The following is a 57,671-nucleotide window of genomic DNA, read 5'->3' on the forward strand; positions in this document are numbered from 1 at the left end:
ACGCAATAAAGCCAGTATCCGGGTGACAGATTTGAGCCGAAAAGAGGAAATTAAAGCTCTGCTTGATGCAAGTGATTCTGCTTTATCAGCTTCTGGTCTGGTTAAAGAGCAGGGGCATTTTGCTGGTCATGACTTGTTTGCTGAAGGTGCTATTACCATTCAGGATGAGTCTAGTCAACTGGTTGCTCCAACTCTTGATTTACAAGGAGAGGAGCAGGTTTTGGATGCTTGTGCAGCTCCAGGTGGGAAAACAGCCCATATGGCCTCTTATCTCACGACAGGTCAGGTAACAGCTCTGGATCTCTATGATCATAAACTCACTTTGATTCAAGAGAATGCCCAGCGTTTAGGCGTAGCAGACCGTGTTCAAACACAAAAATTGGATGCCCGAAAGGTTCACGAGTTTTTTGGTAAGGATCAATTTGATAAGATTCTTGTTGATGCCCCTTGCTCAGGAATTGGTCTATTGCGTCGGAAACCAGATATCAAATACAACAAAGACACTGCTGATTTCGCGTCATTACAGGAAATTCAGTTGGAAATATTAGGTAGTGTTTGTCAAACGCTACGTAAAGGTGGTATAATAACTTATAGTACCTGCACTATTGTCTCTGAGGAGAACTTTCAAGTGGTTCAAGCATTTTTAGAAAGTCATCCAGAGTTCGAGCAGGTTAAACTAGAACACGAATGCAAGGATATCCTAAAAGATGGCTGCATCCTCATCACTCCAGAATTATATGGAAGTGATGGATTCTTTATCAGCCAATTTCGTAAGATATCCAATTAGGAAGGAACTGACACAATGGAGATTTCATTATTAACAGATGTGGGTCAGAAACGTACAAATAATCAAGACTATGTTAATCTTTTTGTCAACCGTGCCGGTCGTACGATGATTATCTTGGCTGACGGGATGGGAGGACACCGAGCAGGTAATATTGCCAGTGAGATGGCAGTAACGGATTTAGGTGTTGCCTGGGTAGATACTCAGATCGATACCGTGAATGAAGTTCGTGAATGGTTTGCAGAACACCTAGAAATTGAAAATCAAAAGATTTATCAATTGGGGCGTGATGAAGCATATAAAGGTATGGGTACAACTCTAGAAGCCCTTGCAATCATTGATAACCAAGCCATCTATGCTCATATTGGTGATTCTCGTATCGGCTTGGTTCGTGGAGAAGAGTACCACCAATTAACGAGTGATCATTCATTAGTCAATGAGTTACTCAAGGCAGGTCAATTAACACCTGAAGAAGCTGAAGCGCATCCGCAAAAAAATATCATCACCCAGTCTATTGGACAAAAAGATGAGATTCAACCTGATTTAGGAATTGTGAGCTTGGAACCTGGTGACTATATCGTTATGAACAGTGATGGTCTCACGAATATGATTTCAGGAAGTGAAATCTATGACATCGTGACAAGTGATATTTCACTTGAAGACAAGGCGGCAACCTTAGTACGTTTTGCAAACAATGCCGGAGGGCTTGATAACATTACTGTTGCCTTGATTGCGATTGAGGAGGAATCAAAATGATCCAGATCGGCAAGATATTTGCCGGACGATATCGGATTATCAAACAAATTGGCCGTGGCGGGATGGCAGATGTCTACCTGGCCAAAGATTTGATTCTGGATGGGGAAGAGGTAGCGGTGAAGGTCCTGAGGACCAACTACCAAACGGATCCAATCGCTGTTGCACGTTTTCAGCGTGAAGCACGTGCGATGGCGGACCTAGATCATCCTCATATCGTTCGAATTACGGATATCGGTGAAGAAGACGGTCAACAATATCTAGCTATGGAATATGTAGCTGGGCTTGACCTCAAACGTTATATCAAAGAACACTACCCTCTATCAAACGAGGAAGCTGTTCGTATCATGGGTCAAATTCTCTTGGCTATGCGTTTGGCGCATGCAAAGGGGATTATTCACCGTGATTTAAAACCTCAAAATATACTCTTGACTCCTGATGGAACCGCAAAAGTTACTGACTTTGGGATTGCAGTGGCCTTTGCAGAAACCAGTTTGACACAGACCAACTCCATGTTGGGTTCTGTTCACTATCTATCACCTGAGCAGGCGCGTGGTTCTAAGGCGACCATACAGAGTGATATTTATGCAATGGGAATTATTTTCTTTGAAATGTTAACGGGTCATATTCCATATGATGGAGATAGTGCTGTTACGATTGCACTTCAGCATTTCCAAAAACCACTTCCTTCGGTCATTGCAGAAAACCCATCAGTACCACAATCCTTGGAAAACGTTGTTATAAAAGCGACAGCTAAAAAGTTGACAGACCGTTATCAAACTGTCTCAGAGATGTATGTTGACTTATTGAGCAGTCTTTCTTATAACCGTCGAAATGAACCAAAGCTGGTATTTGAAGATACAAGTAAAGTTGACACAAAAACCTTACCGAAAATTTCACAATCTACTTTAACAGCGATTCCTAAAGTGCAACCAAAGGAAGAAAGTCCTCAGAGCCAAAAGCCGACTCAAAAGGCAACTAGTAAAGAAACTGTTGCAAAACCAGTCAAGAAGCGTCGTTTTAAAGCGAGGTATTTAGTGCTTTTGGCTAGCTTTATACTTGTTTTGGCTTCTCTCTTTTGGATAGTATCCAAAACACCAGCAACTGTTGAAATTCCAAATGTTGCAGGACAAACTGTAGCAGAAGCTAAGGAAAAACTTAAAAAAGCTAATTTTGAAATTGGCGAGGAAAAGTCTGAAGCTAGTGATACGGTAGAAGAAGGCCGAGTGATTCGAACGGATCCAGATGCTGGTTCGTCTCGTAAAGAAGGTATTAAAGTCAATCTCATTATCTCTTCAGGTCAGCAATCATTTAAGATTGGAAATTATATTGGACGCAATTCTACAGACGTCATTGCAGAGTTGAAAGGGAAAAAAGTTCCTGAAAATCTCATCAAGGTTGTAGAAGAAGAATCAAGTGAAACAGAGGCAGGTCTTGTTATGAAACAGAGCTTGCCAGAAGGAACCACTTATGATCTTAGTAAGGCGACAGAGATTACCTTGACAGTAGCCAAGAAGATAACTAGCGTTCCTATGCCAAGTTATATTGGATCAAGCCTTGAATTTACCAAGAATAATTTGATTCAGATAGTCGGTGTTAAAGAGGCGAATATTGAAGTGGTAGAGGTTTCTACAGCACCAGAAGGGACTATTGAGGATACTGTGGTTAGTCAGAGTCCAAAACCAGGTGAAGGTGTAGATTTGAATACAACTCGTATCAAGATTTCTATCTACAAACCGAAAACAACAACAACGACAACAAATCCTTCACAAGGAAATCCATATCGTGGAGAGACAACACCACAGATTAGAGAACCACAGACTACTACAGCTCCATCATCTAATGTTCCTTCAGAGAACCATAATGGTGAGAACTAATCAATCTTTGTCACAGTTTTTGTGACAAAGATTTTTTTTCCTTAAAATTTATGATAAAATAAAAAGAGTTTAAAAAGGAGGGGAACATGGACGAATCAAAAAAACTGAATGCAGTCATTGATGTCATTATGTTAGCAGGAACAATTCTGCTTCGCAATGGATCTGAAATCTATCGTGTCGAAGACACCATGATTCGAATTGCTCATTCACAAGGCATCATGGATTGTAATGTTTTGGCCATGCCTGCAGCTATTTTTTTCTCCATTGAAAATACAAATATCTCTCGAATGAAACGAGTAACCTCCTCTGCTTATAATATTGAGAAGGTGTGTGATGTCAATCAGATTTCACGGCAGCTTGTATCAGGGCGGCTTGATTTGGAGACAGCCTTTATTCAACTTAAGCAATTAAATGCTAAGGCATCTCCCTACACCAATGTTCAGCTAACTGCTGCAGCGACCCTTAGTGCTCCCTTCTTCTCGATCATGTTCGGGGGGAATGTCTACGATGCCATTGGTGCAGGAGTGGCAACCATATTTGCTTTCACCTGTTCTCTTTACGTAGAAAAATTTATCCGTATTCCCTTTATGACAGCTTTTGCTGGTGCCCTTGTCTTTGGTTTGATTGCACAATTTTGGGCGCGCTATTCTGGATTGCCTTCTACAGCTGATTTGGTCATTGCAGGTGCGGTCATGCCATTTGTACCTGGAATTGCCCTGACTAATGCTGTTCGAGATATCATGACCAATCACATTAACTCTGGTATGAGCAAGATGTTTGAATCTTTGCTGGTTACCCTTGCCTTAGGGGCAGGCACCTCTGTCGCCCTCGTACTCATGAACTAATATGACTGTAACAACATTTTTATTGCAGGCTCTAGCTAGTCTGCTAGCTATTATCACTTTTTTAATCGTTTTAAACGTCCAACGTTCCATGCTTATTCCTGGTGGAGTTTTGGGTATGTCAATCTGGCTGCTCTATCTAATACTCAAGGAGCCAACTAATGTTATTTTGGCTACCTTTATTGCCGCTGTAATTGGTTCTTGTATCAGCCAGATTATGAGTATTCTCTACAAAACACCAGCCGTTGTGTTTGCTTTGGCAATCTTGGCTCCGCTGGTACCGGGTTATCTCTCTTATCGAACGACTTCGTTTTTTGTGACAGGCGACTATAGAAACGCCATTGCCAGTGCAATGTTGGTGATGATGTTGGCCCTTGTTATTTCAATAGGAATGGCAAGTGGGACAGTCATACTCAAGTTGTATTACTATCTCAAAAAGAATCGAGCTAGCTAAGACTCGATTTTTTCGTGGGTAGAGTGGCTGAAAGAATATGGATACTCCGATGGAAATGAACTTGATTTGGGGAATCAAGTCTTTTTTCGCTCATTTGACTTCAATTGTGATAAAATAGAGGTGAACGAATTTTTACAATGAATGATAAAAATAGAGGTAAATATGACAATCGGTATTGATAAGATTGGTTTTGCGACCAGTCAATACGTTTTGAAATTACAAGATTTAGCAGAAACCCGAGGAATTGATCCTGAAAAATTGAGTAAAGGACTCCTTTTAAAAGAATTGAGTATCGCTCCTTTAACAGAGGATATTGTTACCTTGGCTGCTAGTGCAGGGAATTCTATCCTGACTGAAGAAGAGAAGCAAGAGATTGATATGGTTATCGTAGCGACAGAGTCTGGGATTGACCAGAGTAAAGCTGCAGCTGTCTTTGTACACGGTTTACTTGGAATTCAACCTTTTGCTCGTAGTTTTGAAATCAAGGAAGCTTGCTATGGTGCAACTGCGGCTCTTCACTATGCTAAGTTACATGTAGAAAATTCTCCTAAATCAAAGGTTCTGGTGCTTGCTAGTGATATTGCAAGATATGGTGTCGAAACTCCTGGAGAACCAACTCAAGGTGCAGGATGTGTTGCTATGTTGATTAGCCAAAATCCACGTGTGATGATTTTCAACAATGATAATGTTGCACAAACTCGTGACATCATGGACTTTTGGCGTCCAAACTATTCGACAACACCATTTGTAAATGGGGTTTACTCAACGCAACAATATCTTGATAGTTTAAAAACGACTTGGGAAGAGTATAAAAAGCGTTATAACTGTAACTTGGACGATTTTGAGGCTGTATGTTTCCACTTACCTTATCCGAAGCTAGCTCTCAAGGGTTTGAAGAAAATTCTCGACAAATCCTTGCCTCAAGAGAAGAAGGACTTGCTTCAAAAGCACTTTGATGAATCTATTATTTATAGCCAAAAAGTTGGGAACATTTATACTGGTTCACTCTTCTTAGGTCTCTTGTCTCTTCTTGAAAATTCTGATAGCCTGAAAGCTGGAGATAAGATTGCCCTCTACAGCTATGGTAGTGGTGCTGTATCTGAGTTCTTTAGTGTGGAATTAGTTGAAGGCTATGAAAAACAATTGCAGAATAATCGCTTAGAGTTGCTAGACCAACGTCAAGCATTGAGCGTAGCTGATTATGAACGAATGTTCTTTGAAGAAGCGAAATTGGATGAGTCTGGATCTGCAACGATGTCAGGTTATGAAGGGCAAGACTATGCCCTTGTTGAGATTGTAGACCACCAACGTCGCTACAGCAAGGTTTAAAAATAATGAAAAAAAATTGGAATGGATTTGCTAAAAAATCAATTCAAGAGCGTCTAGAGTTCGTTAAGTCTCAGGCGCTTACTTCTATCGAAGCCCAAGAAAGTCTTGAACAGAATGAAAATCTCAGTCTAGCAGTAGCTAACCAATTGAGTGAAAATGTGGTAGGAACCTTCTCGCTTCCATACTCAATCGTTCCAGAAGTTCTGGTAAATGGTCAAGAATACACAGTTCCCTATGTGACCGAAGAACCATCTGTAGTTGCTGCAGCTAGTTTTGCTAGTAAGATTATCAAACGTGCGGGTGGTTTTACTGCTCAGGTTCATCAACGCCAAATGATTGGTCAGGTAGCTCTTTATCAGGTTCCAGATAGGGATAAAGCTTGTCGGGCTATTCTGAGTCAAAAAGCAGAGCTACTCGAACAAGCAAACCAAGCCTATCCCTCCATTGTCAAACGGGGTGGTGGTGCTCGTGATTTAAAGGTTGAGAAAATTTCTGGTGAGACGGACTTTTTAGTAGTTTATCTCCATGTAGATACTCAGGAAGCCATGGGCGCCAATATGCTCAATACCATGCTTGAAGCTTTAAAACCTAGTCTAGAGGCTATCAGTCAAGGACAAAGCTTAATGGGGATCCTATCCAACTATGCCACAGATTCGTTAGTAACAGCAACTTGTCGGATTGCCTTTCGTTATTTGAGTCGCCAGAAGGATGAAGCGCGTGAACTGTCAGAAAAAATGGTATTAGCCAGTCAGTTTGCCCAAGCAGATCCTTATCGAGCAGCCACTCATAACAAGGGTATCTTTAATGGCATCGATGCTCTCTTGATTGCTACTGGAAATGATTGGCGTGCTATTGAAGCGGGAGCGCATGCCTATGCGAGCCATGATGGCGCCTATCGAGGTCTCAGTCGTTGGAGGATAGATCTGGAAAGTGAAGAGCTAATTGGAGAGATGACCATGCCGATGCCGGTTGCTACCAAGGGTGGATCAATTGGTCTCAATCCTCGAGTCGTGCTCAGCCATGAGTTGCTAGGTCATCCATCTGCCAAAGAATTGGCTCAAATTATCGTTTCGATTGGTCTTGCACAAAACTTTGCAGCTCTTAAAGCTCTTGTCAGCACAGGGATTCAGCATGGACACATGAAACTTCAGGCAAAATCGTTAGCGCTTTTAGCAGGTGCGACTGAGGCAGAAGTGCCTAAGTTGGTAGAAAGCTTGATTGCTGAAAAAATTTTTAATCTAGAAAAAGCACAAACTCTTTTGAAAAACTTAAGATCATAAGAAAAACTCAGACTAATCAAGTCTGAGTTTTTTTGTTTATACTCAATGAAAATAAAAGCACAAACTAGGAAGCTAGCCGCAGGTTGCTCAAAACACTGTTTTGAGGTTGTAGATGGAAGCTGACGTGGTTTGAAGAGATTTTCTAAGAGTATTAAATACTTTTACCTGGTAAGAGACTAACTGGTAAGAAATAACCAGTCGTAGCAACTTCTTTCCCCTCGATTTTTTGGAGTAGTAAATCAACTGTCAGGCGAGCAATTTCTTCCAAGGGTTGTTTAATGGTAGTAAGGTGAGGATAGAAATTCTCGATAAAATAAGTTCCGTCGTATCCAATAACCTTAAGTTGTTCTGGAACAGAAATACCAAGTTCCTGAGCGATCTTCATCACCAAGATGGCTGTCAAATCATCCGAGGCGAAAATAGCATCTGGTTTTTGTTTGGTTAGGATAGTTTTGATTTCCATTTCCTTGCGGAGGGGTGAAAAGTCACTGGAAATATTAATAATGGGAGCTTTAGGGAAGATAGAAGCAAAGCCTGCATGACGAAGTCCAGTTGGTGAATTGGAGTTGTCATTACCTGTAATCATAATAACAGACTTAGCTCCAGTTTTAGCCAAGGTTTCAGCAGCTAGAACCCCACCAGCATAGTTATCAGAGGAAACGACAGGAATGTCCGGTGATAGGTTACGGTCAAAAGAGATGATTGGTGCTGTGACGCGATTGTAGTCTTCAATTCCCAAGTTATGACTACCAGAGATGATTCCATCCACTTGGTTGGCTTCTAGCATTTCAAGATACTCACGTTCTTTTTCCGAATCGTGCTCACTATTGCAGATGATCGTCTTGTAGCCTTTTTTGAAGAGTTCGTGTTCTAATTTGTCAATTAACTCTGCATAGAAAACATGGCTGATTTTTGGGAAAATCAAACCGATTAACTTGGCTGATTTTCCTTGAAGACTTCGAGCTAAGTTATTGGGTTTATAGCCCAGCTCACGCATAGCATCATTAACCTTTTGAATGGTTTTTTCTGAAAGATAACCCTTTTTGTTGATGACACGTGAAACGGTAGTAGGGCTGACGCCAGCTAATTTTGCGACATCAGTTAGTTTTGCGACCATATTCTAATTCGTAGTAAGTTCCAGTTGGGTTTCCAGATTTTATGAGGATTCCATTTTGGTTCTCATGTGGGAAGACACGACCAGAAAATACTTTTTCTCCTTTATTAATGAAAATTTCAAAGACTGAATTGTCGATGAAGATATTTACGGTAGTAGCTTGATTATCAATTGGACATGAGCGAGTAGTTCCAAATTCTTGAGCGTATTGCTCACCCGCCTGACTGCGGTCAACGGTAACTTGGCCATTGACAAGATCAAAGTTGATCGAGAGTCCTTTGCCGTCTTTATCTGCAAGAAGGACGATTTCACTTTGACTATTAGCCTCTAAGTTAAGCTCAAGTTCGTAAGTGTTTTTGGTTTCCGAGCGATTTGAAAATTCCTCTTCTGAAGCACGGAGTTCTTTGATAGCAGCTACAGGATACTGATAGAGTTTGCCATCTTTAATGGTAAGTTCTTTGACTAATGAGAAAGTTCCTTGGTGATCAAAGCGATCAGATGGATAAGACACATCTGGCAAACCAAGCCAACTAACAGCAAGAGCACGTCCATCAGGAGCGTTAAAAGCTTGAGTAGCATAGGCTTCAAAACCATGATCAAGATTGTGAAGTTCAGAAACATCTACCATACGAGCATTTTCTGGGTCAAAGGAAGCACCGATTTTATACATATTTGGGTAGATGTTGTCATAGTCAAGAACCTTTTTATCCAAGCCTTGCGGGCAGTAGAGAAGGACTGGCTGCTCCCCAACAAAGACTAGATTTGGGCACTCCATCATATAGGCAGTGCGGTCATTGTTGAAGTCTAAATCGCCCACTTCTTGCCAGTTTGTATAATCATTTTCGACAGCTTTGTAGAGACGGACAAACCCTTTTTTCTCCAAGTCTTGTCCACCAACGATCGCGTAGTATTGTCCTTTAAAGTTAAAAATCTGTGGATCGCGGAAGTGGTCAGTAGCATCAGCAGGTTGATCAATCAAGATTTTATCAATCTTTTCGATTTTTCCATCCTTATCCATCAAAGCACCGATTTGATAAGGGTGACGTACCCAATTTTCGTCACGAACATTTCCTGTATAAAATAAGAACAGTTGATCGCCAAACTGCATAGCAGATCCTGAGTAAGCACCATGACTATCAAGAGGGGTATCAGGCAAAATCTTGACACCAGTTTCTTTATAGTGCACCAAATCGTCACTTTCAAGCTGAACCCAAGATTTTAAACCATGAGCTGCACCAAAGGGGAAGTTTTGGTAAAAGACAACCCACTTGCCATCAAAATAAGAAAAGCCATTTGGATCGTTTAGGAGACCTTGTTTGGGTTCGATGTGATAGCTTGTATGCCATGGTGACTGCGACATATTTTCTTTGATTTGTTTTATTTCTTCTTGTGTCCAATCTTCATAGCGTCTATAACGACGCTCGGTAGTCCATTCCATTTATATTCCCTCCATAAATTCTACTATCTTTATAGTAAACGTTTCCTTATAAAAAAGCAAGTCTTTTATCATAAAATTAAGAAAAAAATGTCAAACGATTGACAGTAAATAGAAGCTGAATTTTATGAAAATCAATGAAAATATGAAAGTTTTTGAAAACTTTTTAGCAAAAACCTTTTAATAATAGGTATTTATCGAAGAAATACTATTCAAAAATATCAAAAACAGTCAAAAAACAAAAAAACAAATAAATTTTTCTGCAAAACGCTTGACATATTTTAAAAACATGATAGAATTATATGCGTAGGGCGGATAAAATCGCTTTCAAACATTTTACAAATTTTTTATAAGGAGATTTTTGCAAATGACGAATACAGAAATTGCAAAAAAAGTCATCGAAGCCTTAGGTGGACGTGAGAACGTTAATAGTGTAGCTCACTGTGCGACTCGCCTTCGTGTCATGGTTAAAGATGAAGCAAAGATCAACAAGGATGCTATCGAGAACTTGGAAAAAGTTCAAGGTGCTTTCTTTAACTCTGGTCAATACCAAATCATCTTTGGTACTGGTACAGTAAACAAGATGTACGATGAGGTCGTAGCTCTTGGTTTGCCAACAGCATCTAAGGATGAGATGAAAGAAGAAGCCGCTAAACAAGGAAATTGGTTTCAACGAGCCATCCGTACTTTTGGTGACGTATTTGTACCGCTTTTGCCAGCAATCGTAGCGACTGGTCTCTTTATGGGGATTCGTGGAGCTATAGTTCAGGATCAAGTCTTAGCTTTGTTTGGAACTACTGCAGAAGCCTTTAAAGCAACAAACTTCTATACTTATTCAGTTGTATTGACAGATACAGCCTTTGCCTTCTTCCCAGCATTGATTTGTTGGTCTGCCTTCCGTGTGTTCGGTGGAAATCCATTGCTTGGTTTGGTTCTAGGATTGATGATGGTTAACTCATCTTTACCAAATGCCTGGGCTGTTGCTTCAGGTGAAGCTCAACCAATTCTTTTCTTTGGTTTTATCAAAGTTGTTGGTTATCAAAACTCTGTTTTACCAGCCTTCTTTGTGGGTTTGACAGGTGCTAAACTTGAAAAATGGCTCCGTAAACGTATACCAGATGTATTAGATTTACTCCTTGTACCATTCTTGACTTTCTTAGTGATGTCTATTTTGGCTTTGTTTGTTATTGGACCAATCTTCCACGAAGTTGAAAGTTATGTTAAAGTCGCTACTGTTTGGTTACTCAGTCTACCAATGGGTATAGGCGGATTAATCCTCGGTGGTGTTCATCAAGTTATCGTCGTTACTGGTGTTCACCATATCTTCAACCTTTTGGAGTCTAATCTTGTAACCTCTACCGGTTCTGACCCACTTAACGCTATTATTACAGCAGCTATGACTGCCCAACTTGGAGCAACGCTTGCTGTTGGTGTAAAAACAAAGAATCCAAAAGTTAAAGCACTTGCTTTCCCAGCAGCTCTTTCTGCAGGATTAGGTATTACTGAGCCAGCAATTTTTGGTATTAACCTTCGTTACGGTAAACCGTTTATCATGGGTCTTATTGCAGGTGCTGCAGGTGGTTGGTTAGCAAATATTCTTGGTTTAGCAGGAACTAGCTTTGGTATCACAATCATTCCTGGTACTCTTCTATACATTAATGGTCAACTCCTCAAGTATGTCTTTATGGTCTTAGTAACAACAGCTCTTGGTTTCGGATTGACTTATGCTTTTGGTTACAAAGAAGAAACAGAAGTTGTTGAAGAAACAATTTCTGAAGAAGTAACAGAGGTAACTGAAGAAGTTCCAGCAACTCTTCAAGACGAAACAATTCAAACACCAATCGTTGGTGACGTCGTTGCTCTTTCAAATGTGAATGATCCAGTATTCTCAAGTGGAGCTATGGGACAAGGTATTGCTGTAAAACCGAGTGAAGATGTTGTTTACGCACCGGCTGATGCTGAAGTGACAATTGTCTTCCCAACAGGACATGCTTATGGCCTAAGAACAGCTAACGGAGCTGAAATCTTGATCCACGTTGGTATCGACACTGTTTCAATGAATGGTGAAGGATTCAACCATAAAGTTGCTCAAGGTGACAAGGTTAAAGCTGGAGATGTTCTTGGAACATTTGACTCAGCTAAGATTGCTGCTGCAGGTCTTGATAACACAACAATGGTTATCGTAACAAACACTGCAGACTTTGCTTCAGTAAATCCAATTGCTTCTGGATCAGTTGCTAAGGGAGATGCAATCATCGAAGTTAAAGCTTAATACTCTTCAAAAATCAAATTCAAACTGCGTCATACTTGCTTTGCCGTATGTATGTGTTACTGACTTCGTCAGTTCTATCTACAACCTCAAAGCTGTACTTTGAGCAACCTGCAGCTCGATTCCTAGTTTGTTCTTTGATTTTCATTGAGTATACTACTGTCGATTTAATAAATCAAAAAAACGAACAAATGTCATGTTTGTTCGTTTTTGCTTGAATGGTAAAATTTACAGAGGAAAATCTAAAATATAGAGCAACTTTCCTTCTGGAAATATGCTATAATAGAGAAAATAAAAACTAGAGGTTTATCATGACAAAACTATACGGAAGCTTGGAAGCGGGCGGTACAAAATTTGTCTGTGCTGTCGGTGATGAAAACTTTAACGTTGTAGAAAAAGTACAATTTCCAACAACAACTCCTATCGAGACAATCGATAAAACTATCGAGTTCTTTTCAAAATTTGAGAACCTTGCAGGCCTTGCCATTGGTTCATTTGGTCCTATTGATATCGATAAAAACTCAAAAACTTACGGATTTATCACAACAACTCCAAAACCTAACTGGGCAAATGTCGACTTGCTTGGTGCCCTCCGTCGCGCTCTAAACGTGCCTATGTATTTCACAACAGACGTAAACAGTTCTGCCTACGGTGAAGTGGTAGCTCGTAACAATGCCGGCGGTCGTATCGAAAACTTAGTGTACTACACAATCGGTACAGGTATCGGAGCAGGTGTTATCCAACGTGGTGAGTTTATTGGTGGTGTTGGTCACCCTGAGATGGGTCATTATTATGTGGCTAGACACCCAATGGATATTGAAAAAGAATTTAAAGGTGTTTGTCCTTTCCATAATGGATGTTTGGAAGGTTATGCAGCTGGTCCAAGTTTGGAAGCTCGTACAGGTGTTCGTGGGGAAAACATTGAACTCAACAACTCTGTCTGGGATGTTCAAGCCTACTACATTGCTCAAGCTGCAGTGAACGCAACTGTAACTTTCCGTCCAGATGTCATCGTCTTTGGTGGTGGGGTTATGGCTCAACAACACATGCTTGACCGTGTACGTGAGAAATTCACAGCCCTTCTCAATGGTTACCTACCAGTTCCAGATGTGCGTGACTATATCGTAACACCAGCTGTTGCTGGTAATGGTTCAGCGACACTCGGAAACTTTGTTCTTGCTAAGAGCGTTGCTAAATAAGAATAAAAAAGGAGGTCGGGATACATCCCGGCCTCTTTCTTTAATCTTTTTCTATTTTGGTTTCCTGATGGAAAATATTTTGCCAAGTTTCGTGACGGCGCCAGATACTGGTATGAATGGTATCACCGACTTGATAGCGGATGAGTTTAGTCTTTTGACTGATAGAAGTTAAATGAAGCTCCTTAATAGCAGAGGTCAATTCTTTTTCAGCCTTATAGGCTCCTTTGTCTAATTCTTGTCCGTCTTGGCGGATATAAATGAAGTCTTCTGCAAGTAACTCTTCCAGTTGATTTCCTTGGTCAATCAGTTGCTCTCTCATGAGCAATTTTTTATAGACATTATCTAGGATTTCATCCTCAGGGATTGGTGCTGGTTCAATATGAATGTCAGTATCAAAGACACCAAATCGTTCTGATAACATAGATTCGACCTGATCCGCAATTTCGTGGCTCTCGAAAACAGAGAGGTCTGGGTTCATCTCAAGTGTAATGTCCAGATAAATATTGCTTCCGTAAGTACGACCGCGTTGGGACTTGACCTTGCTAATCTTAGGAATTTCCATGATTGCTTTTTGGTAATCTTCTAGCAAGTGTTCATCAAAACCGTCAGAAAGACTGAAGGATGACTCGATAAAGATATCATAAGCAGTTTTAAGAATAAAGAAGGTAATGATAATCGCAACCAACTTATCCACGATTGGATAGTTAAAGCTACTAGCCAGGATAGCAATAGAAGTTCCAAGAGAAGTCACAGCATCTGACAAATTGTCCTTGGCTGCTGTCTTGAGAGCCTTTGATTTAGCTTGCTTACTCAGATGGGTATTGTAGAGATAAACGGCAAACATGATGATAGCAGAGATGATTCCCAGAGTCGCCCCAAGTGGGTCAATGACCGTTTGCTCTCGGCTGAGTATCTTTTGAATGGTGTCCCGTAGAACATCAAACCCAACGTAAAACATGATGATGGAAGTGATGAGACTTGCCAAATCCTCTATTTTCCAGTGGCCGAAGCGATGATCTCTATCTGCCGGTTGGCGAGCCAAACGAATCCCGATGAGAAGGGCTACATTTCCAACGATATCTGAAACGTTGTTAAAACCATCTGCCACCAAACTGGACGAGTGAAGGAGGTGGCCTGCTGCTAACTTAGCTGCTGACAAGAATAGATAGGTAAAAATGCTGATAATGGCACCACGCTCAGCCAATTTTAAGTTTGAAACCGATTGATTCATCTAACTCCCCTTCTAGGATTTTAGTATTCTTTCATTATACTGGTTTTCCAAGGAAATTTCAAATGGAGGGCGAATAAACTCCAGCCCAGCACTTGAAAACTTTTGAAATTCTGATATAATAGAAGTACTCAAGGGAGTAGCTGGCGGTTAACCGCGATAGTGTCGTCATTACGAATTATTTCCGGCACTATATTAAACAGCGAGACTTGTTTTTTTAAAAAACAGGTCTCTTTTTTTGTAAAAAGAGGCCAAAAAGGAGGAGACTGTTTTGTCAAAAGAACAAAATAAAGACTTGTTTTACACGCAACCTTCTGAGGAAGTCCTAAAGAACTTGGACTCATCTGTCGAAGGTTTGTCAACTGCCCAGGCTCAAGAACGCTTAGCGACTTATGGTCGTAATGAGTTGGAAGAGGGAGAGAAACGTAGCCTACTAGCTAAATTCCTTGATCAATTTAAGGATTTGATGATTATCATCTTGCTTGCGGCGGCGGCACTTTCTGTGATTACAGAAGGGATGGATGGTTTAACAGATGCCATTATTATCTTGGCCGTTGTTGTCTTGAATGCTGCCTTTGGGGTTTACCAAGAAGGTCAAGCAGAAGCAGCGATTGAGGCTTTGAAAAATATGTCTAGCCCAATGGCCCGTGTTCGTCGTGATGGTCATGTCATTGAGATCGACTCAAAAGAATTGGTGCCTGGGGACATCGTCTTGCTTGAAGCTGGAGATGTAGTTCCTGCTGATATGCGCTTGCTTGAAGCGGCGTCTCTTAAAATCGAAGAAGCTGCTCTTACTGGTGAATCTGTACCAGTTGAAAAAGATGTGACAGGACTTGTTGAAGCAGATGCTGGTATTGGGGATCGCGTTAATATGGGTTACCAAAACTCAAATGTAACTTATGGTCGTGGTATTGGTGTCGTAACAAACACTGGTATGTATACAGAAGTTGGTAAGATTGCAGATATGTTGGCTAATGCCGATGAGACTGAAACACCATTGAAGCAAAGCTTGGAACAATTATCTAAAGCCTTGACTTACTTAATCGTTGTGATTGCGGTCATTACTTTCTTAGTTGGTGTCTTCGTTCGTGGAGAGCATCCATTAGAAGGCTTGATGGTTGCGGTAGCCCTTGCGGTTGCGGCGATTCCAGAAGGACTTCCTGCCATTGTAACTATTGTTCTATCTTTAGGAACAACTACTCTTGCTAAACGTAATTCTATCGTTCGTAAATTGCCAGCGGTTGAAACTCTTGGTTCAACAGAAATCATCGCATCTGATAAAACAGGTACTTTGACTATGAACCAAATGACTGTTGAGAAGGTCTACACCAACGGTCAATTGCAAAGCTCTGCAGCTGAGATTGCTCCTAGCAACAATACCCTTCGTATCATGAACTTTGCCAATGATACTAAGGTGGACCCATCTGGCAAGTTGATTGGAGATCCAACGGAGACAGCTCTTGTTCAGTTTGGTTTGGACCACAATTTTGATGTCCGTGAAGTTTTGAAGAATGAGCCACGTGTGGCAGAGTTGCCATTTGACTCAGAACGTAAACTTATGTCGACTATCCATAAGGAAGCAGACGGTACTTACTTTATCGCTGTTAAGGGTGCTCCTGACCAATTGCTCAAGCGTGTGACTCGTATTGAAGTTAATGGGGAAGTTCGTCCAATCACGGATGAAGATAAGAAAGCTATCCTTGCTACCAATAAAGACTTGGCTAAACAAGCCCTTCGTGTCTTGATGATGGCTTATAAGACAAGCAAGGAAATCCCAACTTTGGAATCTGAAATCGTTGAGTCTGACCTCATTTTCTCTGGTTTGGTCGGCATGATTGACCCTGAGCGTCCAGAAGCTGCAGAAGCTGTTCGTGTCGCTAAAGAAGCAGGTATCCGTCCAATCATGATCACGGGTGACCACCAAGATACAGCGGAAGCTATCGCTAAACGTCTCGGTATCATCGACCCAAATGATACAGAAAACCATGTCTTCACTGGTGCTGAGTTGAATGAACTCACTGATGAAGAATTCCAAAAAGTCTTCAAGCAATACTCTGTTTACGCTCGTGTATCACCTGAGCACAAGGTTCGTATCGTGAAAGCATGGCAAAAAGAAGGTAAAGTTGTTGCCATGACTGGTGACGGGGTTAATGATGCACCATCACTTAAGACAGCTGATATCGGTATCGGTATGGGGATTACTGGTACAGAGGTTTCTAAGGGAGCTTCTGATATGGTCCTTGCTGATGACAACTTCGCAACCATTATCGTAGCGGTTGAAGAAGGACGTAAGGTCTTCTCAAATATCCAAAAATCAATTCAGTACCTCTTGTCTGCCAATATGGCTGAAGTATTCACCATTTTCTTTGCAACCCTCTTCGGTTGGGATGTGTTACAACCAGTGCATCTTCTCTGGATTAACTTGGTAACAGATACGCTACCAGCCATCGCTCTTGGTGTTGAACCAGCTGAGCCAGGCGTTATGACCCACAAACCTCGTGGTCGTAAGTCAAACTTCTTTGACGGTGGTGTATTCGGAGCTATCCTTTATCAAGGTATCTTCCAAACCATGCTCGTTCTAGGTGTTTACGGTTGGGCAATTCTCTTCCCAGAGCATCAAGTTCAAACTGAAATCCACGCAGATGCCCTTACCATGGCCTTTGCAACTCTTGGTTTGATCCAATTGCTCCATGCCTTTAACGTTAAGTCTGTGTACCAATCAATCTTTACAGTCGGACTCTTCAAGAACAAGACCTTTAACTGGTCAATCCCAGTTGCCTTTGTCCTCTTGATGGTGACAATTTTGGTTCCAGGATTTAACAGCCTCTTCCACGTTTCACATTTGAGCTTGACTCAATGGATAGTGGTTGCTGTAGGAGCACTTATGATTGTTGTCCTTGTTGAGATTGTTAAAGCCATCCAACGAGCACTCGGAAAAGATAAAAACGCCATTTAACCACTATGAAAAGTCATCTTCGGATGGCTTTTTGTTTGTATATAAAGGTAAACTGACAAAGATTTTATGCTATAATCAAGGAGAATGATATGGTATGGAGGAAAGAATCTTGGAAAAGAAAATTGTCAAAGATATGATGTTTTTATCGCAGGTATCCCAGCCTGCGAGTCAAGAGGATTTACCCCTTGCAAAGGATTTGCAGGACACCCTACAGGCTAACCGTGAAACTTGTGTAGGACTAGCTGCCAATATGATTGGGGTGCAAAAACGTGTCATTATTTTTAATATCGGCATGATTCCTATGGTTATGTTTAATCCCGTTCTCAAAGCCTGTGAGGGGCCTTACGAAACCGAGGAAGGATGTTTGTCTTTGACAGGAGTAAGACCAACAACCAGATATGAAAAGATTACAGTAAGATACAGAGATATCCAATGGCAAGAGCAGACCATTACCCTGACAGGCTTTCCTGCTCAGATTTGTCAGCATGAATTGGATCATTTGGAAGGACGTATCATTTAGGCTCAAATCCTTGGTGCTCCTAGAAAAATATGCTACACTAACACTATGAAGATTTTAATCCCAACTGCAAAAGAAATGAACACTGAAATCCCTAGTTTAGATGCAAAACCTTTGTCTCCTGAGAGTCAGGCTGTTCTGGATGAATTAGCTAGATATTCTGCCCAAGAACTAGAGATTTTTTATAAAATCTCTGCCGAAAAGGCGCAAGAGGAGTATGACCATATCCAAGCCTTGAAAAATGGAACGGCTAGAAACTATCCAGCCTTGCACCTCTTTGATGGACTTATGTATCGCAACATTAAACGAGAAAATCTAACCAAGAAAGAGCAAGCCTATCTGGAGAAACACCTCATGATAACGTCGGCTCTCTATGGTGTGATTCTGGCCTTTGCCCCCATTGCTCCCCACAGACTGGACTTTTTGATGAAACTCAAAGTCGCTGGAAAAAGCCTGAAAAGTCACTGGCAGTCAGCCTATGAAGAGTCGCTGAAGGGTGAAGAACTAATCTTTTCACTCTTGTCTTCTGAATTTGAAACTGTCTTTCCAAAAGAAATCCGAGAGAAGATGGTGACCTTTAAGTTTATGGAAGAGCGAGATGGTAAACTAAAAATCCATTCAACCATTTCAAAAAAAGCCAGAGGTGCTTTCTTAACAGCCTTGATGGAAGGTCAGGTCACTTCGGTTGAAGAGATTAAAAAGCTCAGCTTTGCGGATTTCAATTATCGAGAAGACTTGTCTGGTGACAAGGAATTGGCTTTTGTGAAATAGATAGAAAATAGAGTCTGTCCTAAATTGTATCAGGGCAGGCTTTTTGTGATTTGGTGCTCCTATTTTTAGTTTAGAATGGTAGGAATTTTCACACAATTTTGGTATAATAGGACTATTAGAAAATTTCGAGGAGACAAACATGTCAGTTAAGATTGCTTTACTTGGATTTGGTACAGTAGCCAGTGGTGTGCCATTCTTGCTAAAGGAAAATAGAGAAAAAATCGTTCAAGCAGCCCAGTCAGAAATTGAAGTAGCTAAAGTTTTGGTCAAAGACGATCAAGAAAAAGCACGCTTGCTTGAAGCGGGAAATGATTTTAATTTTGTAACAAATATCGATGAAATCTTGTTAGACAAAGACATCACGATCGTTGTTGAGTTGATGGGACGTATCGAGCCTGCAAAAACCTTTATCACTCGTGCGTTAGAAGCAGGGAAACACGTCGTAACAGCCAACAAGGACCTTTTGGCAGTCCATGGTGCAGAATTGCTTGAAATTGCTAAAGCTCACAATGTTGCTCTCTACTACGAAGCAGCTGTTGCAGGAGGAATTCCAATCCTTCGTACCTTGGTTAACTCACTAGCATCAGATAAAATCACTCGTGTTCTTGGTGTTGTCAATGGAACATCAAACTTCATGATGACTAAAATGGTAACCGAAGGTTGGTCTTACGAGGATGCTTTGGCAGAAGCCCAACGACTTGGCTTCGCTGAAAGCGACCCAACCAATGATGTGGACGGGATTGATGCAGCCTACAAGATGGTTATCCTTAGCCAGTTTGCTTTTGGGATGAATGTCAAGTTTGAAGATGTTGGTCACCAAGGAATTCGCAACATCACTCCAGAAGATGTGGCAGTAGCTCAAGAACTTGGTTATGTTGTGAAATTAGTTGGTTCTATCGAAGAAACAGCTTCTGGAATCGCTGCTGAGGTTACACCAACCTTCCTTCCTAAAGAACACCCACTAGCAAGTGTTAACGGTGTTATGAATGCGGTCTTTGTGGAATCTATCGGTATCGGCGAGTCTATGTACTACGGACCGGGTGCAGGTCAAAAACCAACTGCAACAAGTGTTGTGGCTGATATTGCCCGTATCGTTCGTCGTTTGAATGATGGAACAATTGGAAAAGCCTTTAATGAATACAGCCGTCCAGTGGTCTTGGCTAAGCCAGAAGATGTCAAAGCCAACTACTATTTCTCAATCTTGGCTCCAGACTCAAAAGGTCAAGTCTTGAAATTGGCTGAACTCTTTAACGCAGAAGATATTTCCTTCAAGCAAATCCTACAAGATGGTAAGCAAGAAGGTAAGGCTCGTATTGTCATCATCACTCATAAAATCAACAAGGCGCAACTTGAAAATATTACAGCAGCTTTGAAGCGTGTATCTGAGTTTGAACTTCTCAATACCTTCAAGGTTTTAGGAGACTAAGATGAAGATTATTGTACCTGCTACAAGTGCTAATGTGGGTCCAGGTTTTGACTCTGTTGGTGTAGCTGTAACTAAGTATCTAGAAATTCAGGTTTGTGAGGAACGTGAAGAATGGATGATTGAGCACCAACTAGGCAAATGGATTCCACGTGATGAACGTAATCTTTTGCTGAAGATTGCTCTACAAATTGTTCCAGACATCCAACCTAGACGTCTGAAGATGGTCAGTGACATTCCTCTTGCGCGTGGACTAGGTTCATCGAGCTCGGTCATCGTTGCTGGGATTGAACTGGCCAATCAACTCGGAAACTTGAAGCTAAGCAAACATGAAAAATTACAGTTGGCGACTAAGATTGAGGGACACCCTGATAATGTTGCACCTGCTATCTATGGAAATCTCGTCATTGCAAGCTCAGTCGAAGGCCAGGTTTCAGCAGTTGTGGCGCCTTTCCCAGAGTGTGCTTTCCTAGCTTATATTCCAAACTATGAATTGCGAACTCGCGATAGTCGTGGTGTCTTGCCTAAGAAACTCTCTTACAAGGAAGCCGTTGCGGCAAGTTCTATTGCCAATGTGGCTATTGCAGCCCTACTGACTGGAGATATGGTCAAAGCAGGTCAGGCGATTGAGAGTGACCTCTTCCATGAGCGTTACCGTCAAGAACTGGTGAGAGAATTTGCGACCATCAAGAAAGTTGCCAAGAGAAATGGTGCTTATGCGACCTACCTCTCTGGTGCTGGTCCGACTGTTATGGTCTTGGCTGATCCTGACAAGATGCCTAGGATTAAGGCAGAGCTTGAAAAGCAACCGTTCAAAGGCAAGCTTCATGATTTGCAAGTAGATACACAAGGCGTTCGCGTCGAAGCAAAATAAACAGAACAATGGGATGGGGAAACTCTCTATTAGAGGGCTTCCTGTCCTTTTTTTGAAAATGAAACATGGGATATGAAATGTTTCCCAGTTTTGTCGACCGCTGGACGGTCAAGGAGGATGAAATGGCAGAAATATATTTAGCAGGTGGTTGTTTTTGGGGCTTGGAAGAATACTTTTCACGTATTTCTGGAGTGCTGCAAACCAGTGTTGGTTATGCCAATGGTCAAGTTGAAACTACCAATTATCAATTAATCAAAGAAACAGATCATGCTGAGACTGTGCAAGTTATCTATGATGAAAAGACAGTCTCGCTCCGTGAGATTTTACTCTATTATTTCCGAGTTATCGATCCCCTTTCTGTCAACAAACAAGGGAATGACCGTGGTCGTCAATACCGCACAGGGATTTATTATCAAGATGAAGAGGATTTGCCAACCATCCATACGGTCGTTCGAGAACAAGAGCTTCTCATCGGTCGTAAAATAGCGGTAGAAGTGGAGAAGCTTCGTCACTATATCCTGGCTGAGGACTATCACCAAGACTACCTCAAGAAAAATCCTGGTGGTTATTGCCACATTGATGTGAGGGATGCTGAGAAACCACTGATAGATGCCGCCAACTATGAAAAACCTAGTCAGGCAGTTTTACGAGAGAATTTGTCAGAAGAGTCTTATAGAGTTACCCAAGAAGCAGCAACGGAAGCTCCATTTAGCAATGCCTACGACCAAACTTTTGAGGAAGGAATTTATGTCGATATTACGACTGGGGAGCCCCTCTTCTTTGCCAAGGATAAGTTTGCCTCAGGCTGTGGTTGGCCAAGCTTTAGTAGACCCATTTCTAAAGAGCTTATCCACTACTACAAAGACTTGAGTCATGGTATGGAGCGTATCGAAGTGAGGTCACGTTCGGGTAATGCCCACTTGGGTCATGTCTTTACAGACGGGCCTCAGGAACTAGGTGGTCTCCGTTACTGTATTAATTCTGCTTCTTTACGATTCATTGCTAAGGATGAAATGGAAGAGGCTGGTTATGGCTACCTACTTCCATATTTGAACAAGTAAAAAAGATGGTGGTTTTTCCACCTTCTTCATTTTGAAAATAGAAGGGACTTATGAAACACTTACTTTCTTACTTTAAACCCTACATCAAAGAGTCTTTCCTAGCACCCTTGTTTAAGCTGCTAGAAGCTGTTTTTGAACTCTTGGTTCCCATGGTAATAGCAGGGATTGTTGACCAATCTATCCCTCAAAAAGATCAGGGTCATCTGTGGATGCAAATGGGGCTCCTCTTTGTGTTTGCAGTTATCGGTGTTTTGGTAGCTTTGGTTGCCCAGTTTTACTCAGCCAAGGCAGCTGTCGGATTTACCAAGGAGTTGACCAATGACCTCTATCGTCATATTCTCTCTTTGCCTAAGGATAGTAGAGACCGTTTGACAACTTCGAGTTTGGTGACGCGTTTGACTTCAGATACCTATCAGATTCAAACAGGAATTAATCAATTTTTACGCCTATTTTTAAGGGCGCCTATTATTGTTTTTGGTGCCATTTTCATGGCTTATCGTCTCTCGCCTGAGTTGACCTTCTGGTTTTTGGTCATGGTTGCCATTTTGACCCTTGTCATTGTCATTTTATCACGGTTGGTCAATCCTCTCTACAGTAGTTTGAGAAAGAAAACTGACCAGCTAGTTCAGGAGACGCGCCAACAGATACAAGGGATGCGTGTGATTCGTGCTTTTGGCCAAGAAAAACGAGAGATTGAGAATTTCCAACGACTCAACCAAATCTATACGGCTATCCAAATGAAAACAGGCTACTGGTCTAGTCTATTGACCCCCTTGACCTATTTGATTGTCAACGGAACTTTGCTGGTGATTATCTGGAATGGTTATATTTCTATTCAGGGAGGCTGGCTCAGTCAGGGAGCCTTGATTGCCCTGATCAACTATCTCTTACAAATTTTGGTAGAGTTGATTAAACTAGCCATGCTGATTAATTCACTCAACCAGTCTTATATATCAGCTAAGCGTATTGAGGAAGTCTTCGCTGAAAAACCTGAAGATATTCATACTGAACTTAAGGCAGGAAGGGTTTCTGGAAATCAAGTTTTACACGTCCAAGACTTGACCTTTACTTATCCAGATGCAGCTCAGCCTTCGCTAAGGGATATTTCTTTTGATATGCAGCAAGGAGAAATTCTTGGGATCATCGGAGGAACTGGTTCTGGTAAGTCAACCTTGGTACAAGTCCTACTTGGGCTCTATCCGGCAGATAAGGGAAGCATTTCCCTTTATCGAGATGGACGTAGTCCTCGCGATCTTTCTGAATGGCGGTCCTGGATGGCCTATGTCCCTCAAAAGGTTGAACTTTTTAAAGGAACCATTCGTTCTAACTTGACTCTGGGTATGGATGAGGCAGTCTCTGACCATGAACTCTGGCAGGCTTTAGAAATTGCCCAGGCCAAGGACTTTATTAGTGAAAAGGAAGGTCAGCTGGACGCAGAGGTCCAAGCGGGTGGCCGTAATTTCTCAGGTGGGCAAAAGCAACGCTTGTCGCTTGCCCGAGCAGTTTTACGTCAAGCCCCTTTTCTCATCCTAGATGATGCGACTTCAGCCCTTGATACCATTACAGAGTCCAATCTTTTAAAGGCCATTCAGGAGAATTTGCCAAATACGAGCTTAATCTTGATTTCCCAACGAACTTCAACCTTGAAGATTGCAGACCAAATTCTTCTTTTAGAGAAAGGTCAGCAATTAGCGCTTGGAAATCATGAGGAATTGATGAGGACTAGTCAAGTCTATCGTGAAATCAATGCATCCCAACATGGAAAGGAGGATTAGAATGAAAGGCAAACACGCAAGTCAAACCCTCAAACGTTTGGCAAAAGATTTAGCAAGTCATCCCATCCTTCTTTTTCTAGCTTTCTTGGGAACCATTGCTCAGGTAGCCCTGTCTATTTATTTACCAATCTTGATTGGAGAGGTGATTGACCAAGTCCTAGTCGATGGTTCATACCAGCTATTTTGGCAGATTTTCCTCCAGATGATTTTGGTGGTCATAGGAAATACGCTGGTTCAATGGGCCAATCCTCTCCTCTATAATCGACTGATTTTCTCCTATACCAGAGATTTACGAGAAAAAATCATTGAAAAACTCCACCGTCTCCCGATTGCCCTGGTAGACAGACAGGGGAGTGGAGAAATGGTCAGCCGTGTGACGACAGATATCGAACAGTTAGCAGCGGGTCTGAATATGATTTTCAACCAATTTTTCATCGGAGTTTTGATGATTTTGGTCAGCATTCTTGCCATGCTCCAAATTCATCTCTTGATGACGCTCTTAGTTCTGCTCTTAACACCTCTGTCTATGGTCATTTCACGCTTTATCGCTAAGAGGTCCTACCATCTCTTTCAGAAGCAGACGGAGACTAGAGGGATTCAAACCCAGCTGATTGAAGAGTCACTTAGTCAGCAAAACATTATCCAGTCTTTTAATGCTCAGGAAGAATTTATCGATAGACTTCATGAAGCTAATGACAACTACTCAGGTTATTCTCAATCGGCTATCTTTTATTCGTCAACAGTCAATCCTTCGACACGATTTGTCAATTCCCTCATTTATGCCCTTCTTGCTGGGGTAGGAGCCTTACGCATCATAGCAGGTTCCACCTTGACCATTGGTCGTTTGGTAACCTTTTTGAACTATGTGCAGCAGTATACCAAACCCTTCAACGATATTTCATCAGTTTTGGCTGAGTTGCAGAGTGCCTTAGCCTGCGCAGAACGTGTTTATGCGGTTCTAGAGAGTCCGGAAGTTACAGAAACTGGTCTGGAAGAATTGAACAGTGACCAAGTCAAGGGAGCCATCTCCTTTAAGCATGTTTCTTTTGGTTACAATCCTGAAAAGATCTTGATTAAGGACTTGTCTATTGATATCCCAGCTGGTAGTAAGGTCGCCATCGTTGGTCCAACGGGTGCTGGTAAGTCTACACTCATCAATCTTCTCATGCGATTTTATCCTATTAACTCAGGAGATATATTACTAGACGGTCACTCGATTTATGACTATACCCGAGCCTCATTGAGACAGCAGTTTGGGATGGTGCTCCAAGAAACTTGGCTCAAGCAAGGAACCATTCATGACAATATTGCCTTTGGAAATCCTGATGCTAGTCGAGAGCAAGTCATTGCAGCAGCCAAGGCAGCGAACGCAGATTTCTTTATCCAACAATTACCTCAGGGTTATGATACCAAGCTTGAAAATGCGGGTGAATCACTGTCAGTCGGTCAGGCTCAGCTCTTGACCATCGCACGTGTCTTTCTAGCCATTCCTAAGATTCTGATATTAGACGAAGCGACTTCATCCATCGATGCCCGGACAGAGGTGCTGGTTCAGGACGCCTTTGCTAAACTCATGAAGGGGCGGACAAGTTTTATCATTGCCCATCGTTTGTCAACCATTCAAGATTCTGATTTGATTCTTGTCTTGGTAGATGGAGATATTGTCGAACATGGCAATCATGAGCAACTCATGGCGAGAAAAGGCAAATACTATCAAATGCAGCAAGCAGCAGCTTTTAGCCCAGAATAAGTGGGCAATCCTTTATAATGCCAATGAACAAACAAGAAAAGTTGCCTTAGGGTGACTTTTTTGTTACAATAGCTAGAAAAATTATCCAGTATGAATACTTATATAGAAAAGGAGCCTAGGGATGAAAGTCTTTCAGCATGTAAATATCGTGACTTGTGATCAAGATTTCCACGTCTATTTGGATGGGATTTTAGCTATTAAAGAATCCCAAATCGTCTATGTTGGCCAGGAAAATCAAGAGATTCTTAAACAAGCAGATCAAATCATAGACTATCAGGGTGCCTGGATTATGCCTGGATTGGTTAACTGCCATACTCACTCTGCCATGACAGGCTTGAGAGGCATTCGTGATGATAGCAATCTCCACGAATGGCTAGAGGACTATATCTGGCCAGCAGAAGCAGAATTCACACCAGAGATGACTACAAAGGCCGTCAAAGAGGCGCTAACAGAGATGCTCCAGTCAGGAACGACAACTTTTAATGATATGTACAATCCTAATGGAGTGGATATAGCTGAGATTTATGAGGCAGTCAAGGCATCCAAGATGCGTTGCTATTTTTCTCCAACCCTCTTTTCTTCAGATGTGGAGACGACGGCTGAAACTATAGCCAGAACTCGAGCTATCATTGAGACAATCAAAGGCTATCAAGACCCAAATTTCAAGGTGATGGTGGCTCCTCATTCGCCCTACAGTTGTAGTAGAGATTTGCTGGAGGCAAGTCTTGAGCTAGCAAAAGAAGAAAACATTCCTCTTCATATCCATGTTGCAGAAACACAGGAAGAGTCAGGCATTATCCTGAAACGTTATGGCAAAAGACCAATAGCCTTTTTGGATGAACTTGGCTATTTAGACCATCAAGCTGTCTTTGCCCATGGAGTGGAGTTAAATGAAGTAGAGATTACCCGCTTGGCAGATTCGCAAGTCGCTATCGCCCACAATCCTATCAGCAACCTCAAACTAGCCTCAGGGATTGCACCAGTTGTCCAACTTCAAAGAGCAGGAGTACCGGTTGGTATTGCGACAGACTCTGTTGCTTCTAATAACAATCTCGATATGTTTGAAGAAGGACGCACGGCGGCCCTTTTACAGAAAATGAAAAGTGGTGATGCCAGCCAATTTCCAATCGAAACAGCCCTCAAGGCCCTGACAATCGAGGGTGCAAAGGTGTTAGGAATGGAAGATGAGATTGGTAGTTTAGAAGTCGGTAAGCAGGCTGATTTTCTCGTCATCCAACCCCAAGGAAAAATCCATCTCCAACCTCAAGCAAACATGCTATCTCACCTCGTTTACGCTGTCAAATCAAGTGATGTTAATGACGTCTATATTGCTGGTGAGCAAGTCGTAAAAGACAGTCAAGTGTTGACAGTTAACTTGTAAAAAGTAGTATAAATTCTCTAAATCTCATGGGAAATTTCTTGTGAGATTTTCTAGTTTTGCTTATGGAATTGCAGGTTTGACTTCTTACAGGAATCTATTGATAATAAATTTTAAAAAACACCGATTAGATAAATAAGAAAAATTGTGGTATAATAAAACGATACAATTAAAGGAGTATGTATGGACATTTCAGAAATTCGTCAAAAAATTGACGCAAATCGTGAAAAATTAGCTTCTTTTAGGGGGTCTCTTTGACCTCGAAGGTTTAGAGGAAGAAATTGCCATTTTGGAAAACAAAATGACAGAACCTGATTTTTGGAACGATAATATTGCGGCCCAAAAAACGTCGCAAGAATTAAACGAACTCAAAAATACCTATAATACCTTCCACAAGATGGATGAGTTGCAGGATGAAGTTGAAATTTTACTAGACTTTTTGGCAGAAGATGAATCTGTGAAGGATGAGTTGGTCGAAAAACTCGATGAGTTGGATCAGATGATGACCAGCTATGAAATGACTCTTCTTTTGTCAGAGCCCTATGATCACAACAATGCTATCCTTGAAATCCATCCGGGTTCAGGGGGAACAGAGGCTCAAGACTGGGGCGATATGCTCCTTCGTATGTATACTCGCTATGGAAATGCCAAAGGCTTCAAGGTTGAGGTCTTAGACTACCAAGCAGGTGATGAGGCAGGAATCAAGTCAGTAACCTTGTCATTTGAAGGACCAAATGCTTATGGTCTTCTCAAGTCAGAGATGGGAGTTCACCGTTTGGTCCGAATCTCACCATTTGACTCTGCTAAACGTCGCCACACCTCATTTACTTCTGTAGAAGTCATGCCAGAATTGGATGATACCATCGAAGTTGAAATCCGTGAGGATGACATCAAGATGGATACCTTCCGTTCAGGAGGAGCAGGTGGACAAAACGTCAACAAGGTTTCAACAGGTGTCCGCTTGACTCACATTCCGACAGGGATCGTCGTAGCATCAACCGTCGACCGTACTCAGTACGGAAACCGTGACCGTGCTATGAAGATGCTTCAGGCAAAACTCTATCAGATGGAGCAGGAAAAGAAAGCTGCTGAGGTAGACTCGCTCAAAGGTGAGAAAAAGGAAATTACATGGGGAAGCCAAATCCGCTCCTATGTATTTACACCTTATACAATGGTAAAAGACCATCGTACAAACTTTGAAGTAGCGCAAGTCGATAAGGTTATGGATGGAGACCTAGATGGTTTCATCGATGCTTATCTGAAATGGCGTATCAGTTAAAAGAAAGGAAGTCACATGTCAATCATTGAAATGAGAGATGTTGTCAAAAAATACGACAACGGGACAACAGCCCTACGTGGCATCACTGTAAATATCGATGCAGGAGAATTCGCCTACATCGTAGGACCTTCAGGTGCTGGTAAATCAACTTTTATCCGTGCCTTGTATCGTGAGGTCAAAATCGACAAAGGAAGCTTGCAAGTCGCAAGTTATAACCTAGTTAAAATTAAAAAGAAAGATATTCCGTTCTTGCGTAGAAATGTCGGAGTAGTCTTTCAGGATTACAAACTTTTGCCAAAGAAAACCGTTTATGAGAACATTGCATACGCAATGGAGGTTGTCGGTGAAAGCCGTCGTAACATCAAAAAACGTGTTATGGAAGTCTTGGACCTTGTCGGTTTGAAGCACAAGGTTCGTTCATTCCCAAATGAGCTTTCAGGTGGTGAGCAACAACGTATCGCCATCGCGCGTGCCATCGTAAACAATCCTAAAGTATTGATTGCTGACGAACCAACAGGTAACTTGGACCCAGATAACTCATGGGAAATCATGAACCTCTTGGAACGTATCAATCTTCAAGGGACAACTGTTTTGATGGCGACCCACAACAGCCAAATCGTAAATACCTTGCGCCACCGCGTTATTGCCATCGAAAATGGTCGCGTGGTACGTGATGAAGCGAAAGGAGACTACGGATACGATGATTAGTAGATTTTTCCGCCATCTATTCGAAGCTTTAAAGAGTTTAAAGCGTAATGGATGGATGACCATTGCTGCTATCAGTTCAGTAATGATTACCTTGACCTTGGTTGCTATCTTTGCTTCAGTTATCTTCAATACTGCAAAATTGGCAACTGATATCGAAAATAACGTCCGCGTCATGGTTTATGTTCGTAAAGACGTTGAAGACAACAGTGAAACCATTGTAAAAGAAGGCCAAACAGTCACGAACAACGACTACCACAAGGTCTACGATGCCCTCAAAGCCTTGCCAGCTGTTAAAAATGTAACCTTCTCAAGTAAAGAAGAACAGTACCAAAAGCTGACTGAAACCATGGGTGACGAGTGGAAGGTATTTGAAGGAGATGCAAACCCTCTTCATGATGCCTACATCGTAGATACCAATTCACCAAGTGATGTAAAACCAGTAGCTGAAGAAGCTAAGAAAATCGAAGGTGTCTCTGAAGTTCAAGACGGTGGTGCCAATACCGAACGTCTCTTCAAGTTGGCTTCCTTCATCCGTGTATGGGGATTGGTCATCGCAGGACTCTTGATTTTCATCGCAGTCTTCTTGATTTCAAATACCATCCGTATTACTATCATTTCACGTAGTCGTGAAATCCAAATCATGCGTTTGGTTGGTGCCAAGAACGGCTACATCCGTGGCCCATTCTTGCTAGAAGGTGCCTTTATCGGATTGTTGGGAGCAGCCCTTCCATCAGCTTTGGTTTACTTTATCTATAATAAAGTCTTCCAATCTGTCAATCCATCTTTGGTTGGCCAAAACCTATCTTTGATAACACCGGATACCTTTATTCCATTGATGATTGGACTCTTGTTCCTCATCGGAATCTGTATCGGTTCACTTGGTTCAGGAATCTCAATGCGTCGATTCTTGAAAATCTAAGTCAAATAACTTGATAAAACACATAAAAAAGTGGGATGTCATCAAGACTTCACAGTACTTGATACCCCGCTTTTTCTTTTGGTCTTGGGGCTCAGTCGCTTGCCAATTTTTGGTAAAGAGTGTATGATAGGAAAGGACCTTTTTTACTAATATGAATAATGAATGAGGAAAAGATGAAACAATTTTTGGAAAAAGTGAGCATACTATCCCTATCGTTAGTATTGATCACATCGTTTTCTATTTCGAGCGCCCTGCCTGCTATGTTTGACTATTATCAGGGCTATTCGACTGGTCAGGTCGAACTCTTGGTCAGCCTCCCATCCTTTGGGATTATGGCCATGCTTCTACTAAACGGACTTCTAGAGCGTATTTTTCCTGAACGCCTCCAGTTGACCTTGGGACTCTTGATTTTATCCATCAGTGGGACTGCACCTTTCTGGTATCAGGGTTATTACTTTGTCTTTGCAACCCGCTTGCTATTTGGGCTTGGAGTTGGGATGCTCAATGCCAAGGCTATTTCGATCATCAGTGAACGTTACCACGGCAAGACTCGTATCCAAATGCTTGGTTTTCGTGGCTCTGCTGAGGTAGTAGGAGCCTCTATCTTGACTCTGGCAGTTGGTCAGCTCCTAGCCTTTGGCTGGACCGCAACATTCTTAGCCTATGCCGCAGGCTTGGTAGTCTTGGTGCTCTTTCTTCTATTTGTCCCTTACAACAAGGAAGAAATTCACGAGTCCAAGCATCAGACAGAAGAAGCGGCGAAACTGACTCGTTCCATGCTCCAATTGATTTTCTTCCTTGCTATTGCAGCCGCAGTGATTGTATGTACCAATACTGCTATCACCTTCCGCATCCCTAGTCTTATGATTGAGGCAGGGTTTGGAGATGCTCAGTTGTCCAGTTTGGTACTTAGTGCCATGCAGTTGATTGGGATTCTAGCTGGAATCAGCTTTTCTTTCTTGATTTCGACCTTCAAGGAAAGGCTTCTATTGGTCGCTGGTGTCACTTTTGGTATCGGGCAAATCATCATTGCTCTTTCCCCATCACTCTGGGTGGTGGTTGCAGGTTCTATCCTGGGAGGATTTGCCTACAGTATCGCTCTGACGACAGTCTTTCAGTTGATATCTGAGCGAATTCCTGCAAAACTCCTCAACAAAGCAACTTCCTATGCTGTTTTGGGATGTTCTTTTGGAGCATCATTAACACCCTTCGTTCTTTCAGGGATTGGCTTGGTGACTATGGATAGTCGAATGACCTTCATCATTCTAGGAGCATGGATGATTGCTACATCAGTGCTTGTTTCCCTCTTATTGAAAAAAGAAGCCTAACAAAGAAAAACTCAAGGATGAATCCTTGAGTTTTTTGTCTATTAGCCAAACATTTGCCAAAAGTAATCAATGATGTAGGTCAAGCCGTATGTGTAAACGACCAGGGTAAATGGCTTGGTCAGGACAATGATGGTCATGTAACGCTTGAAGCTCATCTTGGTTAGAGCTGCCAGCATACAGAGAAAGTCCGCTGGACTAACCGGCCAAATCATCATAAAGATAAAGAATCGATCAAAGCGATTGCCCTTGTCTAGCCAACCGATGTACTTATCATAGGTACGCTTGCTGACGACAGACTGAACAAAGGGTGCTCCGTAGAGGCGAACCAGGTAAAAGATAACGGCGCAACCAATAACGATTCCAATATAGTTATAAATAGTTCCAATAATGTGACCGTAGATAAAGACACCTGCCACAGAGGTTAGAGCACCAGGAATGATGGGAACGACCGTCTGCAATATCTGTAAAAAGATAAAAAGTGGTGGTCCCCAAACCCCAGCTTGCTGGATAAAGGCAGATAGGGTTTCCTTGGAGTGCAAGATACCGGCTTGATAGGCCCAGATACAGAATATTAAAGTACCAACTCCACCGATGATGGAAGAAATATTAATTGCTTGCTGTAGAAGGGGAGAAACAGCTTTCATTTGTTTATCGTGTGACATGTAAACTCCTCTTGTTTAGTATGATTCTACTATACCATATTTTAAGGAGAAAGACTATATGGTTTTTCTGAGGGAAGTAGGATTAGCAAGGCGTTTTCTGCCTGTAATATGATATAATGATAGGAAGAATGCGGTTTCCAAAAGGAGAAATATAGATGCAGGTAAAACCAGAACTGGAAATAGAAAAACAACTGATTAACCAGCTGGTAACTGGTGAAAGCCAATGGACTTATAGAGAAGACCTAAAAACAGAAGAACAACTATGGGACAATTTCTTTGAGAAACTAGCCCAAAACAACGTTGCTTTGCTGGCAGACCATCCCTTGACAGAACAGGAAAAACGTCAGATTCAGAACCAACTAAACTTTGTCAGCTACTATGATGCTGCCAAGTGGTTGGTCGGAGAAAACGGCATTGCCAAAGTCGAAGTTCAAAGAGAAGATGCGAGTCTAGGCACCATCCGTTTGTCAGTCATTTGGCGTGACAATATCGCAGCAGGAAAGTCTAGCTACGAAGTTATCAATCAAGTCCAACGAGAAAAAGTAAATCCTATGGACCAAGACCGTAGACTGGATGTTACTCTTCTCATCAATGGCTTGCCCATGATTCAAATTGAGCTCAAGAGTTCCCAAGCTGCGTTTATCGATGCTTTTCACCAGATTAAAAAATATGACCGTGAAGGGAAATTCCGTGGCATCTACTCTAGCTTGCAGATGTTTGTTGTGACCAACAAAGTAGACACGCGCTATATCGCCGCAGCTCGCGAAAATAAACTCAACAAGCAATTTCTAACCAAGTGGGTGGATAAGGACAATCATCCTGTGACAAACTTGACCAGCTTTGCCCATGAAGTTCTATCTATCCCTCGTGCCCATCAGATGGTCATGCAGTATTCTGTTATTGACGATAGCAAGAAATCTCTCATACTCTTGCGCCCCTATCAGATCCATGCTATCGAAGCGGTGCAGGAAGCCTCTCGCCAACAAGCATCAGGCTACGTTTGGCATACGACAGGTTCAGGGAAGACCTTGACTTCTTATAAGGTAGCGAGGAATCTCCTTCAGATTCCTTCCATCCAAAAGACGATTTTTGTCGTTGACCGCAGGGACTTGGACCAACAAACCACATCCTCCTTCCTCTCATATGCGACCAATGATGTCATTGATATCGATGAAACGGATAATACCCATGATTTGGTCAAGCGACTAGGAAGTAATGATAAGCGTGTCGTGGTGACCACTATCCAGAAAATCACCACCATGATGCGCAAGTTTGACCAAGGTCTTTACCAACGAGATGCGGACAAAATCAAGGGACTCCGAGTGGCCTTTGTCGTGGATGAATGCCACCGTGCTGTGACACCACAAACACAAAAGGACATTAAAGCCTTTTTCCCTCAGTCTCTCTGGTATGGATTTACAGGCACGCCTATCTTTAAGGAAAATAAACGCCAGCAGGTCGGCGACCTAGCCCAAACCACCCAGCAACAGTATGGAGACCGTCTCCATGAGTATACAGTCAAGGAAGCCATCCATGACGGAGCTGTCTTAGGCTTTAAGGTTGATTATCGCAATACCCTCATCACAGACCAGTCTGAAAATGACATACCTGATAGCGTCTATGAGAATGAGGAACACATGCTGGAAGTCTTGGATGCTATTATCAATAAATCCCGTCAACAACTGGGCTTCCAAAAAGGAGTGGGCAATACCTACAATGCCATCCTGACTGTCAAGTCTATCCCTCAAGCCCAAGCCTACTATGACCTTCTCAAAAGAGTCAAGGCTGGTCAGACACGGGTCAAGGTATCTGAGAGGGTCAAGATGGTCCTTCCAGACTTTCCAAAGGCAACCATCACCTACTCCGTTACGGAGAATGAAGAAGACTCAAGAGCCAACCAAGACCACATGAAGCAGGTCTTAGAGGACTATAACCAAGAGTTTGATACTCACTTTACTATGGCGGATCTGCGTGGCTTCAATACCGATGTCAATAACCGCTTAGCCCGAAAACAAGATAAGTATCTCTATCGCAATGAACAGTTGGACTTGGTTATCGTAGTCAATCGTCTCCTGACAGGATTTGATGCCCCTTGTCTATCGACTCTCTTTATCGACAGAAAGCCCATGCAACCACAGGATTTGATTCAGGCCTTTAGCCGAACCAACCGTATCTTTGATTCTAGTAAGACCTATGGTCATATCATTACCTTCCAAAAGCCTCTAGCCTTCAAGGAAGCAGTCGATAATGCCCTCAAGCTTTACTCAAATGGTGGAGAAAATGATGTCCTAGCCCCTAGCTGGGAGGAGGAAAAGAGAAACTTTTTGAGAAGTTGTAGCGACTTCCAAAATCTCATCACAGATGACCCTGTAGAAGGACTCCAACTCGAGCAAATCTCTACACCTCAGTTGAGAAAAATCGCCAAGGCTTATCAATCCTTTGATAAATACTTGGCTTCTATCCGAGTGTATAAAGAGTATGACGAGGAAGAAATCTATGCAGAGACTGGACTAACTGCAGAAGAATTGGAAAACTATCTAGGCTTCTATCAAAACATCCTTGCCGAACTTAAAAGTCGTTCAGAAGATGGTGATGAAGATGGGGAGCCACTGGATATCCACTACGAACTGGAGTCTATCCAAGTCGATGAGATTAATTATGCCTATATACTGACCCTGATCCAAAGCCTGATCGAGCAAGAGCAAAGTCAGGAAAAGAGTCTCAGCGCACAGGACAGAGAAGCAGTGGATACCTATATCCAAAGTCTAGAGAAGACCAATCCAAACCTTGCACAAATCATCTCAGAGCTTTGGCAAGAAGTACAGGCAAATCCAGACCGCTACAGAGGTCAATCCATTGCCAATATCCTTGACCAGATGATTGAAGCAGTCATCCAGCAGCATATCCAAGACTTTAGTAAGACCTGGTATGTCGGTGAAGATGAACTCCGCTACTATGTCAATCACTACCGCAAGGGAGCTAAAAAACAACTAGGAGAAAGCCAACTGACCAAGAGTCAGCGCTACAAGGACTATAAAGTTGAGGTGACAGATGCCCTTAATCCCCTCCTCTATAAAAAACAAATCAAGGAAGCCTATACCCAACTCATCGAAGAAGTGATTGAGCCGTTGAGGGTTGGTAGGTAAGGGAAACAATATACTGAATTTTGTTGTTTAAAAATTTTATATGTAAGCTAAGATAAATTCAGTTAAAAACTGAAACGAGGATAAATTCATGGTTACTACTATTATAGATTTGGAACAAATTAAATTTGAAGATTCTGAGACTTCGCTTTTTGAAGGTAAAGAATTAGAACTATCTCCAAAAAATTTTATTTTTGCAAGAAACGGTTCGGGTAAATCAACATTAAGTAAAGCAATTTATAATCAAAAACAAACAGAATTCGACGTGTATGTTTTTAATGGTTTTGACTCTTTGATAGGAGAAAATGAGAATCTAGATGCTTTTTCATTAGCAGTTAATGCAAGTGAAAAAGAGGCAGAAATAAAAGAGTTAGAAGATAGAATTACAAAATCAGAGCAAGATTTGTCTTTAGTTAAAAAAATGCTTGATGCAAAAAGTAGTGAGGATGAAGAACCGACTTTGTATGATGAGTGTTCAGAGAAAGTAAGATTGTTTAATGAACAAGATAGGAAAATACAAAATTTTTATAAAAATTCCGCTCGAACTATTTCACTAAAAACGGGCCCTATTATTGTGGAAAATCCGAAATCTTATAATAAAAATATTTTTGAATCAGAAATTACAAATGCTTGTCGTTTAAGGGAAACAGATATAAATCTTTATAAGAAGATATTGCAGAGCGTTCCTAAAGAAATTACTCCCATTAGCGAGAATGAAATTAATTTTGAAAAATATTTGAATGCTGTCAATGAAATTATTTCGAGTAAAGTTGTTGAACGAGTATTCATTGGTAGATTAGACAACCAAAGAAAAATTAATTTCGCTAAAGAAGGATTAGAAATCCATAAAGAAGAAAATATATGCTCGTTTTGTGGGAATGAACTTTCTGATGAAGTGTTGATGGAGTTGGAGAGATATTTTTCAGCAGATGAGGTGAAGAAACTTCAAAATCGAATTAAAGTTGGTAAAGAAAAAATTGCTAACTTACTTAATGAGATTAAGGAAAATGTCAAGATTAGTACAGATGATTTTTTTCCGGATCTTAAAGATGAGGTTGAAAAAGAGAGTGAGAAAGTGAATGAGTTTCTTACAGCACAGAAATCCTATTTAGAAATATTACTTAAAACATTGGAACAGAAAGAAAGTAATCTCTTTGTGGAGAGTGAAGAGTTAGAGTTACCTATACCAAATAATGTGAATTATGTTGAGCTAAACAGACTAATTGAAGTAAACAATCAAAATGTTTTAGATATTAAAAACAAACAAAAAGAGGCAAGAGATGCAATTCGATATCATGAAATAAAATTGTTACTTGAGGATTTCCAATATGATGTTGAACTAGAAAGACTAATTGTTCTTAAGAGAGAAAAAGAGGAAAAAGAATTAGTTTATAGTCACAAAAAAAATGAAAAGGAAGAATTGGAACAAAATTTAGCTGAATATCGAATTCAGGTTGACAAATTAAAACCAAAAGCAGAAAAACAAGCTATTGAGAGAATAAATAAAAAACTTCGGTTAAAAGTTTCTTGGGAATTAGATCATGTAGACAATCAAAACCTTGGTTATTACAGAATAAAAGAAGGAAATCAATATAGAAGTGTAAAACAATTATCAACGGGTGAAAAAAATGTCATTGCATTTTTATATTTCATTGAGCGTTTGGAGGAAGTTAAAGAAGGACAAAAGAAGAATAAAATAATAGTATTTGACGATCCAATGAGTTCGAATGATGATAAAATGCAATACTTGATTATTTGGGAACTACAAAGACTTTACCAAGGTAAAGATAGAGATAAATTTAATGAAGATAGAGACATCATGGTAATTTTGACTCATAATATCCATTTTTATTTAAATGTTCAGCCTCATGGTAATTTCAAAGACAAGAATGATAGAACCAAATATGATAAAAATAATTTTTATCGCATTGATCATCACGAGTTTATTAAAATTTTAAGTGAAAAAGACGATTTTAAAACTAATTATGAAGCCATGTGGGTAGAACTGAAGGATTTGTATGAGTGTGATCATAAACTCTCAATGTTAAATACGATAAGAAGAATAATAGAAACATTTTTGAAGTTTAATGCATTGAATCAAGAAATTTTTTATAAAGACAATGAGCAGTATTTGAAATTATTTAATGTCAATTCTCATGGAATAGATGATACAACTGCAGTTCAATATACAGAAACTATTGATGAGATGAGAGCTCTTTTTTATCAAATTTTTAAAGATAATCACTATGAAGAGCATTTTAAACACTATTGGAAATTTGATGACGAGAAATGATCTTAATGTAGGATATAGAAGTAAATGGAATTTGAAAAAACAAAAAAAATAAAACTACTACTCAATCAGAGTAAGACACTGTCTAAAATTATTAATACAACTTTGAGTGATACTTCGGATGTAGTAGGAAAATATAATTCTTGTGTAGAATATGCAAAAAGTTATAATAGATTATTAAAAAGATCATATGACATATTAGATAATACTGAAGATTTAGTATTTTATAAATTGAAAAATTTAAGTCCAGATAATATGACTTGGCCACAACAGAAAACATTAATGGAAAGTGTATTAACTAATTTAGAATTTTTACTTTCTAATTTAAGTAGCTCCCTAGAATTTATTGAGGATGAGTTTAATAATCTTGAGAATTTTATAAGAACAAAATTACGATCAGCACTTTTCAGTTTTCCCGAAAAAGAACTAGATATTCAAAATGCCTTGGAGTCTCTTTTTATTGGAAGAGGATGGTCAAAAGGTATAGATTATGATAGAGAAGCAGGGAAATTTAATTTTTCTGGTCGCGAATATATTCCTGACTTTATAATACCGAATTTAAGATTAGCTATAGAAGTAAAATTAATTAGAAAAGGTAGAAAATCTAAAATTATCGAAGAAATAAATGCAGATGTGTCCGCCTATAGTAAGAAATATTCTAAGCAAATGTATATTATTTATGATCTAGGAGAAATTAGAGATGAAATAGAGTTTCGTCGTGATATAGAACTGTTGGATGACGATATTCGTGTTCTAGTTATAAAGCATTAGAAGTAAAACAATTTAAATATGGATAGGTAATATATTTCTGACTAAAGATATAAAACTTAGTAATACATGGATATGATATGAATTTAGATAAAAAGATGATAAAAAATAATATTCCCCGAATTAGGTTTAACAATTTTAAAGCTTTTTGGGTAGAAAAAAAAATTGCAGATATAGTCAAAATATCTGCTGGTGGAGATGTAGATAAAGTAAAATTGAAAGAAAGTGGGCAATATCCCGTTATTGCAAATGCTTTGACAAACAAAGGAATCGTTGGATTTTATGACGATTATAAAGTGAAAGCTCCGGCAGTGACTGTTACAGGTCGCGGAGATGTTGGATATGCAGTAGCTCGACATGAAAATTTTACTCCGGTTGTTAGACTTCTGACTCTTCAATCGGAAAATATTGATGTTGATTATCTTGAAAATCAGATTAATTCAATGAGAATTTTAAATGAGTCTACGGGTGTTCCTCAACTAACAGCTCCTCAACTTGGGAACTACAAAGTGTATCATCCTGAAATTGATGAACAATCCGTCATCGGCTCCCTCTTCAGCACCCTCGACGGCATTCTTGCTAGCTACAAGGATAATCTTGCCAACTATCAATCTATCAAGGTGACCATGCTCTCCAAAATGTTTCCCAAGGCTGGACAGACCGTTCCTGAGATTCGTTTGGATGGATTTGAAGATAGATGGGAAGAAAAGTATATAGGGGAGTTGGCTGATATTGTTCGTGGTGCTTCTCCGAGACCAATACAAGATCCAAAATGGTTTGATTCTAATTCAGAAATTGGTTGGTTAAGAATTTCAGATGTGACAAATCAGAATGGTAGAATTCATAGTTTAGAGCAAAAAATTTCAAAATTAGGTCAAGAAAAAACAAGAGTTCTAACAGAACCTCATTTATTACTTAGTATTGCTGCCACTGTTGGAAAACCTGTTGTCAACTACGTTAAAACTGGTGTACATGATGGATTTTTAATTTTTATGAATCCAAAATTTGATAGAGAATTTATGTTTCAATGGTTAGAGATGTTTAGAGAAAAATGGAATCGATATGGTCAACCAGGAAGTCAAGTAAATCTCAATAGTGATATTGTAAAAAATCAAAAGATACTTATCCCTTCTATGGAGGAGCAACGTGCCATCGGCACTTACTTCTCAAATCTTGATAACCTTATCAACTCTCACCAAAAAAAAATTTCTCAGCTAGAAACACTGAAAAAGAAACTCTTGCAGGATATGTTTATTTAAGGAGGAAATGAGTTTGAATGATTTATTTCAACACTTTGAGTTTACTCTGTTAGTTTATTCTGCTTTGTTTTCGCTTGTAGGTTCTTTTATAGGATTTTTATTACAAGTAATTGTTTCAAGTGTTTTATCCAATAGAGGAAAAGTTAAAATTTATATTAAATCGGTTTATCATAAACTATCTAGCAGGCCTTGGGGATTTGAAAATTCAGCAAGTGGAATGATTTTTACAGTTCCTCTATGGATTGAAATACATAATACAACAGCAAAGAAACAAATTATTAGAAATCTAAATCTAGTCCTCTATAAGAATAATAGACAAGTTGTGAAAATGAAACAAGCGAATTCTTATGAAAAATTCGATCAGATATTATTTTATGGCGATAATGGAGCATATTCATTTCTAATTGATGCCTATGAAATCAAAAGATTTGACCTATGTTTTTCTATTTATAAAAAAGAAGTTAACGATGATTTTGATGAGGTTAGAATATCATATTTTGATTCAAAAGATAAATACCATGAGTTTAAAATTTTTGAAATTACTAATTCATGGGTTGTATCTAAGAACAGGATTGATAATGATTGGAGACCTATAAACTAATATCAATCTCTTTAAAAAATTAGAAAGAAACATTATGGAAACAACACAAACTTCCCAGTCGCTCTACCAAGCCCTGTGGAACTCAGCGGATGTTCTCCGCTCCAAGATGGATGCCAACGACTACAAGTCCTATCTCTTGGGCATGGTCTTTTACAAATACCTATCTGACAAGATGCTATTTTTCGTGGCGGAGACCATGGAAGAAGGGACGGATAGTCTTGAAGATGCGCTTGAGGTCTATCGCAACTACTACGAGGATTCGGATACTCATGAGGATCTAGTCTCTGTCATGAACGACGAGCTCAACTATATCATCAAGCCAGACTTGACCTTTACGGCTCTGGTAGCACGTGTCAATGAGGGAACTTTTCAGCTGGAAGATCTAGCTCAAGGTTTTCGTGATATCGAGCAGAGTGACGACCTCTATGAAAATCTCTTTGAAGATATCGACCTCTACTCTAAAAAGCTAGGAGCAACTCCGCAAAAGCAAAACCAAACGGTAGCAGCAGTCATGAAAGAGTTGGCTGTGCTAGATGTGGCTGGTCATGCTGGCGATATGCTGGGGGATGCCTATGAGTATCTGATCGGTCAGTTTGCGACTGACTCGGGCAAGAAAGCTGGTGAGTTCTATACGCCTCAGCCTGTTGCCAAGCTCATGACTCAGATTGCCTTTTTGGGTCGTGAAGACCAGGAAGGCTTTACCATCTATGATGCGACTATGGGATCGGGCTCTCTCTTGCTCAATGCCAAGAAATATTCTCATAAACCGCAGACGGTTGTCTACTTTGGTCAGGAGCTCAATACTTCGACCTATAACCTAGCTCGGATGAACATGATCCTACACGGTGTTCCTGTTGAGAATCAATTCCTACACAATGCCGATACTTTAGATGAAGACTGGCCGACACAAGAACCGACCAACTTTGACGGGGTTCTCATGAACCCTCCATACTCTGCCAAGTGGTCAGCAAGTTCTGGCTTTATGGCAGACCCTCGTTTCTCTCCTTTTGGGAAACTGGCGCCCCAGTCAAAGGCTGACTTTGCCTTTCTCTTGCATGGATATTACCACCTCAAGCAAGATAATGGAGTTATGGCTATCGTCCTTCCCCACGGTGTTCTCTTCCGTGGAAATGCGGAGGGCACCATTCGTAAGGCCTTGCTAGAAGAAGGGGCTATTGATACGGTTATTGGTCTACCAGCCAATATCTTCTTTAATACCAGCATTCCGACAACGGTTATCATTCTTAAAAAGAACCGTACCAACCGTGATGTCTATTTTATCGATGCTTCTAAGGAGTTTGATAAGGGCAAAAACCAAAATATCATGACGGATGCCCATATTGAGAAGATTCTGGAAGCCTACAAGTCTCGTGAGGAGATGGATAAGTTTGCCCATCTGGCAAGCTATGAAGAAATCGTCGAAAATGACTACAACCTCAATATCCCTCGCTATGTAGATACCTTTGAGGAAGAAGAAGTAGAGCCGCTGACAGACATCGTCAGCAAGATTAACGCGACAAATCAAGAAATCCAAAGCCAAACAGCTTCTCTACTTGAAATGCTCGGTCAACTCCACGGAACCACACCAGAAGCCGATGCTGAACTCAAAGAGTTTTTGAAAAACTTTAAGGGGTGATAGGGCTAATTGATTCGCTCATTTTATAAATACAACTTTGTTTCCGTATTTCCTGGGAACTAGTAGAAAGTTAGGAGAAATATGGAAAATAACAACCAACGTTCCCTTTGTCAGCAACTCTGGGCTAGAAACAAATACCTTGTTTTGAGTCATTCCAGCAATATTTACAAGGATATTCGCCAGTATCTCAAGCAAGAAGTGGTAGAGCTTAGTCAGGTTCAAGAGATGATTGACCGTGCCTGCCAGATTCCAGAACACAGGGGTCAGGTTTGCAATGCCTTTCAGCATATTTGGGGCTACTTTAAAAAGCAAGCCAGTCTTGACGAGCGCAAAGACTATATGCTCTTGCTGGATCGCTATCGCTTTGGTCAAGCTTCTAAGGAAGACTTGATTGCAAAGACCAGAGACTTGCTCGAGCGTTACCCAAATGCTTATCTGCAAGATTCTACCCTGCTGAAAGGAGACTCCCATGAGACTTTGGCATGAGGCTTTGATTTCACAACTTCCCCGCCCGCAGCTCTTGGGACAACATCGAGAGTGCTGCGCCCTGCGTGGCAATGGCTGGGGCAGAAAGCATGCGACGGTTGACTACGTCTTTACCCACTCGCCTTATCGTCTCTATGCCTATCATCGTTTGATCATGGAGGAGATGGCTGGCCGTGGCTACAATGTCAGTCCAGAGTGGCTGGATAAGAACTACCGAGGTAAGACCTGCCCTTCCCATGAAGACTTAGCAGAGGAGAAGCTGAACAGTCCTATCTATAGCGAGCATGACGATGCCTACTATAAGGAATGTCTAGCTAATCTGCGAGAGAAGGGAATTAACCTATAGTCTTTTCTAATAGCAAGCCATAGGTAGCTTTCAATTCAATATTTTTTTGCGAAGAATATAGTAACCTTGAAAGGCTATCAATCTTTATCTATCAAAGGATTTGGAGGAACTTCTTCAAATCTTTTTTTGTACTTTAAATTTTGATATAGTTTCAAACTATATCAAAGCCTAATTTTTTACAATTATACAGACAGTTTCTTTTCTGTTAAGATAGTTTCAACAACAATTTTTGGAGGACAAAACATGTCAACTACAATTATCGGTTTCCCTCGTTTGGGTGAATTCCGCGAATTAAAATTTACAACTGAAAAATACTTTAGAAAAGAAATCTCAGAAGAAGAACTCTTGGCTGCGGCTAAAGAATTGCGTGCAAAACACTGGAACATCGTCAAAGAAAAAGGCATCACTGAAATCCCATCAAATGACTTTTCTCACTATGACAACTTCCTAGATGCTGCTTTCCTTTTCAACGTAGTTCCTGCATCAGTACAAAACTTAGAATTATCTGATCTTGAACGTTACTTTGCTTTGGGACGTGGTTACCAAGGAGAAAAAGGGGATGTTCGTGCCCTTCCGATGAAAAAATGGTTCAACACTAACTACCACTACATCGTTCCTAAATTTGAAAAAGACACTCAAGTAAAATTGGCTGGTCACAAGATTTTCGATGAGTTCCAAGAAGCAAAAGAACTTGGTCTTAACACTCGTCCTGTCCTTGTAGGTCCATTCACTTTCCTTCAATTATCAGACTTTGAAGAAGACGTAAAAGCAGAAGATTTCGTCGATAGCTTAGTAGCTGCTTACCAAGACGTTTTTGCAAAATTGGCTGAACTTGGTGCAACTCGTATCCAACTCGACGAAGCTGCCCTTGTCAAAGACTTGACAGAAGAAGAAAAAGCTCTCTTCTTGAACATCTACAACAAGCTTTTGGCTGACAAAAAAGGTCTTGAAGTCTTGCTTCAAACTTACTTCGGTGACGTTCGTGACGTCTACGCTGACCTTGTCAAATTGCCAGTAGATGCGATCGGTCTTGACTTCGTTGAAGGTAAGAAAACTCTTGAACTCGTTAAAGGTGGCTTCCCAGCTGACAAGACTCTCTATGCAGGTATTGTCAATGGTAAGAACATCTGGCGCAACAACTACGAAAAGAGCTTGGCTGTTCTTGAGCAAATCCCAGCTGAAAACATCGTCTTGACAAGCTCATGTTCACTTCTTCATGTGCCATTTACAACTGCTAACGAAGAATTTGAACCAGCTATCTTGAACCACTTTGCTTTTGCAGTTGAAAAATTGGATGAGATCCGTGACTTGGATGCTATCCGCAATGGTCAAGGTGCAGAAGCTCTTGCGGCTAACAAAGAACTCTTTGCGACTGAACGTGTTGGTGAAAATGCGGAACTTCGTGCGCGTATCGCTGGATTGACAGACGCTGATTACACTCGTTTGCCAGCCTTTGCAGAACGTGAAGCTATCCAAGAAGATGCCTTCAAACTTCCAGCTCTTCCAACAACAACCATTGGTTCATTCCCTCAAACAAAGGAAGTTCGTGCGAAGCGTTTGGCCTTCCGTAAGGGTGAATTGTCACAAGAAGAATACGATGCCTTCCTTGCTGAAACCATCGATGAATGGATCAAATGGCAAGAAGAAGTTGGATTTGACGTGCTTGTACACGGTGAATTCGAGCGTAACGACATGGTTGAGTACTTCGGTCAAAACTTGTCAGGTTACCTCTTCTCTAAGAATGGTTGGGTACAATCATATGGTATGCGTGGGGTTAAACCACCAATCATTTGGGGGGATGTGACTCGTCTCAACCCAATCACTGTTAAATGGTCTAGCTACGCACAAAGCCGTACTGACAAACCTGTTAAAGGTATGTTGACTGGACCTGTTACCATCCTTAACTGGTCATTCCCACGTGAAGACATCTCTATCAAGGATTCTACTCTTCAAATCGCTCTTGCTATCAAGGATGAAGTTCTTGACCTTGAAGCTGCAGGTGTGAAAATCATCCAAATCGACGAGGCTGCTCTTCGTGAGAAATTGCCACTCCGTCGTAGCGACTGGTACGAAGACTACCTTGACTGGGCTATTCCAGCTTTCCGCTTGGTACACTCAACAGTAGCACCAGATACACAAATCCACACTCACATGTGTTACTCAGAATTTACAGATATCATCCCAGCTATCGACAACATGGATGCGGACGTTATCTCATTTGAAGCTAGCCGTTCAAATCTTGAAATCTTGGACGAACTCAAAGCTCAAAACTTCCAGACAGAAGTGGGTCCTGGAGTTTACGATATCCACTCTCCTCGTGTGCCTAACGAAGGCGAAATCGACCACACCATCGAAGCCATCCTTGCTAAAGTACCAAGCAAGAAAGTATGGATCAACCCTGACTGTGGTTTGAAAACACGTGGTATTCCAGAAACGAAAGAAAGCTTGATCCGCCTTGTAGACGCTGCGAAAGCTGCGCGTGAAAAATTGTAAGAAAAGACAATTCTCCCTACACGGTTGTTCAAAAAATCAACTAGAAAAGGTTCATACATATGTCACGTCAAACACCGTCCCTCTCATTTGAAGTTTTCCCTCCAAACCCAGAAGTAGGCAATGACAAAATTATTGCAGCCCTGAAAGACATGCAGGGCTTGGCACCACACTTCATCAGTGTGACTGCTAGTAATAATAAATTTAATATCAAAGAGACGACGGTTCGTTTGGCAGACTATATCCAAAATGACTTGGAGATCCCAACCATTGCTCACTTGCCAGCTATCTATTTGACTAAGGATAAGGTGGCTGAGACCATTGCGGATTTGGATAAAGTTGGTGTTCAGAAAATCTTGGCTCTTCGTGGGGATATCATTCCAGGTGTTGAGCCACAGAAGGATTTCCGTTACGCCACAGACTTGATTGAGTTTATCACTGAACAGGCGCCACACTTTGATATTATTGGAGCTTGTTACCCAGAAGGGCACCCGGATTCGCCAAACCAAATCTCAGATATCCAAAATCTCAAGAGAAAAGTGGATGCAGGCTGTTCAAGTCTTGTCACTCAGCTGTTCTTTGACAATGAGCGTTTCTACGATTTCCAAGACAAGTGTACCTTGGCAGGGATTGATGTTCCTATTCATGCAGGGATCATGCCAATCCTCAACCGTAACCAAGCGCTTCGTCTCTTGAAGACTTGTGAGAATATCCATCTCCCACGTAAGTTTAAGGCTATCTTGGACAAGTATGAGAATGACCCTGAGTCACTCAGAGCAGCAGGACTTGCCTATGCTGTAGACCAAATCGTGGACTTGGTAACGCAAGACGTAGCAGGGGTACATCTCTACACCATGAACAATGCAGACACTGCTCAGTACATTCACCAAGCAACCCATGCCTTGTTCAATCACCAACCTTAAAATAATTAAAAGCAAACCATTCTTCTTTTCATAGCAGAATGGTTCCTTTTTTATAGAAAAGACCGTACTTTTTAAGAAAAATATGATAAAATAGACTCTGTACGTACTTGATACAAAGATGAGGGTATAAACGATATTTAAGCAGTCTTAATCTTATGTCAAAGAGATGTAAGTTAAAGAATCAGATCTAAAATAATTTCGGAGTTGAACACGGGCTAAATCCCTAGTGAAAAAGATAGATTTCTTGGTGTGCATCGCACACTGCATCAATCTCCTATTTTCTTACGGGATTCTTAACGCCCTTTGTATCCTGATTTTTGTAGGCAAGGCGTATAATTTTATCAATCCAAAGGGGATTACAATGACAAAACAAGTGTTTCAAACGACTTTTGCGGGTCGTGAGTTGATCGTAGAGACTGGTCAGGTTGCTAAGCAAGCAAATGGCTCTGTTGTCGTGCGTTACGGTGAGTCAACTGTCTTGACTGCTGCCGTTATGTCTAAGAAGATGGCAACTGGGGATTTCTTCCCGCTTCAAGTCAACTACGAAGAAAAAATGTATGCGGCTGGGAAATTTCCTGGTGGCTTTATGAAACGTGAAGGACGTCCTTCAACAGATGCGACTTTGACAGCGCGTTTGATTGACCGTCCCATCCGTCCAATGTTTGCAGAAGGTTTCCGTAATGAAGTGCAAGTCATCAATACTGTTCTTTCTTACGATGAAAATGCATCTGCACCAATGGCAGCTATGTTTGGATCATCATTGGCACTTTCTATCTCAGATATTCCATTTGATGGACCAATCGCTGGGGTACAAGTAGGTTATGTTGATGGGGAAATCATCATTAACCCAACTCAAGAACAAGCTGAGCAATCGCTTCTTGAATTGACAGTAGCTGGTACTAAGCACGCTATCAACATGGTAGAGTCTGGTGCCAAAGAATTGTCAGAAGAAATCATGTTGGAAGCTCTTCTTAAAGGACATGAAGCCGTTAAAGAATTGATTGCCTTCCAAGAAGAAATCGTTGCGGCAGTTGGTAAAGAAAAAGCAGAAGTAGAATTGCTTCATGTAGATGCTGACTTGCAAGCCGAAATCATCGCAGCCTACAACAGTGACCTCCAAAAAGCGGTCCAAGTAGAAGAAAAATTGGCTCGTGAAGCTGCAACTCAAGCAGTCAAAGACCAAGTTACAGCAGTTTACGAAGAAAAATATGTAGACCACGAAGAATTTGACCGTATCATGCGTGATGTGGCTGAAATCTTGGAACAAATGGAACACGCAGAAGTGCGCCGTTTGATCACAGAAGACAAGGTTCGTCCTGACGGCCGTAAGGTCGATGAAATCCGTCCTTTGGATGCGGTTGTTGACTTCGTTCCCCGTGTGCACGGTTCAGGTCTCTTTACTCGTGGCCAAACTCAGGCTCTTTCTATCTTGACTTTGGCGCCAATGGGTGAAACTCAAATCATCGATGGTTTGGATCCAGAGTACAAGAAACGCTTTATGCACCACTATAACTTCCCACAATACTCTGTAGGGGAAACAGGTCGTTATGGTGCGCCAGGTCGTCGTGAAATCGGTCACGGTGCTCTTGGTGAGCGTGCCCTTGCTCAAGTCTTACCAAGCTTAGAAGAATTTCCATATGCGATTCGTTTGGTAGCAGAAGTCTTGGAATCAAACGGTTCTTCATCTCAAGCATCTATCTGTGCGGGAACACTTGCCCTTATGGCTGGTGGTGTGCCAATCAAGGCTCCAGTAGCAGGTATTGCCATGGGTCTCATCTCAGATGGAAACAACTACACCGTATTGACAGATATCCAAGGTTTGGAAGACCACTTTGGAGATATGGACTTCAAGGTTGCGGGTACTCGTGACGGGATTACAGCCCTTCAAATGGATATCAAGATCCAAGGAATCACTGCAGAAATCTTGACTGAAGCTCTTGCCCAAGCCAAGAAAGCTCGTTTTGAAATCCTTGACGTGATTGAAGCAACGATTCCAGAAGTTCGTCCAGAATTGGCTCCAACTGCTCCGAAAATTGATACTATCAAGATTGATGTGGACAAGATCAAGATTGTTATCGGTAAGGGTGGAGAAACAATCGATAAGATCATTGCTGAAACAGGCGTTAAGATTGATATCGACGAAGAAGGTAACGTATCTATCTACTCTAACGACCAAGATGCCATCAACCGTGCTAAAGAAATCATTGCTGGTTTGGTTCGTGAAGCAAAAGTGGACGAAGTTTACCATGCCAAAGTTGTGCGTATCGAGAAATTCGGTGCCTTTGTCAACCTCTTTGACAAGACAGATGCCCTCGTTCACATCTCTGAAATGGCTTGGACACGTACCAATAATGTAGAAGATTTAGTTCAAATTGGTGATTTTGTAGATGTGAAGGTTATTAAGATCGATGAAAAAGGTCGTGTAGATGCTTCTATGAAGGCACTCTTGCCACGTCCGCCAAAACCTGAACGTTCAGAAGAAAAAGGGGATAAGGGTCATCGTCATGGCGATCGTCCTCGTCACCACCACAAGGACCACAAACCAAATAAAGAATTTACTGAAACACCAAAAGACTCAGAATAAGAAAGGAGAAATGTATGGGATGGTGGCGTGAAACCATTGATATCGTAAAAGAAAATGATCCAGCGGCTCGCACCACTTTGGAGGTTCTTTTGACCTATCCTGGTGTGAAAGCCTTGGCTGCCCACCGTCTCTCTCATTTTCTCTGGAAACATGGCTTTAAGCTTTTAGCTCGTATGCACAGCCAGTTTTGGCGTTTTTGGACTCAGATTGAGATTCACCCTGGAGCTCAAATAGAATCAGGTGTCTTCATTGACCATGGAGCAGGACTTGTGATTGGGGAGACAGCTATCGTTGAAAAAGGTGTTCTCCTTTATCATGGGGTAACCCTTGGTGGGACAGGTAAGGATAGTGGCAAACGCCATCCGACTGTTCGTAAAGGAGTGCTCATTTCTGCTCATGCCCAAGTCATCGGACCTGTAGAGATCGGTGAAAATGCCAAAGTCGGTGCTGCAGCGGTCGTTGTGGCAGATGTTCCTAGTGATGTGACGGTTGTCGGTATTCCTGCTAAAATTGTCCGAGTGCATGGGCAAAAGGATGAACCAACCATCAATGAAGTCGAAGAAAAGCGTGAATACTACGTCAATAAACTTGAGCATGCTAGAGAAGCCAGTCACAGGTCGTCTGGTTTGTAATGAGAAGTGACTCTTTAATTAGGAGGTTAGGTCGATGCTATTAGAAGAATTTGAAAATGTACCTGCTGTTATCGAGCCAACTGATCGAAGCCTCCTTAGTGGTGGAGAAGTTTGTGATACCATTATCTTGTCTTTTAATGGAGAAATCCTTGAACGAGTAAAGCAGATAGATGGTGTCTACGAAGGTGGCTATCTTACCAATCTAAATGGCAAACTGCCATGGTATATCTATGAAAAAGATGGGAGTAAGGTAGCAGTTGCTATGGCTACTATTGGAGCTCCAATGGTTGTTGGACTCTTAGAAGAACTAAAAGCAAGAGGATTTAAGAACTTTATTGTTTTGGGATCTTGCGGAGTTCTAGACCAGTCTATTCAAGCAGATAAGATTATCTTACCAAGCTCGGCTTTACGTGATGAAGGTACTAGTTATCACTATGCTCCAGCAAGTGACGAAATAGCCTATGAGCGATCTCTACTCTTAACTATGGAAAACGCCTTGGATAAAGCTGGTGTTGAGCATATTCGAACAAAGTCTTGGACCACAGATGCCTTCTATCGTGAGACAGCTGCTAAGGTCAAACGAAGACTTGAAGTAGGAGCTAGAGTTGTAGATATGGAAGCTTCGGCTATCATGGCCTGGGCCCAATATCGACAAGCCCAGGTCTATCAATTTTTCTATACAGCTGACTATGTCGACCATCACAATCATGAGTGGGATGCCAGACGCGAAGAAAGAAAAGCAGATGCTATGACTTTCTTTGAGATAGCCTTAGTAATTGCCAGAGAGCTGGATTGAAACTACTCTTTACGATAAACAAGAAACAGAAAGGAGTCAGTGAGTGATTAAAATCTATGACACCATGTCTCGTGATTTGCGAGAATTTGTCCCAATCGAGGACGGCAAGGTCAAGATGTATGTCTGTGGGCCAACAGTTTATAACTATATCCACGTGGGGAATGCCCGCTCAACGGTAGCTTTTGATACGATTCGTCGCTATTTTGAATATCGTGGCTATGAGGTTGCCTATATTTCTAACTTCACAGATGTGGATGATAAGATTATTAACCGTGCTAAGGAAGAAGGTATCACACCTCAGGAAGTAGCGGACAAGTACATCGCGGCTTTTCGTGAAGACGTGACGGCTCTTGGAGTGAAGCCTGCAACTCGCCATCCACGTGTTGTAGAGTTTATGGCTGATATCATCCGTTTTGTCTCTGACCTGATTGAAAAAGGCTATGCCTATGAGAGTCAAGGGGATGTCTATTTCCGTGTGGAAAAATCTCACAACTATGCTAAGTTAGCCAATAAAACCCTAGAAGACTTGGAATTAGGTGCTTCAGGTCGGACAGACGAAGAAACAGCTCGCAAGGAAAATCCGGTAGATTTTGCTCTTTGGAAAGCAGCCAAACCAGGTGAGATTTCTTGGAACAGCCCTTGGGGGCCTGGTCGTCCGGGATGGCATATCGAGTGTTCGGTCATGTCGACTGAAATTTTGGGTGATACCATCGATATTCACGGTGGTGGAGCTGACCTTGAGTTTCCGCACCACACCAACGAAATTGCCCAGTCAGAAGCTAAGACAGGCAAGACCTTTGCCAACTACTGGATGCACAATGGTTTTGTCAATATCGACAATGTCAAGATGTCTAAGTCTTTGGGGAACTTCATTACAGTACACGATGCCCTCAAAACGATCGATGGTCAAGTGCTTCGTTTCTTCTTTGCGACTCAGCACTACCGTAAGCCTATCAACTTTACGGAAAAAGCAGTGCGCGATGCCGAGACTAATCTCAAGTATCTAAAGAACACCTATGAACAACCATTTACTGGAACTGTAGATGCGGGGGAGTTGCAAGCTTTTAAAGATAAGTTTGTAGCCGCTATGGATGAGGATTTCAATACAGCTAATGGAATCACAGTTGTCTTTGAAATGGCCAAATGGATCAACTCAGGCAACTATGATGCAAGTGTTAAGGAAACTCTTGCAACCATGTTGGAAGTCTTTGGAGTTGTCTTTGTTGAGGAAGTTTTGGATGAAGAGATTGAAGCTTTGATTCAAAAACGCCAAGAAGCGCGTGCCATTCGTGACTTTGCGACAGCAGACCAAATCCGTGACCAACTAGCTGTGCAAGGGATTAAACTACTTGATACCAAGGATGGAGTGAGGTGGACACGTGATTGATGTCAATCTCATTAACGGGATTGCGCTAGCCTTCGAAGGAGATGCGGTTTATTCTATGTATATTCGCCGTCATCTCATTCTTAAAGGCATGACCAAGCCCAATAAACTCCATCAAGAGGCCACTAAGTATGTATCAGCCAAGGCTCAAGCACGCTTGATTTCCCTCATGTTGGAGGAGCAAGTCCTAACGGAAAAAGAAGAAGAAATCTATAAACGTGGTCGCAATACCAATAGTCACACCAAGGCAAAGAATGCAGATGTAGTGACCTACCGTATGTCTACAGGTTTTGAAGCGGTCATGGGCTATCTTCATATGACTGAAAACGTAGAGCGCCTAGAAACCTTGATTTCTTGGTGTATCCAAAAAGTGGAGGGCTAGGAAATGATTTCAAAAGAATTACTAGATTGGTTTCCACAAGCTCAAATCGTAGATCAGCCAGTCGATAAGGAAGGCTATCTGACGCTTCCAGTATCCTCAAATCAGTGGGTTTTACTGGAAGAAGCTGGACTAAGTGAACGTGAGAAACAGTTGGTGGCTCTCTTAACCCAGCAGGAACAAACCATCTCTCTCAATCCCTGGTATAGCTATTTGATAGAGGGGAAGGGGCAAGCACCGCAGAGCTTTAAAAAGCTACAAGTTGTTTATTGTCACCTTTCCTATTACCAACAGGAAAACCTGACTTCTTGGTTGGATATGATGAAAACCCTCTTTCCTAATTGTGAAACAGTTCTTCAGGTTGGCGCTCAGGATTACCTTTTTGTTCTCCAACAGGATAAATATACCTCGGTTCGCTCAATCTTGATGGATACCTTGGAAGCCGTAGAATACGACTTTGGGGTGCGTTTGTCCATCATGCTTGGTCAGGTATGGTCACAAACTGGACATCAGGCGCTGCCAGACTTGATCAAAGCAGAACGTGACTTGTTTAAAAACTGGTGGCGTCAAGGCCATCAAGGTTTCCACACTTTTTCGCAACTCTACCTTTGGAGTATGGGTGAAAAAATGGTGGATCTCAGTTTGATCAAAGATTATCTACACCAGATGATTTTGGATCAAGATCAGATTCAGGAAATCATTCTCTCATTATGGGGAAATAGTGCAGTCCTTACGAAGACAGCTCAGCAACTCTATCTACACCGCAATTCTCTCCAATACAAGATTGATAAATGGGAAGAATTGACAGGGCTACAGTTGAAAGAATTAACAGATTTGACCTTGTGTTATCAGTTGATTTTACCAGATATTATTTAAAGTTTTGTGCAAGTTGCACAGAACTTTTTTATTTTTTTGGTCACCTTGCCATAGAAATGTAAAGCGTTTTCATCTATAATAAAACTATCAAAAATAAAAGGAGTTCACCGAAATGGTAGAATTAAATCTTAAAAATATTTACAAAAAATATCCAAACAGCGAACACTACTCAGTTGAAGACTTCAACTTGGACATCAAAGACAAAGAATTTATCGTTTTCGTAGGACCTTCAGGATGTGGTAAATCAACTACACTCCGTATGATTGCAGGTCTTGAAGACATCACAGAAGGTACTGCATCTATCGATGGTGTGGTTGTCAACGACGTAGCTCCAAAAGACCGTGATATCGCCATGGTATTCCAAAACTACGCTCTTTACCCACACATGACTGTATACGATAACATGGCTTTCGGTTTGAAATTGCGTAAATACAGTAAAGAAGATATCGACAAACGTGTACAAGAAGCAGCTGAAATCCTCGGATTGAAAGAGTTTTTGGAACGTAAACCAGCTGACCTTTCTGGTGGTCAACGTCAACGTGTTGCCATGGGTCGTGCGATCGTCCGTGATGCAAAAGTGTTCTTGATGGACGAACCTTTGTCAAACTTGGATGCAAAACTTCGTGTATCAATGCGTGCTGAAATCGCTAAAATCCACCGTCGTATCGGAGCTACAACTATCTACGTAACTCACGACCAAACAGAAGCGATGACACTTGCAGACCGTATCGTTATCATGTCAGCTACTAAAAACCCTGCTGGTACTGGTACTATCGGACGTGTTGAACAAATCGGTACTCCTCAAGAAGTTTACAAAAACCCAGTTAACAAATTCGTAGCAGGATTTATCGGAAGCCCAGCTATGAACTTCATCAACGTTAAATTGAACGGTGATCACATCGTTGGTGACGGCTTCAACTTGAAAGTTCCAGAAGGTGCTTTGAAAGTTCTTCGTGAAAAAGGTTACGAAGGTAAAGAATTGATCTTCGGTATTCGTCCAGAAGACGTGAATGCAGAACCTGCTTTCCTTGAAACATTCCCAGAATCAGTTGTGAAAGCAACTATCTCTGTATCAGAATTGCTCGGTTCAGAATCTCACCTATACTGCCAAGTTGGTAAAGATGAATTCGTTGCTAAAGTTGATGCACGTGACTACTTGCAAGCTGGTGCAACGGTTGAACTTGGATTTGACTTGAACAAAGCTCACTTCTTCGACGTAGAAACTGAAAGAACAGTTTACTAAGATAGATTTGAATCAACCAACACTACTAGAGTTTCTCTAGTAGTGTTTTTTAGAGTTCAGCAAAGTCTTAGGGAATAGGCTTTTCTAGTTTTCATATTGACCAAAAAGTGTTAAAATGGTAGGAAGAACTGGAGAGTATGCATGCCAAAAGAAGTAATTTATTCAGGCGATGAAGTCGTCGCTTTAACGCAAAAATATTTATCGAAAGAAGATGTGGCTTTTGTACACAAGGCCTTGGTTTACGCTGTAGAATGTCATAGTGGGCAGTATCGTAAATCAGGCGAGCCCTACATTATCCACCCTATTCAGGTAGCAGGTATTTTAGCCAAGCTCAAGCTAGACGCTGTCACTGTTGCCTGTGGTTTTTTGCATGACGTGGTAGAAGACACAGATGCTACTTTGGATGACTTAGAGCGTGAGTTTGGACATGATGTTCGAGTGATTGTAGACGGTGTTACCAAACTTGGTAAGGTTGAGTATAAATCTTTTGAGGAGCAATTGGCCGAGAATCACCGCAAGATGCTCATGGCCATGTCTGAGGATATCCGTGTTATCTTGGTAAAACTCTCTGACCGCCTGCACAATATGCGCACTCTCAAGCATCTTCGTAAGGACAAGCAAGAGCGTATTTCTAGAGAAACAATGGAAATCTATGCACCACTTGCTCATCGTTTGGGGATTTCAAGTGTGAAGTGGGAACTGGAAGATCTCTCTTTCCGCTATCTCAATCCAACTGAATTTTACAAGATTAGTCACATGATGAAGGAAAAACGTCAAGAACGTGAAGCCTTGGTCGATGAAGTTGTGACGAAGCTTGAGGAATATTCATCTGAGCGCCACCTTACAGGAAAAATCTATGGCCGTCCAAAGCATATCTACTCTATCTATCGCAAGATGCAGGACAAGAAAAAACGATTTGAAGAAATCTATGACTTGATTGCCATTCGTTGTATTTTAGACACTCAGAGTGATGTTTACGCCATGTTGGGTTACGTTCATGAACTATGGAAACCAATGCCAGGCCGTTTCAAGGATTATATTGCCAATCGTAAGGCCAATGGTTACCAGTCTATCCATACGACTGTTTATGGACCAAAAGGGCCGATTGAGTTCCAGATTCGTACCAAGGAAATGCACGAGGTTGCTGAGTACGGAGTTGCGGCTCACTGGGCCTACAAAAAAGGAATCAAGGGTCAAGTTAATAGCAAGGAATCTGCTATTGGAATGAACTGGATCAAGGAGATGATGGAACTCCAAGACCAGGCGGATGATGCCAAGGAATTTGTAGATACTGTCAAAGAAAACTATCTGGCTGAGGAGATTTATGTCTTTACTCCAGATGGAGCGGTTCGTTCTCTGCCAAAGGATTCTGGACCGATTGACTTTGCCTATGAGATTCATACCAAGATCGGGGAAAAAGCAACTGGTGCCAAGGTTAATGGACGTATGGTTCCTTTGACTACCAAGCTGAAAACGGGTGACCAGGTTGAAATCATCACCAATCCAAATTCATTTGGACCAAGTCGTGACTGGCTCAACATGGTTAAGACTAGCAAGGCCCGTAACAAAATTCGTCAGTTCTTTAAAAACCAAGATAAAGAATTGTCCATCAATAAAGGCCGTGAAATGCTGATTAGTCAGCTTCAAGAAAACGGCTATGTGGCCAATAAATTTATGGACAAGCGTCACATGGATGAAGTCCTTCAAAAAACCAGCTACAAGACAGAAGAAGCTCTCTTTGCTGCGATTGGTTTTGGAGAAATCGGAGCCATTACCGTCTTTAACCGTTTGACGGAGAAGGAACGTCGTGAAGAAGAACGTGCAAAAGCCAAGGCAGAAGCAGAAGAACTGGTCAAGGGTGGCGAAGTCAAGGTTGAAAACAAGGAAACTCTAAAGGTTAAGCATGAAGGTGGCGTTGTCATCGAGGGTGCCTCTGGTCTCTTGGTACGGATTGCCAAATGTTGTAATCCTGTTCCAGGTGATGATATCGTTGGCTATATTACCAAAGGTCGTGGTGTTGCCATCCATCGTGTGGACTGTATGAACCTTCGTTCACAGGAAAACTACGAGCAACGTCTACTCGATGTTGAGTGGGAAGACCAATTCTCAACCAAGGAATATATGGCTCATATCGACATCTATGGACTCAACCGTTCTGGTCTTTTGAATGATATCTTGCAAGTCCTATCCAATACAACTAAGAATATCTCAACAGTTAACGCCCAGCCAACCAAGGATATGAAATTTGCTAATATCCATGTATCCTTTGGAATTTCAAATCTTTCAACGTTAACTACTGTAGTTGATAAGATTAAGAGTGTACCAGAAGTCTACTCAGTCAAACGGACCAATGGTTAAGTTGGCGTGATATAGTTAGAAAGGATTTCTATGAAAATCATCGTTCAGCGCGTCAAGGAAGCTCAGGTTTCTATTGAGGGGCAGATTCATGGTCAAATCAAACAAGGGCTCTTGCTCTTAGTGGGGGTTGGACCTGAGGATCAGCAGGAAGATTTGGATTATGCAGTCAGAAAACTTGTCAATATGCGGATTTTCTCAGATGCTGAAGGCAAGATGAATCTGTCTGTTAAGGATGTCCAAGGAGAAATCCTCTCCATCTCTCAATTCACTCTGTTTGCCGATACTAAAAAAGGCAATCGTCCAGCCTTTACAGGCGCCGCTAAATCAGATATGGCTGAGGCCTTCTATCAAGATTTTAACCAGGAACTAGCCAAAGAGGTTCCTGTTGAAACAGGAGTCTTCGGAGCAGATATGCAGGTAGAACTAGTCAATGATGGGCCGGTAACTATCATCCTTGATACAAAAAATAGATAAGAAAAACCAAGCTTGTTAGCTTGGTTTTTTTTGTGACGTATTTAGTTCATCTTTTCAACATAGAGCTGTTTGGCGATTTCTAGACTTACCAGGAGCTCTTCATTGTTGTGAATCAAAGTAAAGGTATTCGAAAAGTCATCAAACTGTTGAACTTGGAGCTTGTCTCCAATAGTGATAGCGTGTTTTTCCAGATATTTTAGGAGGTCAAAGCTATCGTGAACCCGAGTCAGGAGATAGGTTCCAGCTTCTTTGGTTTCTGCTAGTGGTAGGTTGTTGATTTCAACCAAAAGTTCTCCCTTAGCAGGAATGGTACCACCGTGAGGGCAAGTTTTTGGGAAACCTAGCATACTTTCTAATCTCTCTACAAAAAAGTCTGAAACGGTATGTTCTAACACTTCAGCTTCCTCATCAATTTGGTCACTGGTATAGTCTAGATGGTGGACCAGGAAAACCTCAATCAGACGATGTTTACGATAAAGCTCTGATACAAGTGTTAAGCCAATATCGGTGAGCAAGTATCCTTTTTTCTTATCTTTTAAGATGAGATTTTCAGACTGCATGCGCTTAATCATTTCAGTTACAGCTGGAGGAGATACCTGCATCCGAGTAGCAATTTCCTTATTGGTAATCTTAGGAACATCCATGCCAATCTCATAAATACATTTTAAGTAGTCTTCTTTATTTGGTGTCATTCGCATTTCCTTGTTTATTATCTCCATCTAGTATACCAAAAAAAGCTAGATTTCTCTAGCTTCTTGCTACAAGAGCTGGACTTAGTTGAGTTCTTTTGCAGCTGCAATAGCGGCTTCAAAGTCTGGCTCGCTATTGATATTATCTACGTATTCGACGTAGCGGATAGTATTATCAGTATCGAGAACAAAAACTGCGCGTGCAAGCAAATGCCATTCATTGATTAAGAGGGCATAATCGCGTCCAAAGGAGTGGTCGAAGTAGTCTGAGAGCATAATGGCATTTTCAATTCCTTCAGCACCACACCAGCGTTTTTGTGCAAATGGAAGGTCCATTGATACTGTTAGG

At 41.3% G+C, this 57,671-nt stretch carries 47 protein-coding genes (2 of these 47 running past the window's edge); 41 read left to right on the top strand and 6 right to left on the bottom strand.

Features of this window, described 5'->3' with window-relative positions:
- The 7 genes from rsmB to QM419_RS00420 all read left to right on the top strand — a co-directional run.
- Window positions 1–787 carry the 3' portion of a 16S rRNA (cytosine(967)-C(5))-methyltransferase RsmB gene (gene rsmB, locus QM419_RS00390; RefSeq protein WP_414277519.1) on the top strand. Its footprint begins 527 nt before the window's first position, so only the last 787 of its 1,314 coding nucleotides appear in the window; the start codon falls outside the window, past its left edge; it ends in the stop codon at window positions 785–787.
- A gap of 15 nt (window positions 788–802) precedes the next feature.
- Window positions 803–1,540 (top strand): Stp1/IreP family PP2C-type Ser/Thr phosphatase, encoded by a 738-nt coding sequence (locus QM419_RS00395; RefSeq protein WP_036759242.1) that lies wholly within the window; start codon window positions 803–805, stop codon window positions 1,538–1,540.
- Window positions 1,537–3,414 carry a Stk1 family PASTA domain-containing Ser/Thr kinase gene (gene pknB / locus QM419_RS00400; RefSeq protein WP_281137856.1) on the top strand — a complete coding sequence of 626 codons (1,878 nt, stop codon included), beginning with the start codon at window positions 1,537–1,539 and terminating at the stop codon, window positions 3,412–3,414. The genes QM419_RS00395 and pknB overlap by 4 nt, the downstream gene beginning before the upstream one ends.
- An 86-nt stretch (window positions 3,415–3,500) precedes the next feature.
- Window positions 3,501–4,259 (top strand): threonine/serine exporter family protein, encoded by a 759-nt coding sequence (locus tag QM419_RS00405; protein ID WP_414277520.1) that lies wholly within the window; start codon window positions 3,501–3,503, stop codon window positions 4,257–4,259.
- A gap of 1 nt (window position 4,260) precedes the next feature.
- The gene (locus tag QM419_RS00410) at window positions 4,261–4,710 is read left to right on the top strand and encodes a threonine/serine exporter family protein (protein WP_414277521.1); all 450 of its coding nucleotides are present in this window, start codon (window positions 4,261–4,263) and stop codon (window positions 4,708–4,710) included.
- Between the two features lie 162 nt (window positions 4,711–4,872).
- A complete protein-coding gene (locus QM419_RS00415; RefSeq protein ID WP_414277522.1) occupies window positions 4,873–6,039 on the top strand; it encodes a hydroxymethylglutaryl-CoA synthase in 1,167 nt (388 codons plus the stop codon).
- 5 nt (window positions 6,040–6,044) lie between these two features.
- Complete coding sequence (locus QM419_RS00420) at window positions 6,045–7,319, top strand: hydroxymethylglutaryl-CoA reductase, degradative (protein ID WP_006149798.1); 1,275 nt, start codon at window positions 6,045–6,047, stop codon at window positions 7,317–7,319.
- Between the two features lie 151 nt (window positions 7,320–7,470).
- On the opposite strand, the gene QM419_RS00425 is transcribed toward QM419_RS00420, so the two are convergent.
- Entirely contained in the window at window positions 7,471–8,436 is a 966-nt protein-coding gene (locus tag QM419_RS00425; RefSeq protein ID WP_414277523.1) for a LacI family DNA-binding transcriptional regulator, read from the bottom strand.
- On the bottom strand, window positions 8,417–9,871 hold the full coding sequence (locus QM419_RS00430; RefSeq protein ID WP_414277524.1) for a sucrose-6-phosphate hydrolase: 1,455 nt from the start codon (window positions 9,869–9,871) through the stop codon (window positions 8,417–8,419). Before QM419_RS00430 ends, QM419_RS00425 begins: the two co-directional genes overlap by 20 nt.
- 364 nt (window positions 9,872–10,235) lie before the next feature.
- On the opposite strand from QM419_RS00430, the gene QM419_RS00435 reads away from it, so the two are divergent.
- Both QM419_RS00435 and scrK read left to right on the top strand, forming a co-directional pair.
- A complete protein-coding gene (locus tag QM419_RS00435; protein WP_414277525.1) occupies window positions 10,236–12,140 on the top strand; it encodes a sucrose-specific PTS transporter subunit IIBC in 1,905 nt (634 codons plus the stop codon).
- A 308-nt stretch (window positions 12,141–12,448) separates the two neighbouring features.
- Entirely contained in the window at window positions 12,449–13,336 is an 888-nt protein-coding gene (scrK, locus tag QM419_RS00440; RefSeq protein ID WP_178894693.1) for a fructokinase ScrK, read from the top strand.
- Between the two features lie 40 nt (window positions 13,337–13,376).
- On the opposite strand, the gene QM419_RS00445 is transcribed toward scrK, so the two are convergent.
- A complete protein-coding gene (locus QM419_RS00445; RefSeq protein WP_414277526.1) occupies window positions 13,377–14,567 on the bottom strand; it encodes a cation diffusion facilitator family transporter in 1,191 nt (396 codons plus the stop codon).
- A gap of 268 nt (window positions 14,568–14,835) precedes the next feature.
- Between QM419_RS00445 and QM419_RS00450 the strand changes: the two genes are divergently transcribed.
- The 13 genes from QM419_RS00450 to QM419_RS00510 all read left to right on the top strand — a co-directional run bounded on the left by QM419_RS00450 (window position 14,836) and on the right by QM419_RS00510 (window position 31,303).
- Complete coding sequence (locus QM419_RS00450) at window positions 14,836–17,520, top strand: cation-translocating P-type ATPase (protein ID WP_414277527.1); 2,685 nt, start codon at window positions 14,836–14,838, stop codon at window positions 17,518–17,520.
- A gap of 109 nt (window positions 17,521–17,629) precedes the next feature.
- Window positions 17,630–18,040 carry a peptide deformylase gene (locus QM419_RS00455; RefSeq protein WP_414278049.1) on the top strand — a complete coding sequence of 137 codons (411 nt, stop codon included), beginning with the start codon at window positions 17,630–17,632 and terminating at the stop codon, window positions 18,038–18,040.
- A 45-nt stretch (window positions 18,041–18,085) separates the two neighbouring features.
- Entirely contained in the window at window positions 18,086–18,808 is a 723-nt protein-coding gene (yaaA, locus tag QM419_RS00460) for a peroxide stress protein YaaA (protein WP_414277528.1), read from the top strand.
- 139 nt (window positions 18,809–18,947) lie between these two features.
- A complete protein-coding gene (locus QM419_RS00465; protein WP_414253913.1) occupies window positions 18,948–20,234 on the top strand; it encodes a homoserine dehydrogenase in 1,287 nt (428 codons plus the stop codon).
- Window position 20,235: 1 nt separating this feature from the next.
- A complete protein-coding gene (gene thrB / locus QM419_RS00470; RefSeq protein WP_414277529.1) occupies window positions 20,236–21,105 on the top strand; it encodes a homoserine kinase in 870 nt (289 codons plus the stop codon).
- Between the two features lie 122 nt (window positions 21,106–21,227).
- Window positions 21,228–22,166: a peptide-methionine (R)-S-oxide reductase MsrB gene (msrB, locus tag QM419_RS00475; RefSeq protein ID WP_414277530.1), complete on the top strand. Its 939-nt coding sequence runs from the start codon at window positions 21,228–21,230 to the stop codon at window positions 22,164–22,166.
- A 50-nt stretch (window positions 22,167–22,216) separates the two neighbouring features.
- Window positions 22,217–23,941, top strand: coding sequence for an ABC transporter ATP-binding protein (locus tag QM419_RS00480; RefSeq protein WP_414277531.1), 1,725 nt, complete (start codon window positions 22,217–22,219; stop codon window positions 23,939–23,941).
- A 1-nt stretch (window position 23,942) separates the two neighbouring features.
- Complete coding sequence (locus QM419_RS00485; RefSeq protein ID WP_414277532.1) at window positions 23,943–25,691, top strand: ABC transporter ATP-binding protein; 1,749 nt, start codon at window positions 23,943–23,945, stop codon at window positions 25,689–25,691.
- Between the two features lie 121 nt (window positions 25,692–25,812).
- Window positions 25,813–27,072 carry a TRZ/ATZ family protein gene (locus QM419_RS00490; protein ID WP_414277533.1) on the top strand — a complete coding sequence of 420 codons (1,260 nt, stop codon included), beginning with the start codon at window positions 25,813–25,815 and terminating at the stop codon, window positions 27,070–27,072.
- A gap of 180 nt (window positions 27,073–27,252) precedes the next feature.
- A protein-coding gene (gene prfB / locus QM419_RS00495) for a peptide chain release factor 2 (RefSeq protein WP_100069481.1) occupies window positions 27,253–28,348 on the top strand; the annotation gives its coding sequence in 2 pieces (ribosomal slippage) (window positions 27,253–27,324 and window positions 27,326–28,348; 1,095 coding nt in all).
- Between the two features lie 15 nt (window positions 28,349–28,363).
- Window positions 28,364–29,056 (top strand): cell division ATP-binding protein FtsE, encoded by a 693-nt coding sequence (ftsE, locus tag QM419_RS00500; protein WP_414277534.1) that lies wholly within the window; start codon window positions 28,364–28,366, stop codon window positions 29,054–29,056.
- Complete coding sequence (gene ftsX, locus QM419_RS00505; protein ID WP_414253907.1) at window positions 29,049–29,975, top strand: permease-like cell division protein FtsX; 927 nt, start codon at window positions 29,049–29,051, stop codon at window positions 29,973–29,975. The genes ftsE and ftsX overlap by 8 nt, the downstream gene beginning before the upstream one ends.
- Window positions 29,976–30,148: 173 nt before the next feature.
- Complete coding sequence (locus QM419_RS00510) at window positions 30,149–31,303, top strand: MFS transporter (protein ID WP_414253906.1); 1,155 nt, start codon at window positions 30,149–30,151, stop codon at window positions 31,301–31,303.
- Window positions 31,304–31,344: 41 nt separating this feature from the next.
- Here QM419_RS00510 and QM419_RS00515 read toward each other — a convergent pair whose 3' ends face one another.
- Window positions 31,345–31,965, bottom strand: a complete 621-nt coding sequence (locus QM419_RS00515; protein ID WP_414277535.1) for a TVP38/TMEM64 family protein — start codon at window positions 31,963–31,965, stop codon at window positions 31,345–31,347.
- Window positions 31,966–32,120: 155 nt separating this feature from the next.
- Between QM419_RS00515 and QM419_RS00520 the strand changes: the two genes are divergently transcribed.
- The 19 genes from QM419_RS00520 (at window position 32,121) to dtd (ending at window position 56,633) form a co-directional block, all read left to right on the top strand.
- Window positions 32,121–35,111: a type I restriction endonuclease subunit R gene (locus tag QM419_RS00520; RefSeq protein WP_414277536.1), complete on the top strand. Its 2,991-nt coding sequence runs from the start codon at window positions 32,121–32,123 to the stop codon at window positions 35,109–35,111.
- 88 nt (window positions 35,112–35,199) lie between these two features.
- Window positions 35,200–37,401, top strand: a complete 2,202-nt coding sequence (locus QM419_RS00525) for an AAA family ATPase (protein WP_414277537.1) — start codon at window positions 35,200–35,202, stop codon at window positions 37,399–37,401.
- Window positions 37,402–37,425: 24 nt separating this feature from the next.
- Window positions 37,426–38,169 carry a hypothetical protein gene (locus QM419_RS00530; RefSeq protein WP_414277538.1) on the top strand — a complete coding sequence of 248 codons (744 nt, stop codon included), beginning with the start codon at window positions 37,426–37,428 and terminating at the stop codon, window positions 38,167–38,169.
- A gap of 95 nt (window positions 38,170–38,264) precedes the next feature.
- Entirely contained in the window at window positions 38,265–39,425 is a 1,161-nt protein-coding gene (locus QM419_RS00535; RefSeq protein WP_414278050.1) for a restriction endonuclease subunit S, read from the top strand.
- A 7-nt stretch (window positions 39,426–39,432) separates the two neighbouring features.
- Window positions 39,433–40,026: a hypothetical protein gene (locus QM419_RS00540; RefSeq protein WP_414277539.1), complete on the top strand. Its 594-nt coding sequence runs from the start codon at window positions 39,433–39,435 to the stop codon at window positions 40,024–40,026.
- Window positions 40,027–40,060: 34 nt separating this feature from the next.
- Window positions 40,061–41,662, top strand: a complete 1,602-nt coding sequence (locus QM419_RS00545) for a type I restriction-modification system subunit M (protein ID WP_414277540.1) — start codon at window positions 40,061–40,063, stop codon at window positions 41,660–41,662.
- 81 nt (window positions 41,663–41,743) lie between these two features.
- The gene (locus tag QM419_RS00550) at window positions 41,744–42,148 is read left to right on the top strand and encodes a YbgA family protein (protein ID WP_414253897.1); all 405 of its coding nucleotides are present in this window, start codon (window positions 41,744–41,746) and stop codon (window positions 42,146–42,148) included.
- Entirely contained in the window at window positions 42,132–42,494 is a 363-nt protein-coding gene (locus QM419_RS00555; protein WP_414253896.1) for a TIGR02328 family protein, read from the top strand. Before QM419_RS00550 ends, QM419_RS00555 begins: the two co-directional genes overlap by 17 nt.
- A 243-nt stretch (window positions 42,495–42,737) precedes the next feature.
- Complete coding sequence (metE, locus tag QM419_RS00560) at window positions 42,738–44,987, top strand: 5-methyltetrahydropteroyltriglutamate--homocysteine S-methyltransferase (protein WP_414253895.1); 2,250 nt, start codon at window positions 42,738–42,740, stop codon at window positions 44,985–44,987.
- A gap of 59 nt (window positions 44,988–45,046) precedes the next feature.
- Window positions 45,047–45,907: a methylenetetrahydrofolate reductase [NAD(P)H] gene (gene metF, locus QM419_RS00565; protein WP_247912957.1), complete on the top strand. Its 861-nt coding sequence runs from the start codon at window positions 45,047–45,049 to the stop codon at window positions 45,905–45,907.
- Window positions 45,908–46,268: 361 nt separating this feature from the next.
- Window positions 46,269–48,491 carry a polyribonucleotide nucleotidyltransferase gene (gene pnp / locus QM419_RS00570; RefSeq protein WP_414277541.1) on the top strand — a complete coding sequence of 741 codons (2,223 nt, stop codon included), beginning with the start codon at window positions 46,269–46,271 and terminating at the stop codon, window positions 48,489–48,491.
- Window positions 48,492–48,505: 14 nt separating this feature from the next.
- A complete protein-coding gene (cysE, locus tag QM419_RS00575; protein ID WP_414277542.1) occupies window positions 48,506–49,123 on the top strand; it encodes a serine O-acetyltransferase in 618 nt (205 codons plus the stop codon).
- Between the two features lie 34 nt (window positions 49,124–49,157).
- The gene (locus tag QM419_RS00580; RefSeq protein WP_414277543.1) at window positions 49,158–49,919 is read left to right on the top strand and encodes a nucleoside phosphorylase; all 762 of its coding nucleotides are present in this window, start codon (window positions 49,158–49,160) and stop codon (window positions 49,917–49,919) included.
- A 43-nt stretch (window positions 49,920–49,962) separates the two neighbouring features.
- Window positions 49,963–51,306, top strand: coding sequence for a cysteine--tRNA ligase (cysS, locus tag QM419_RS00585; RefSeq protein WP_414277544.1), 1,344 nt, complete (start codon window positions 49,963–49,965; stop codon window positions 51,304–51,306).
- Window positions 51,299–51,685, top strand: a complete 387-nt coding sequence (locus tag QM419_RS00590) for a Mini-ribonuclease 3 (protein ID WP_178894720.1) — start codon at window positions 51,299–51,301, stop codon at window positions 51,683–51,685. The genes cysS and QM419_RS00590 overlap by 8 nt, the downstream gene beginning before the upstream one ends.
- A gap of 3 nt (window positions 51,686–51,688) precedes the next feature.
- Window positions 51,689–52,558: a helix-turn-helix domain-containing protein gene (locus QM419_RS00595; protein ID WP_414277545.1), complete on the top strand. Its 870-nt coding sequence runs from the start codon at window positions 51,689–51,691 to the stop codon at window positions 52,556–52,558.
- 112 nt (window positions 52,559–52,670) lie between these two features.
- Window positions 52,671–53,801, top strand: a complete 1,131-nt coding sequence (locus tag QM419_RS00600) for an ABC transporter ATP-binding protein (RefSeq protein ID WP_045615374.1) — start codon at window positions 52,671–52,673, stop codon at window positions 53,799–53,801.
- Window positions 53,802–53,942: 141 nt separating this feature from the next.
- Window positions 53,943–56,159: a RelA/SpoT family protein gene (locus QM419_RS00605; protein WP_178894723.1), complete on the top strand. Its 2,217-nt coding sequence runs from the start codon at window positions 53,943–53,945 to the stop codon at window positions 56,157–56,159.
- Window positions 56,160–56,189: 30 nt separating this feature from the next.
- A complete protein-coding gene (dtd, locus tag QM419_RS00610) occupies window positions 56,190–56,633 on the top strand; it encodes a D-aminoacyl-tRNA deacylase (protein WP_414277546.1) in 444 nt (147 codons plus the stop codon).
- 41 nt (window positions 56,634–56,674) lie between these two features.
- Here the strand turns inward: dtd and QM419_RS00615 are convergent, their stop codons facing one another.
- Together QM419_RS00615 and tpx are read right to left on the bottom strand one after the other, a co-directional pair.
- The gene (locus QM419_RS00615; RefSeq protein WP_414277547.1) at window positions 56,675–57,325 is read right to left on the bottom strand and encodes a metal-dependent transcriptional regulator; all 651 of its coding nucleotides are present in this window, start codon (window positions 57,323–57,325) and stop codon (window positions 56,675–56,677) included.
- Between the two features lie 81 nt (window positions 57,326–57,406).
- Window positions 57,407–57,671 carry the 3' portion of a thiol peroxidase gene (tpx, locus tag QM419_RS00620; protein WP_414277548.1) on the bottom strand. Its footprint extends 230 nt past the window's final position, so the window shows 265 of its 495 coding nt (coding positions 231–495); its start codon lies off the right edge, out of view; the stop codon is at window positions 57,407–57,409.

This window comes from Streptococcus infantis (assembly GCF_047464715.1).
Classification (GTDB): Bacteria; Bacillota; Bacilli; order Lactobacillales; family Streptococcaceae; genus Streptococcus; species Streptococcus infantis_S.

What these genes read in the sequence shown, in the direction of transcription:
- QM419_RS00395 (WP_036759242.1), top strand. Translation starts at nt 803, where the DNA reads ATGGAGATTTCATTATTAACAGATGTGGGTCAGAAACGTACAAATAAT.
- pknB (WP_281137856.1), top strand. Translation starts at nt 1,537, where the DNA reads ATGATCCAGATCGGCAAGATATTTGCCGGACGATATCGGATTATCAAA.
- QM419_RS00405 (WP_414277520.1), top strand. Translation starts at nt 3,501, where the DNA reads ATGGACGAATCAAAAAAACTGAATGCAGTCATTGATGTCATTATGTTA.
- QM419_RS00410 (WP_414277521.1), top strand. Translation starts at nt 4,261, where the DNA reads ATGACTGTAACAACATTTTTATTGCAGGCTCTAGCTAGTCTGCTAGCT.
- QM419_RS00415 (WP_414277522.1), top strand. Translation starts at nt 4,873, where the DNA reads ATGACAATCGGTATTGATAAGATTGGTTTTGCGACCAGTCAATACGTT.
- QM419_RS00420 (WP_006149798.1), top strand. Translation starts at nt 6,045, where the DNA reads ATGAAAAAAAATTGGAATGGATTTGCTAAAAAATCAATTCAAGAGCGT.
- QM419_RS00425 (WP_414277523.1), bottom strand. Translation starts at nt 8,436, where the DNA reads ATGGTCGCAAAACTAACTGATGTCGCAAAATTAGCTGGCGTCAGCCCT.
- QM419_RS00430 (WP_414277524.1), bottom strand. Translation starts at nt 9,871, where the DNA reads ATGGAATGGACTACCGAGCGTCGTTATAGACGCTATGAAGATTGGACA.
- QM419_RS00435 (WP_414277525.1), top strand. Translation starts at nt 10,236, where the DNA reads ATGACGAATACAGAAATTGCAAAAAAAGTCATCGAAGCCTTAGGTGGA.
- scrK (WP_178894693.1), top strand. Translation starts at nt 12,449, where the DNA reads ATGACAAAACTATACGGAAGCTTGGAAGCGGGCGGTACAAAATTTGTC.
- QM419_RS00445 (WP_414277526.1), bottom strand. Translation starts at nt 14,567, where the DNA reads ATGAATCAATCGGTTTCAAACTTAAAATTGGCTGAGCGTGGTGCCATT.
- yaaA (WP_414277528.1), top strand. Translation starts at nt 18,086, where the DNA reads ATGAAGATTTTAATCCCAACTGCAAAAGAAATGAACACTGAAATCCCT.
- QM419_RS00465 (WP_414253913.1), top strand. Translation starts at nt 18,948, where the DNA reads ATGTCAGTTAAGATTGCTTTACTTGGATTTGGTACAGTAGCCAGTGGT.
- thrB (WP_414277529.1), top strand. Translation starts at nt 20,236, where the DNA reads ATGAAGATTATTGTACCTGCTACAAGTGCTAATGTGGGTCCAGGTTTT.
- msrB (WP_414277530.1), top strand. Translation starts at nt 21,228, where the DNA reads ATGGCAGAAATATATTTAGCAGGTGGTTGTTTTTGGGGCTTGGAAGAA.
- QM419_RS00480 (WP_414277531.1), top strand. Translation starts at nt 22,217, where the DNA reads ATGAAACACTTACTTTCTTACTTTAAACCCTACATCAAAGAGTCTTTC.
- QM419_RS00485 (WP_414277532.1), top strand. Translation starts at nt 23,943, where the DNA reads ATGAAAGGCAAACACGCAAGTCAAACCCTCAAACGTTTGGCAAAAGAT.
- QM419_RS00490 (WP_414277533.1), top strand. Translation starts at nt 25,813, where the DNA reads ATGAAAGTCTTTCAGCATGTAAATATCGTGACTTGTGATCAAGATTTC.
- ftsE (WP_414277534.1), top strand. Translation starts at nt 28,364, where the DNA reads ATGTCAATCATTGAAATGAGAGATGTTGTCAAAAAATACGACAACGGG.
- ftsX (WP_414253907.1), top strand. Translation starts at nt 29,049, where the DNA reads ATGATTAGTAGATTTTTCCGCCATCTATTCGAAGCTTTAAAGAGTTTA.
- QM419_RS00510 (WP_414253906.1), top strand. Translation starts at nt 30,149, where the DNA reads ATGAAACAATTTTTGGAAAAAGTGAGCATACTATCCCTATCGTTAGTA.
- QM419_RS00515 (WP_414277535.1), bottom strand. Translation starts at nt 31,965, where the DNA reads ATGTCACACGATAAACAAATGAAAGCTGTTTCTCCCCTTCTACAGCAA.
- QM419_RS00520 (WP_414277536.1), top strand. Translation starts at nt 32,121, where the DNA reads ATGCAGGTAAAACCAGAACTGGAAATAGAAAAACAACTGATTAACCAG.
- QM419_RS00525 (WP_414277537.1), top strand. Translation starts at nt 35,200, where the DNA reads ATGGTTACTACTATTATAGATTTGGAACAAATTAAATTTGAAGATTCT.
- QM419_RS00530 (WP_414277538.1), top strand. Translation starts at nt 37,426, where the DNA reads ATGGAATTTGAAAAAACAAAAAAAATAAAACTACTACTCAATCAGAGT.
- QM419_RS00535 (WP_414278050.1), top strand. Translation starts at nt 38,265, where the DNA reads ATGATAAAAAATAATATTCCCCGAATTAGGTTTAACAATTTTAAAGCT.
- QM419_RS00540 (WP_414277539.1), top strand. Translation starts at nt 39,433, where the DNA reads ATGAGTTTGAATGATTTATTTCAACACTTTGAGTTTACTCTGTTAGTT.
- QM419_RS00545 (WP_414277540.1), top strand. Translation starts at nt 40,061, where the DNA reads ATGGAAACAACACAAACTTCCCAGTCGCTCTACCAAGCCCTGTGGAAC.
- QM419_RS00550 (WP_414253897.1), top strand. Translation starts at nt 41,744, where the DNA reads ATGGAAAATAACAACCAACGTTCCCTTTGTCAGCAACTCTGGGCTAGA.
- QM419_RS00555 (WP_414253896.1), top strand. Translation starts at nt 42,132, where the DNA reads ATGAGACTTTGGCATGAGGCTTTGATTTCACAACTTCCCCGCCCGCAG.
- metE (WP_414253895.1), top strand. Translation starts at nt 42,738, where the DNA reads ATGTCAACTACAATTATCGGTTTCCCTCGTTTGGGTGAATTCCGCGAA.
- metF (WP_247912957.1), top strand. Translation starts at nt 45,047, where the DNA reads ATGTCACGTCAAACACCGTCCCTCTCATTTGAAGTTTTCCCTCCAAAC.
- pnp (WP_414277541.1), top strand. Translation starts at nt 46,269, where the DNA reads ATGACAAAACAAGTGTTTCAAACGACTTTTGCGGGTCGTGAGTTGATC.
- cysE (WP_414277542.1), top strand. Translation starts at nt 48,506, where the DNA reads ATGGGATGGTGGCGTGAAACCATTGATATCGTAAAAGAAAATGATCCA.
- QM419_RS00580 (WP_414277543.1), top strand. Translation starts at nt 49,158, where the DNA reads ATGCTATTAGAAGAATTTGAAAATGTACCTGCTGTTATCGAGCCAACT.
- QM419_RS00595 (WP_414277545.1), top strand. Translation starts at nt 51,689, where the DNA reads ATGATTTCAAAAGAATTACTAGATTGGTTTCCACAAGCTCAAATCGTA.
- QM419_RS00600 (WP_045615374.1), top strand. Translation starts at nt 52,671, where the DNA reads ATGGTAGAATTAAATCTTAAAAATATTTACAAAAAATATCCAAACAGC.
- QM419_RS00605 (WP_178894723.1), top strand. Translation starts at nt 53,943, where the DNA reads ATGCCAAAAGAAGTAATTTATTCAGGCGATGAAGTCGTCGCTTTAACG.
- dtd (WP_414277546.1), top strand. Translation starts at nt 56,190, where the DNA reads ATGAAAATCATCGTTCAGCGCGTCAAGGAAGCTCAGGTTTCTATTGAG.
- QM419_RS00615 (WP_414277547.1), bottom strand. Translation starts at nt 57,325, where the DNA reads ATGACACCAAATAAAGAAGACTACTTAAAATGTATTTATGAGATTGGC.